Consider the following 54,300-nt stretch of genomic DNA (forward strand, 5'->3'; position numbering starts at 1 on the left):
ATCGACGGAGCCGAGGCGGGCATCGAGCTGCCCAACGAGGTCGCGGCGCACATCTTCCTCGTCGTCTGACCCGCGCCTCCCTGGGAGCGGCCCGTACGGGCCCTTACCGCATCCGGTGACCGGAGGCGAACGGGAGAGCGGTCTCTTCCCGCCGAGAAGGTGACAAATCGGTAACGGTCGCTTACGCTCTGTGGAGCCCTGCGGCCGAGCCTCGGTCCCAGGGCGCGGGATCCGACGCCCCCACACCCGTCTCGGATCCTGTGCACACCGATGCTTCGTGCATGAGACGGGACAGCTGCCTGGGCTGAGGGGACGTCGGAGGATCTCCCCCTTGCCCCAGAACCCCCTCACCCCGAACGAGGACGCCGGCTCACCCGACCGGTTCCGCTCCAACCACCCCGACCGCTCCGGCGACGCGACCTTCGAGAACCGGCCCCCGGTCATCCGCGCCCGGATCCACGGGGACGCACCCGTCTCCCGTCGCGCCGTTCCCGCAGCTCCTGCCCGCCGCGCGGACATCACCGACTTCGTGCCGTCGCCGGCCGGGACCCCGCGCAAGCGCCGGGGCCGTGTCGTCGGCAAGGTCGCGATGGTCGGCTTCGCCGGCGCGCTGGTCGCGACGATGGCGCTCCCCGCCTACGCCTTCACTCCGGGCAGCCAGGACGACGGCCTGTTCGCGGCATCGCGAGCCGACCTCCTCCGCCAGGGCTCCGCGCAGACCGTCGCCGTCGACGGCGGAGTGGTGCAGGCCGCGATCGCCCGAGACGGCTTCTCGGCCGAGGCGGCGCCCCCGCCGCCCGCACCGGAGTCCGAGCCCGTCGTGGTGGCCGAGCCCGTCGTCGACACGAGCGACGTCGCCGAGGCGCGCGCCGAGACCGCCGAGGAGTTCAACTCCTACTCCGGTGCCTCGGCCAGCGAGATCGCGGCTGCCGCCCCGACCACCAGCTACAGCCTCTCGGCGGTGTTCGACACGGCGATGCAGTACCAGGGCGTGCCCTACGTCTTCGGTGGAGCCGACCCGAGCGGCTTCGACTGCTCCGGCTTCGTGATGTACGTCTTCGCGCAGTACGGCATCTCGATGCCCCACTCGGCCGCGGGCCAGGGCGCCATGGGCACCCCCGTCTCGCTCGCCGACGCGCAGCCCGGCGACCTCGTCATCATGGACGGCCACGACGGCTTCTACGCCGGCAACGGCAATATCCTGCACGCACCTTACGAGGGCGCGAGCGTCCGCGTGCAGCCGCTGTGGACCTCCGACTACCGGATCGTGCGCATCAACGGCTGATCCGGTCGATCCGTTCGAGAGCCCGTCCCCTCCTGGAGGGGGCGGGCTCTCGTCGTCCCGCCGTGTGAACGCCGCGTGACGAATCCGGACCGACCCCTGGTGTTCCGGGCGTGAAGGGTTAACCTGAACCCCAGTCCGCTCGCGTGGCGAGCGGATCGATTCGTCGAGGGACGGAGTGCCGGGATGGCCGAGCGGAGCGGGCGCCACAGCGTGGGGCTGCGCTCGCGCGTGCGGCCGGCCGATTCGATACGCGCGCGGGTCCTCACCGCGGCGGTGCACTCCTCCGACACGCGGATACGACTCCACGTCATCGCGCGGCACTCCGCCGCGGCCTCGCAGGGCGCCGTCATCACGACGGCGCCCTTGCTCGTGGTCGCGGCGCCTTCGCGCGACGGCGTGCGACAGCACGGAGGTCACTGATGCGCACTCTGGTTCTCAACGCCGGCTACGAGCCGCTCGCGGTGGTGTCGTTCAAGCGGGCCCTGGTCCTGCTGATGACGGAGAAGGCGACCGTGATCGCCGCGGACGAGGGCAATCCGGTGCACAGCGCGCACGGCGACCATGTGCGGCCCTCGGTGATCGTGCTGACCCGGTACGTGCGCATCCCGAGCGGCCGGAGCGTGCCGGTGTCGCGCCGGGGCGTGCTCCGCCGGGACAACCACCGCTGCGGCTACTGCGGTCAGCACGCGGCGACGATCGACCACGTCCAGCCCAAGTCGCGCGGGGGCCGGGACACGTGGGAGAACCTCGTCGCCTGCTGCCAGCGCTGCAACAACGTCAAGAGCGACCGCACCCCGCACGAGATGGGATGGCGTCTGCGCACCGTCCCCCGGATGCCGCGCGCCGGCTCCTGGCTCGTGCGCGGCGCGGAGCGGACGCAGCCCGACTGGGACGACTACCTGGCTCCCGCCGCCTGACGGGCCGCGGTCGCGCCGCTGGCGGCGTTGTCGTCGGGCGCGATACCGCCGGTATCGCTTCCTCCTCCGCCTTGCCAGCGACACGACCGCGACCCGTCAGTGGAGGGCGTGGTGCGCGACCCGGCGCTATTCGTTGTCGTTGCCGGTGCTCTGGCTGGCGTTGCCGGAGCGCTCGCCGGCCCAGGTCCAGTTCGCGACCTCGGGGATGTCCTCGCCGTGCTCGCGGGTGTAGGCGCGGGCGCGGATGCGGGCGTCCTGCATCTCCTGGCGGAGACCGGCGGCGCGGGCGCCGAGGCCGGGGGTCCGGTCGATGACGTCGATCACCAGCGAGTAGCGGTCGAGGTCGTTGAGCATCACCATGTCGAACGGAGTGGTGGTGGTGCCGTTCTCCTTGTACCCGCGCACGTGCAGGTTGCCGTGGCCGGTCCGCTTGTAGGTCAGTCGGTGGATGAGCCACGGATAGCCGTGGTACGCGAACACGATCGGGCGGTCGGGGGTGAAGACCGCATCGAACTCGCGGTCGGAGAGGCCGTGCGGGTGCTCCGACTCCGACATCAGGCGCATCAGATCGACCACGTTGACCGTGCGGATCGCGAGGTCCGGCAGCGTCTCGCGGAGGATGCTCACCGCCGCGAGGGTCTCGAGGGTCGGCACGTCGCCCGCGCAGGCGAGCACGACGTCCGGGGACTCGCCCTGCCGCTCGCTGCTCGCCCACTCCAGGATGCCGAGTCCGCGCGTGCAGTGGGCGACCGCCTCCGCCATCGTGAGCCACTGGGGCGAGGGCTGCTTCCCGGCGACGACCACGTTGACGTAGTCGACGCTCCGGAGGCAGTGGTCGTAGGTCGAGAGGAGCGTGTTCGCGTCGAAGGGCAGGTAGACGCGCACGACCTCGGGCTTCTTGTTGACGACGTGGTCGATGAAGCCGGGGTCCTGGTGGCTGAAGCCGTTGTGGTCCTGGCGCCAGACGTGGCTCGAGAGCAGGTAGTTGAGGCTCGCGATCGGGCGGCGCCACTCGATGTCGCGGGTGCCGTCCAGCCACTTCGCGTGCTGGTTGAACATCGAGTCGATGATGTGGATGAACGCCTCGTAGCAGGTGAAGAGCCCGTGGCGGCCGGTGAGCAGGTAGCCCTCCAGCCAGCCCTGGCACTGGTGCTCCGAGAGCACCTCCATGACCCGCCCGGCGCGGGCCAGGTGGTCGTCGAGGGGGCTGAGCTCGGCGTCCCACTGCTTGTCGGTGGCGGCGTAGACGGACTGCAGCCGGTTGCTCGCGACCTCGTCCGGCCCGAAGAGGCGGAAGTTGGTCGGGTTGGCGCGGATGACGTCGGCGAGCCATTCGCCGAGCACCTTCGTCGCCTCCGCGACGGTGCCACCCGGCTGCTCCACGACGACCTCGTAGCGGCGGAAGTCGGGCAGGTCGAGAGTCTGCCGCAGCAGCCCGCCGTTCGCGTGCGGGGTCGCGCTCATCCGCAGCTCGCCCTCGGGAGCCAGCGAGCGGACGCGGTCGGCCACGCCGCCGTCCTCTGTGAAGAGCTCCTCGGGGCGGTAGGAGCGGAGCCAGTCCTCGAGGAGGCGGGTGTGCGCCTCGGTGTCGCGGGCGTTGGGCAGCGGGACCTGGTGCGAGCGGTAGGTGCCCTCCACCTGGACGCCGTCGATCTCGGTCGGGCAGGTCCAGCCCTTCGGGGTCTTCAGCACGATCATCGGCCAGGCCGGGCGTGAGAGGTCGCCGGCGGCGGCGCGCTCCTTGATCGCCGCGATGCGGTCGAGCACCGTGTCCAGGACGTCGGCGAACCGCTCGTGCACGCGCATCGGGTCCTCGCCGTCGAAGCCGCCCTCGACGAGGAACGGCTCGTGGCCGTACCCGCGGAGGAGGCTGTCGAGCTCCTCCTGCGGGATGCGGGCGAGGACGGTCGGGTTCGCGATCTTCCAGCCGTTGAGGTGCAGGATCGGCAGGACGACGCCGTCGGTGAGCGGGTTCACGAACTTGTTGGAGTGCCAGCTGGTGGCGAGCGGGCCGGTCTCGGCCTCGCCGTCGCCGACGACCGCCGCGACCAGGAGGTCCGGGTTGTCGAAGGCCGCTCCGTACGCGTGGCTCAGCGCGTACCCGAGCTCTCCGCCCTCGTGGATGCTGCCCGGGGTCTCGGGGGCGGCGTGGCTGGGGATGCCCCCGGGGAAGCTGAACTGGCGGAAGAGGCGGCGCAGCCCCTCCTCCGACTCGTCGATGTGGGAGTAGATCTCGCTGTAGGTGCCGTCGAGGTAGGCGTTGGCGACCATGCCCGGTCCGCCGTGGCCGGGACCGGTGATGTAGAGGGTCGGCTGGCGGCGCTCGCGGATCGCGCGGTTCAGGTGCGCGTAGATCAGGTTGAGGCCGGGGGTGGTGCCCCAGTGGCCGAGCAGGCGGGGCTTGATGTCCTCGCGGCTCAACGGGGTCTTCAGGAGCGGGTTCGCGAGCAGGTAGATCTGCCCGACCGCGAGGTAGTTCGCGGCGCGCCACCAGGCGTCGACCGTGTCGAGAGTGTCCTGGGTCAGCTCGGCGTCGGCGGGTCGCGCGATCCAGCTGTGCTCGGGGACGGGCAGGAGAGACGGAGCGGGGGAGTCGGCCATGTGCCCACGCTGGCATCCGGACGCCCGGGGCGGAAGGGCCTTGCAGGCCCGGCTCCGGAGGGGGTCAGCCGCGCGGCGTCGCCCGGCGGAGGACCAGCGAGCCGACCGCCGTCAGGAGCGCGGCGGGGACGAGGAGCAGAGCGGCGGCTCCGGCGGTGCCCGCGCTCTCGAGGACGTCCACCACGACCGGCCGGCCCCCGGCGAGAGCGACGACGACGACCACCGCGAGTGCCACCGCTCCGAGGGCGAGGAGGAAGGCCGTCACTCCGCGCTCCCGCCAGCGGAGGAAGACCGCGCCCGCTGCTCCGCCGAGGGCGAAGGCGGCGAGGAGCGAGCAGAGCAGGACGACGAAGCGCTCGAGCCACGGGCCGTCGAGGGGAGAGGCGAGGAAGAGCGCGCCGCCCAGCCACCAGCCCCCGGTCGCCTCCTCGATCGCCCCGAGGGCCACGACGATCGCGGACCAGAGCACGGACAGTGCCGCGAAGGCGAGGGCGCTGCCGAGGACGTGGTCGCGCCGGGTCGCTCCGTAGCTCAGCGCCAGCCCGAAGGTGGCGGTCGTGGCCTGGATGGAGCCGATGAAGAGGAAGACGACGATCAGCATCCCCGGCCCCACGAGGAGGATGCCGGAGTCACCGCCGCCCCGCTCGGCCCCGATCCCGCGGAGGACGAGCCACCAGATCACGAGGTTGCCGGCGAGGACGGCGAGCAGGACGAGCAGCGGCCAGCCGAGGACCGTCCCGGGGTGGGCGAGGTGGAGCCTCAGAACGGAGAGGATCCTCCGCGAGGAGGCGGAGCGGCGAGCGGGGGCGGTCATGGTCGGTCCTCTCGGATCGGGGGCGGTGGTGTCAGCTGCTGCGCGGGGTGGCGCGGCGGAGGATCGCCCAGCCCGCGACTCCGGCGATCGCGGTCGGGATGAGCGAGAGGGCGTAGCCGCCCGCGTATCCGACGCTGCCGAAGAAGGAGCCGACGGCGGGCCAGTTCTCGGTGAGCGTGAGGAGGGTGATCACGGCCAGCAGGAGGGCGCCGAGGATCCCGAAGAAGAGCAGCATCCCGCGCTGGCGCCAGCGCACGTAGACCGCCGCCGTCGCCGCTCCGATGAAGAAGAAGAAGAGCAGGGCGCAGAGCACCGCGACAGCCTGCTCGCCCACGGAGTCCCCGCCGAAGTAGATCGAGCGGAAGAAGCTGCCGCCGAAGCCCCAGCCGTCGGTCGCCCGCTCCACGATCCCGAGGACCACGAAGACGCCGGTGTAGAAGACCGAGAGGGCGACGAAGGTGAGGGCCGTGCCGAGGGAGAAGTCGCGGCGGGTGGCGCCGTAGCCGAGGGCGAGGCCGAAGGTGACGTTCACCGACTGGACGGCCACGACCATCATGTAGACGAAGAGGAAGAAGGACGCGCCGGAGTAGGTCATCCCCTCCTGCGCCTCGAGGCGCTCGCCGGAGTCGAGCCCGCGGAGGATCAGCCACCAGACGACCAGGTTGCCCGCCAGGATGACGGCCGTGATGATCAGCGGCGTGTAGAGGATGGTGGCGGGGTTCGCGAAATGCAGGCGGACGATGCTGCCGAGGCGGCCGGCGGCGGTGTCGTGGCGCGCGGGGGCGCCGGTGAGGGCGGTCATTCCGAGGCCTTCCCGGTGGTGAGCTGGACGACGAGCTGCTGGAGGGGGACGGACTCGAGCTCGAGCCCGTGGCGGGCGGCGGAGGCGCGGCCGGCGTCGTCGAGCCGGGGGAGCGTGGCCGAGGCGCGGCTGCCGAGAGCGGAGCGGGCGATGACCTCGCGTCCGGCGGTGAACGACTCGACGGCCTGCCGGGGTCCGATGACCGTTGCCGCAGCACCCCGCAGCTCCTCCGCGTCACTGTCGACGACGAGGCGGCCCTGATCGATGACGAGGACGTGCTCGAGCAGGCTGCTGACCTCGTCGATGAGGTGGGTGGAGAGGACGACCGTGCGCGGGTGCTCGGCGAAGTCCTGGAGGAGGCGGTCGTAGAACAGCTGCCGGGCGACGGCGTCCAGCCCCAGGTACGGCTCGTCGAAGAACGTGAGCGGGGCGCGGGAGGCGAGACCGACGATCACTCCGATCGCCGAGAGCTGTCCGCGGGAGAGCTTCTTGATCTTGCGGTCGACCGGGAGGCGGAAGTCCTCGACGAGCTCGCGGGCGAACGCCTCGTCCCAGCCGTCGAAGAACCAGGGAGCGCTGCGCAGGACGTGCTTCACCTTGAAGTCGTCGGGGTACTTCTGGCTCTCCTTGATGAAGCAGGTGCGGGAGAGGACGGCGGCGTTCTCCACAGGTGACTGCCCGAAGACGCGGATCTCGCCCGAGCTGGCGAACTCCTGGCCGGTAAGCAGCGACATCAGCGTCGTCTTGCCCGCGCCGTTGCGGCCGAGGAGGCCGTGGATGCGGTTCTCCTCCAGCGCGAAGCCGATGCCGTCGACGGCGCGCATGCGTCCGTAGTGCTTGGTGAGGTCGTGGACCTCGATGACCGCGCTCATCGCGATCCCCCTTCTGTGATCATGTCGGCGAGCTGCTCGGTGCTGAGGCCGAGCTTGGCGGCCTCGGCGAGCAGCGGAGCGACGAACTGGTCGCGGAACTGCGTGCGGCGCTTCTCGACCAGCCGGTCGCGCGCCCCCTCGGCGACGAACATGCCGATCCCCCTCTTCTTGTAGAGCACCCCGTCGTCGACGAGCAGGTTCACGCCCTTGCCGGCGGTGGCCGGATTGATGCGGTGGAACGCGGCGAACTCGTTGGTCGACGGGACCTGCGACTCCTCCGGCAGTGCGCCGTCGATGATGTCGTTCTCGATCTGCTCGGCGATCTGCAGGAAGAGCGGGCGGGAGTCGTCCACGCGGGCTCCTTCGGTGCTGGGTTGGGTGGTTAGTTGGTGTTGTAACTAACCATGGAGGCGGGAGGCCTTCGTGTCAAGAGGGGTGTGCCGCGCAGTCGCCGCGACGAGGGCCGTGGCGTGCTTCGCTGGCGTTGTGGTGGGGCCCTGTCGTCGCTTCGCGGGGGGCGGGGCACGGCGGGTACACTGGCTCGGCCGGCCTCTGTAGCTCAATGGAAGAGCGACTCCGTCCTAAGGAGCAGGTTGGGGGTTCGAGTCCCTCCAGGGGCACCACAGTGTCGTCACCAAGACCCTTGCCAGAGAAAAACGCCGAGACGGCGCCGATCTCGGCTTCCAGGAAGCTGGTGAGGTTCCGAGCACCACTCTTTCGAGTGGTGCGAGCTGAACGGCGGTTGAGGCGATCGCGGCGAAGGGCTCGTTCAACTCGACGGTGACGGTCTCGTCCGCGTGAACGAGAACACGCGCGAGGAAGACTTGATTGGAGAGCCTCTTCAGGTGGTCGGGTGCCACGCCGTAAGCGCTCGCACACTCGGCGGTCGACGCACGCCGGGCGAACGGCCCTGATAGTGGCTGGTCCTGCGTGCGGCAGCTTCGGTGCCCCGGGCCGCCGGCCCTTGCTGCCGCCCGTGTCGGGAAGCAGGGCCTGCGCTAGCGTCGCTCCATGACCACACGTGAGTTGCGCGACGAACTCGCCGCGTTCGTCGCCGAGCGGGAGTGGGCGCAGTTCCACTCGGAGGAGAATCTGGCGAAGAGCATCGCCATCGAGGCGGGGGAACTGCTCGAATGCTTCCAGTGGGGCCACGACGCCGACCGGGATGCCGTCCGATCCGAGCTGGCGGACGTCCTCACCTATTGCCTGCTGCTCGCCGACAGGATCGGCGCCGACCCCGAGGACCTGGTGCGGTCGAAGCTCATGCGGACGCGCGAGAAGTACCCGGTGGACAGGGCTCGGGGAAGCAGCGCCCGGTATGACGCCCTCTGACATCGAGCGGATCGTCTTCGACGGGCCGTCCGTCAAGGCCTGGGCGATGACGGACGACCGCCGCTCGAACTGGCCGGTCGTCTACGTCCTGGACGAGGGCAAGCGCCGCGCGAGGCGGCTCCCGCGGGTCTACGTCGGAGAGACGAGGAGCGCGGCGAGCCGGCTGCGGCAGCACCTGGGCTCGGTCGACAAGGTCGACCTCCAGACGGCGCGCGTGATCGTCGATCCGAGGTTCAACAAGTCGGTCTGCCTCGATCTCGAGTCCTTCCTGATCAAGCTGCTCTTCGCGGAAGGTCGATTCGCTGTCCTCAATCGCAACGAGGGGATCGTCGACTCCGACTACTACGACCGGGCGGCCTACCAGGACCGTTTCGCCGAGATCTTCGAGCAGCTGCGCCTGGAAGGCCTGTTCACGCGGAGCATCGCCGAGATCGAGAACAGCGACCTCTTCAAACTGTCGCCCTTCAAGACGCTCACCTCCGAGCAGGCGGCGGCGGTCGTCGGAATCGTCGACGCGCTCGTCGAGGACCTCGGGAAGCAGACACAGTCCACGTCGATCGTTCAGGGGGAGCCGGGGACGGGCAAGACGATCGTCGCTGTCTACCTCCTCAAGCTCCTCGCGGACGTCCGGCTGTTCGCTGAGAGGATCGACAGAGCGGAGGAGGCTCCCGGCGAGGACCGGCTGGACGACCTCGTCGAGGGCGACTCCGTCTTCTCGGACTTCTTCTTCGCCGACACCCGCGAACTGCTGCGCGGGCTGCGCATCGGGATCGTCGTGCCGCAGCAGTCTCTGCGCTCCTCGATCAAGAAGGTCTTCGCCAAGACCACAGGGCTCGACGAGAAGATGGTGCTCACTCCCTTCCAGGTCGGTGAGGACCCGGGACGCTGGGACCTCCTCGTCGTCGACGAGTCGCACCGCCTCAACCAGCGGGCCAACCAGCCGTCGGGCTCCCTCAACAAGAAGTTCACGGACATCACCACTGCGCTGTTCGGCTCCGACGATCACGCACGGACTCAGCTCGACTGGATCCGCGCGAAGAGCGATCACCAGATCCTCCTTCTCGACGCGGCGCAGTCGGTCCGACCGGCAGACCTTCCGCGGCCCGCGATCGACGCGTTGATCCGATCCGCCCAGGAGGACGGCCGCCTGCACCGTCTGACCTCGCAGATGCGGGTGCGCGCCGGAACGGACTACGTCGGCTGGGTGCGCGCCGTCCTCGATCCGACGGCAGCAGACCTCCCCCTGCGACCGGACCTCGGGGAGTACGACCTCCGCTTCTACGACGACTTCGGAGCCCTGCGGAGCGACCTGCGGCAGCGGGAGGAGGAGAGCGGTCTGGCGCGGCTGGTCGCCGGCTACGCGTGGCGCTGGACGTCGCGGAAGGATCCGTCAGCCGCCGACATCGAGATCCAGGGAGAGCGGCTCCGCTGGAACAGCACGCAGGTCGACTGGATCGCGTCGCCCGGCTCCGCCGATGAGATGGGCTCGATCCACACCGTGCAGGGGTACGACCTGAACTACGCGGGCGTTGTCATCGGCCCGGACCTGAGGTGGGACAGCGAGAAGGGCCGGCTGAGGGTCTCCCGCTCGGATTACCACGACAAGAAGGGCAAGGAGAACAACCCGGGACGGATGGGCCGCGATTACACCGACGACGAGCTCCTGCAGTACATCGTCAACATCTACGCAGTGCTGCTGACCCGCGGGATGCTCGGCACGTACGTGTACGTCTGCGACGACGCCCTCCGGGAACGACTCCGGACGGCCTTCGGCCGACCGCTCACGGCCTTCTGAGGGCGTCTCGCGGGCCTTCGCTCAGGCGGCGCCGCCATGATCGAGGCTGGTACTCGACGGAAGGTTCTCTGTGAGCATGTTCAAGCGCGTTCTCGGCATGGCGTCGAAGGCGCTCGATTCGAAGAGCGGCTCGGGGTCGTCCTCGAGCGGGACGACCGATTGGCGCGACCTGGTGCGCACCGCCGCCGACAAGGTGACGGGCGACTCGCGGAGCGGGCAGGCTCAGCCGCCCCAGCAGTACGGCTCGCCGCAGCGCCCCTCCGCGCGACCCCAGGACGCCCGGCCCGGGCAGCAGCCTGTGGTCACGCAGGAGGACCGCGCGGCGATCGCGCGCTACGACTACCTCCTCCGCACCGCCGACCCGGAGCAGCTCGAGCAGGTCCACCGCGACGCGTTCGCGAAGCTGACGCCGGCGCAGCGCACCCAGGTCGAGGCCCGGCTCCGCGACGAGCTGCCCGCGAACGAGCAGCCGCGGTCCTCCGCCCCCGACGACCTGGCGCGTGCGGCGACGCGGGGAGAGGCGAACAACCCGGGATTCCTCAAGAAGATGTTCTCGAAGCCGGGGACGCGCGGTACGCTCGCGGGCGCGGGCGTCGGAGCGGCGGCGGGCATCGGGCTCGGCGCGGCGGGCGGACTGCTCGCGGCGGTCGCAGGCGGTGCCGTGATCAGCAGCGTCGCCGGTCCTCTGCTCGCGCAGGCGTCCGGTCTCGGCGTGGACTTCGAGAACCTGGCCGGCGGATTCGGGGACCTGGGTGACTTCGGCGACATCACGGGCGGCGCGGGCGAGTTCGTCTCCGGCGCGGGCGAGCACGTGTCCGGGCTGGGGGAGCAGGTGTCCGAGTTCGGCTCGGACTTCCAGCTGCCGGGTCTCGGCGACCTCGGGAACCTCTTCGACCGCTAGGCGGTCCCGGCCGGAGCGCTCCGGCGGCGGAGGAACGGCGACGCGATCGCGAGCGCCGCTCCGACGACGAGCAGGACGGCGCCCACGATCGCGACGGCGGTCGTCGACCAGTTGGGGAGGTCGACGACCGTCGTGCCGTTGAGGAGCTTCCATTCACAGGCTGCGCCGAGCGGCCACCACGACCAGAAGCCGCGGACGAGCTCTCCCGCTTCGGGCGGGACACCGCCGAGGCTGACGCTGCAGACGTAGTCGAAGCCCTGACGGTCGATGTTCGCGTACTGCAGAGGCACGAGTGCGAGCGCGGCCGGGCCGGCGACGGCGAGGACGAGGCCGGCGATCAGGGCGAGACGGGCGGCCGTGAGGCGCTTCTTCACCGGTGTCGAGGCGGGGGCGGGCGGCGTCTCGGTCATCATCCGATGGTGTCATGAGCGCGGAAGGGCCGGGCGGGGGTGCGCAACTACGGCTGAGACGCGTGCATCGGTCTGATTCAGCGCTTCGCGAGAAAGTCAGCATCCGGTGCGCAAGAGTCGCCGGTGTGCTGGCGCGATCGGATGCCGTCACCAGCGTCCGCCGACCGCCCGCAGCGCGACGGCCAGCATCCCGGCCAGCGCCACCAGGACGGTCGCGATGACAAAGATCCCGGACGAGTAGCCCTCGACCATCAGCGGCAGCACTGCTCCGAGGACGGTCCCGACCTGCGTCACGGCCGTGTATGCGCTGGCGCCCGCGCCGACTCCGCCCCTGCTCGTTCGACCGAGCAGGACCAGGCCGGTGCTCTGAAAGCCGACGCCCACTACGGCGTAGAGCACCTGGGCCAGCAGCAGCACCGGATAGGTGGTCGCGAGGAGCAGGAGCGAGAACGATCCGACCCCGAAGAGGGCGATCACGACGAGGGTGACGGCGCTGCCGCGGGCCGCGCTGAGCCGACCGAGCAGAGGCAGCGCGGCCAACTCCAGTAGAGCCGATATCAGGAACAAAGGAGGCACCTCGGCAGGGCGGAGCCCGGACGAGACGGCGAACAGCGGCAGATAGATCCCCCGAAGGGTGTCGGCCGACTTGAGAAGCGCCACGAGGACGAGCGCAGTGAAGAACGCTCCGCTTCTCGCTCGAGGCGTTCCGACTTCTCCGCCATCGTGCTCGCGCGGGAACGCGCGTCCAGCGAATGGTCTGCAGGTCGCACCGATCATCGTGATGCCGCCGAACACGGAGGCGATCAAGAGAGGATCGAGCCCGAGCGCGGACACGGCCGAGTAGATGACGAGGCCGAGGATGTATCCGCCGACCGTCATCAGCCGAAGACGCGTGACCGCGGCGACCTGTTCGTCGTCACTCAGCTGCGCGGCGACGCGGCCGAAGATCTGCGGGACGATCGTGCTGACGAGGAGCAGGAGAACGCCGCTCAGCATGACGAGCACGAATGTACCTGCGGTCGCGCGGAGTGCAAGGAGGGCGACCGGGACGGCTGCGCAGGTCAGGACCAATGCGCTGCGCGGGTACCCGTGATGGCGAACTGTAGGGACGAGCAGGGTGTTGTAGACGATGGCGGCGGCCGCGTTGACGAGAAAGAACACGGCGATCTCGCCCTTTGAGTGACCGGCCGAGTCGAGGGAGACGGGAACGGCTACGCTCGTGAGGCCTCCGATGGTCGCGTTGCTCAGCAGGGTCAGGGCGACGGATTGTGGGACGCGAGCGCCAGACAGTGGTTCCTCCTTAGTCGCTGACCGGTCTAGTTGGCGCGGGCGGACGAAGGTGGATCCTCGATGTCGCCCGGGTCGTTGCGATCCGAAACTGATGCGCGCCACTGAATATCTCTCACCTAAAAGCCGTCCGACCCTATCCCCGCTGATTGAAATGCCGCGGCGAGACCGCGCCCCAGCAACAGGTCCTTCCCGCACCTCCGGGCCGTGGCCAGAAGATGCTCACCCCACACTGCAGCCAGGGGCGCCATCGCATCGCTCAGGTACACCATGTCGAATTCGCGTTCGGCGAAACCGCATCGGATCCCGATCGCGTTGAGATTGACCGGTCGCCGTGCAGTCGACCAGCCGCTCGGATGTTCGGACGCAATGGGAAAACCCGGCCCGAGCGCGACGACGGACCGTGAATGAGCTACTTCAGACATCAGTCCGACGAAAAGCATCGATGTGTCGTTCGGATGCTGACGAAGGATCTGCAGGTCAGCTCGGCTGTTCGTTGAATCTCGAGCCCACCTCGCGACGCGCTCCCACTCGGGCTGCTCCAATTGCGCCAGGGGCCTGTTGCAGATGAAGAACTCGATTTCCATATCGACACATCGATCGGCCCACTGTTCCAGGTTAGCTCGATTGCTTCTTGCTTGTTCGGCTGTATTTTCGGAGATGCTCGGCAGTTCTACGCCCCACACGTCCTCTATCCAGTGAAGAGAAAGGCCCATCCGGCATAGCCTGTAGCCGAACTCCACATCTTCGACTCCATAAGTTGAGAAGCGCTCGTCGAAACCGCCCGCGGAGAAGAAATCCGATCGCGCCACTGCAATGTTCCGTCCCCAGTAGAAACGCCAGGGGACCGCCAGCGGAACCCGCCGGACATCGACATCCAACCACTTGTCCGATCTGTAATCAGCGTAGCCGGGCCGCGTAGCCATCTCCATGCGTCTTGTGCGCCAGTCCGGGCCGCTGACAAGAGAACGGAATGCACGGGCATCTTCGCCAGAGAAGTCCCAGCCGTAGGTCGGCCCTGCTGTACTGCGTTTACCGACTTCCACGTTCGCCGCATGGGACTGAATCAGGTTCTCGCCCGCGAGAGTGCCGCAATCGAGGAAGATCAGTGTTCTGCCCCGAGATGCTCGCGCGCCGAGATTCCTTACCGCGCTCAGGCGGAACCCGTCGTCTCGTTGGCGAGTGTATGAGATGTCAATCGCGTGTTCGAAGGCCTTGACGACCGCAACGGTATCGCTCGAAGAGCCGTCGTCTGCGACGATGACCTCATAGGTGAACGACGCCTCTTGTTGCGCTAATGTCGTCAGAGTTCTTCTCATCTCGTCAGGGCGGTCATAGGTCGGAACGACGACTGAAACCTCCGGAGAAACACCGTCTGCTTTCTGCGGGAAGATCAACGGTCCTGACATGCCTTCATCCTTTCTCGCGTACCTGGAGGCATCGCAGAGCCGGCCCTCATTGTACGTTGCGGACTGCACTCCGCGATGTCGCGGTAAAGGAGTGATCGCTTCACGTCAGTTCGCTTGTAACTTCGCAATTCGATGTGCGAGACCGTAGCAGGCTGTGCCCTTCGGCGACCAGAGTGTGGCGCGCGTGGCACCCCTCGGGTCGTGAACACCGTGCGCACGCGCAGACGTGGCGCCAAGGCTCGCCCGCTGTCCAGCTCTCACAGCGCCAGGCGCGGCGAGTGTCATTTCGTGCCAGTCGTCGGCGTGGATGGCTGTGGGATATATGTTCATCATCACATCGAACCGACGAAGACCCACACGAAGAGGTGCGGAGTGATTTATCTCGATTCTGCGGCCACGTCTTTTCCCAAGGAGCATCATTTTTCCCAAGGAGCATCATGTAGTGGACGCCATGAAATCCTATGCTGAACGTGGAACAAGCCCAGGCAGGTCGGGGCACCGGCTATCCGCTTGGGCTGAGGGCCAAGTCTGGGCAGCTCGTGAGTCGCTAGCAGATCTGGTCAAATGCATCGATCCGGAGCGGGTGACCTTCTCGCTGAATGCAACGATGTCTCTCAATGCGGTTGTGCACCACCTGGGCTCGATCGGGGGCCGCGTCCTGACGTCCGCTTTCGAACACAATTCAGTGGTTCGGCCACTTCATGCAGCGGCGCAGGAGGGTTCGGTCAGGCATGAGATCATTCCGCCCTCGACCAGCGGACCGTTCGATCTCGATCGACTGCAGGAGCAACTGCTTGCCGGCGGAGTCGCCGGGGTCATTGTCACCTGGGCCTCCAACGTCTCCGGTTCAGTGCTTCCGATCCGTGAAATCTCTGAAATCTGCAGAGAGGCCGGTGTTTTCATCGCCGTGGATGGGGCGCAGGCGCTTGGGTACCTTGATGTCGACGCGGGTCTTGCGGACGTGCTGGTGTTCGCTGGGCACAAGGGTTTGGGGGGACCTTTGGGTGTTGGTGGCGCTGTTGTCGGAGAAGGTGTCCGGTTGTCGCCTTTCGTCACCGGCGGATCGGGTGGACGTTCTGAAAGTCGGGATCATCCCTGCTGGCTGCCCTGGTCGCAAGAGGCGGGAACACAGAATGGGATCGGAATCGCCGGGTTAGGTGCGGCTCTGAGGCTGTTGGACGGGGCCGAGATCGCCAGAAGGCGGCGTCGAGCAACCGATTTGCGAGAACGATTCGTTACTGGTCTCAGTGGTGGTGGCGCGGTCACCCTCATCGAATCGCCCAGCGCCGAAGAACCTGTCGGAGTGGTGTCGTTCCGGATGAACCGTGTGACCCCGAGTGTTGCTGCTTCGCTCCTCGAAGAACGCTTCGACATTCTCGTTCGCGCCGGACTGCATTGCTCTCCTCTGGCCCACGAGACTCTCGGCACAGGCGATGGCGGGACTGTCCGGGTGAGTTTCGGGCCGAGAACTACGACAAATGAGGTCGATCTAGCACTTGCCGCAGTCCAGTCCATCTCATCGAGTTCGAGCGAAAGGAAATGATGAAGAATGTCGGTCACCTGGGACCCCGAATGCGTCTTCTGCAGGTCGAATCCGCGTCGAGTGTGGGAGGAAGACGGACTCGCGGTCTGTTCTGATCCAGCTCCCCTTCGGCAGGGTCACCTCCTCATCTACACAACCGAGCACTATCCATCGGCCGCAGACATGGATGCGCAGGCGGCAGAGCGGCTCGACGCATTGGAGGCCGACCTCGGTAAGCGCATCTGTGCAGAGTTCGGGGACTACGTTCTGTTCGAGCACGGGCGTACCGGTCACTGTCTTCGAAGTCGTCCTGGAGAGCGCCTCTGTCATCACATGCACGTCCACATGATCCCCGGCGCCCTAGACCTGCGGGGCTATGCAGGAATAGCGCAAGAGATCGAGATCTCATCATGGCGAGACGTCCTAGCCCTTGGTAGCGATGTCGATGGCTACGTTGTCATCGGCAATGCGCACGAAAAGGTCGTCACGCCATTGACGCGCTCTCTTCCTCCGCATCACCTGCGTACGGTGATCGCGCGAGCGAACGCAACTCCAGATCTCGCCGACTGGGAACTCGCTCTCGCGGGAGAAGAGGTGGGCCTGGTCGCCGCTGCATCGCATTCGACTGTCGTCGCGCTCGTTGAGAATTTTCGGTTTGCGAGGGCGACATGAAGCGCCCCGTTGTACTGCATGTCTCGTGGGGAAGGGGGACCGGCCACGTCACGCGCCTGGTAGCCATAGGTCGGGCTTTTCACTCCGCGGGTTGGGACTGTGTTCTACTCGGTCGGCAGAATGCGGTGCACGATCGATTGGTCTCGAAGGCGGGAATCTTCACGACAGCCTATTACCGCGAAGGTGTCGCAGACATCGACCCATGGGCAGAATGGGGAGATCCTGGCGTGTTCGATAAAGCAGTCGTTGCTGACGTCGCTGTGCTCCAGCGGTTCAGGCCGGACCGGGTGATCAACGATAACCGATTGTCGATGATCGTAGCTTGCGCTTCGCTCTCCATCCCGATCGTCACGCTATGCCAAGACAATCAGCTCGTCGGCTACCGCTATCAGGGCGAGGGAGTGTCCGAGATCTGGACCGGACCGCTCATGGCGGTCAACGAGGCTCTTGGGCGGCGAGGGCTTCCCCTGGTCGATCGAGATGTTCGAGAACTGTTCGAACGCGGGCTGATCGCAATACCGAGTGCGCCGAGTCTTGACGTAATGGAGAGCCGCGTCGGTATGAGAGAAGTGGTTTTCACTGGCGTTCTCGGACCGGTCAAAGCGGGTCTGCATGGATCCGGGTTGCTGTTCTATCGGACGGTAGGAGGAATCGACTCGGAGTTCCTGCACGCTTTCGAGAACTGGGAAGGAGAAATCTATGTGGCGACCGGAGACCAGGCGTCAGCGGATTCGTATCGACATGTCCCGGACGCCATCCACGTCGCGGCTCTCTGGGATCTCGAAGAAGTGTTTCCGGAGCTGGCTGCCGTCGTGCATCACGGAGGACATGGAATCGCGACGACGTGCGTGGCATCAGGGGTGCCAGCCGTCATTCTTCCAGGTCACAATCCGGAGAGGCGTTCGAACGGGTATCGGGTGGAGTTGTCGGGGTGGGGGAAGGTGCTCGGTCCACTTTCAGCGGAGGGTACTCGATGGGGCCCGGCCGTCGATGTGACCGGAGACCGTCCTCCGTGGAGCGATGTCCGTGGTGCAGTCGACGCTCTCCGGGCCCCCGACGTCGACGCGGGCGGGTCCGTCGCGTCAGCATCAGAGCTCGTCCGGCTGCTGACATGACGAGGGAGAAGCTCGTCCGAGACGGTGTACCGGCACTGCTTTGGGGTCTCGGTGTCGACGCGCGCTTCAGATCCGTCGATGCCGGCGAGCGGCGGGCCTGGCTCCTGGCGAAGCTGAAGGAGGAATGCGACGAGGTCCTGGCTGCCCCGTCCGTCGAAGAGCTGGCGGACGTCGCGGAAGTCCTGCATGCGCTCGCGTCGGAGCTCGGAGTGGCCTGGAGCGAGGTCGAAGCGGTGCGCGAGAGGAAAGGAGCGGACCGCGGAGTGTTCGACGCCGGAGTCGTGATGCGACTCTCCGAGTAGCACTCTGCTCGCGCGGCGGCGTCGTACCCTCGACTGCATGGGGTTCGTCTTCTCGCTGGTGATCATCGTCCTGACCGTGCTCGCGCTGGTCGACGTCGTACGGCAGCCGGACAACGTGATCAAGAACCTGCCCAAGATCGTGTGGATCCTGCTGATCTTCTTCCTCCCGCTCATCGGCGTCTCGCTGTGGTTCCTGCTCGGGCACGACTGGAAGCGCGGCGACGGCGGATCCTTCGTGCCGGGCGGCCGAGTGCCCCGCCGCCGGAAGCAGGCGCCGCCGACGGTGGTGGTGCGGCCCGCTCCGAAGAGCACCGAGGAGCAGCTCGCCGACCTCGAGCGCGAGGAGGCGCACTACGCGCGGCTCGCGGAGGAGCAGCGTCGCCGTCGCGAGGGGGAGCGGCCGCTCGACGCGTGAGCGGACGCTCCGGAGGCCGCTACTTCGAGAAGTTCGACGCCGCCCACTGGATCGAGGCGATCTTCGCCTGACCCGCGACGCTCGGGTGGAAGTAGTCGGTGGTCCCGATCAGGCCCTTGGTGACGGGGGTCGCGGTGAGCGCTCCGCCGTCCCAGTCGCAGAGCTGACCGGCGGCGCTGCACGCCGTCTGCAGCGCGGTGTTGTACTGCGTCGTCCGCGTCTTCGCGGCAGCGGCGGAGGCGGCAGCGGTGGTGCTGCTGAGCCTGCGGCCGGTGGAGCTGACGCCGCGCGTGGTCCGGCAGAGGTCGCCGCCCGCCCAGACGAGCGCGCCGACTCCGGTCTTCACGACCGACCACTCGGAGGCCACGTTCGGCATCGACGAGAGGACGATGCGGGCGGAGGGCCACGTGGTGCGGATCTTCGTGATCGCGGCGGAGGCTCCGGTGCGGAACGTGCTCGCCGGCGTCATCGTGTAGCCGTCGGAGGCGACGCGGTTGTCGGGAGAGCAGAGGTCGTTGCCGCCGATGAGCAGGGTGACGACGTCCGGCCGCACGCCGGCGGCGACCGCGGCGTCGATCCGCGAGGGGACCTGCGCGACGACGTCGCCGGTGGTGGCGAAGTTCGCGGTCGTGACGGTGGTGCCGGGGAGCGCGGTCCGCAGGCGCGAGGCGAAGGAGTTCACCGAGGAGCTGGTGCCGGTGGACCAGTTGTTGCGGGGGCAGTCCGCGAAGGAGCCGCAGGTCCCGTAGGCCTGGGTGATGGAGTCGCCGAGGCTCAGCACCGAGAGGGTGGCGGGAGTGGCGGCGGCGGCGGCCTGCGCCGGGAGCAGCGCGGCGGCGAGGGCGAGCGCGGCTCCGACGGCGAGGGCGCGGACGCGGACGCTCGGGGTCGGCGGGCGGGAGAGGGAGAGGCTCATGGGGGACCGTTCTCGAGGGGGAGGACGGTGGGGGAGCCGTCGGTGCTGACGCTAGGGGAGCGGCGCCCCGGATGACCCCGAACGGATGACCCCAGAACGGGCCGGATGTGCGCGACGGCAGCGGATCCGGTCGTCCGGCGGGCGGAACCGTCTGGAAGGCGAGCGTCCTCTCAGCCGCCTGCCACAGGCACGATCCGCAGCCGGCTCATCGCCCAGACCAGCGCCCCCGACGCGAGGAACGCGACCGCGATCCCGACGACGAACACCGACACCTGCCCGTACCCGGTCGCGGGATCCAGGAACGGATAGGGCACCCAGCCGTCCGTCGCTCCGCGGATCAGCACCACGACGAGCCAGACGATCGGGTAGACCACGACCAGCCAGAGCCTGCGCCACGGCAGCGGAGGGCGATCCGCGAGCAGCAGCCAGTCGAGCAGTCCGTAGACGGGGAACAGCACGTGCATGACGGTGTTGGCCCACGGCAGCGCCACTCCGCCCGCCACATCGGTGAGGAGGGTGTTGTAGACGAGGCCGACGACGATGATGTACCCGGTGAAGGCACCCCGCACCAGTAGGAGCCCGCCGGGCGCGGGACGGCGGCGGAGCGCGAGCACGGCGGTGGCTCCGAGCACGACGGCCAGCACGATGTTGCTCTGGATGGTGAAGAAGCCGAAGAAGTTGAACGGGTTCAGCGGCGTCCGAGAGGCGGTGTCGACGGCCGTCGCGATCACGGCCACCAGAACGGCGGCGGCCACGAGGAGGCGGAGGAGCGCGACCGGCACGCGGGCCGACTCCGCCCGGGAGGAGGGAGCGGGCGGCGTCATCGCTCGAGCGTAGCGCCGGAGCGCCTACCCTGTCCCCGTGCTCACGATCGGTGTCGACCTCGCTGCGGAGCCGGTGCGCACCGCTCTCGCCGCCCTCGAGTTCTCCGGCGGCCGGGCCGTCGTCCGCTCGCTCGTACTCGGCGCCGAGGACGCGACGATCGTCGAGGCGTCACGGGACGCGGCGGTCATCGGGATCGACTGCGCGTTCGGCTGGCCGGTGGAGTTCGCGGCGTTCGTCTCCGCGCACACGCGACGGGAGGTCTCGCCGCGGACGCTCGCGGGACGCGACTGGCGCCGCCGCCTCGCGTACCGCGAGACGGACCGGGTGGCGCGCGAGGTCACCGGCCGCTGGCCGCTCAGCGTCTCGACCGACCGGCTCGGGATGACCGCGATGCGCTGCGCGGAGCTGCTCGACGCCTTCGCCGCGAGCGGGGAGGACGTCGACCGCTCCGGGCGCGGACGGCTCGTCGAGGCGTACCCGGCGGCGGCGCTGCGGCTCTGGGGAGTGGACACCACGGGGTACAAGACGCGACCGGAGGCCGTGGCGCTCGCCGTGGAGTCGCTGCGACGGGCCGCGCCCTGGCTCGATGTGCCGGCGCCCGCGCTCGCGCTGATGAGCCGCTCCGACGACGCGTTCGACGCCGTCGTCGCCGCTCTCAACGCCCGCGCCCACGCCCTGGGCGCGACCCTGCCGGTGCCTCCCGAACTGCAGGAGGCGGCGGAGGCCGAGGGGTGGATCGCGGTCCCGACCGGATCGCTCGCGGAGCTCGCGGGCTGATCCGAACCGTTCCGACGGGTGTTCGCTCAGGCCGGGATCTTGGCCCCCAGCAGGCCGGCGGCGACCTCGGCGGCCCGCTCGGCCTCCTCGACGGTCGAGAAGGGTCCGGTGGGGACGAGGGAGGGCGCGGTGGTCAGTCGGGCGTCGATCTCGAGTCGGAACCGGGGCAGCTCCGCCCCGGGAACGACGACGATCCTGACTCCGTTCCGGCTCCATCGCGCGGGTTGGATAGAAGAAATCTGTGTCATGGTGCTCTCCGCTTTCGCGATCATCCGCACGGGTGGCTGACGCCTCGACCGTGCACGCTTCACGCTACGTCCGGTGCCCGTCTCTCCGAACGGGCTTGACCTCTCAGGCTCGTCGGGCGTAGCGGGTCACTGCAGTCGGTCGAGGGTGTCGCTGATCCGCCGCAGGCACTCGATGAGGACCGACACCTGCGCGGCGTCCAGGTCGGCGAGCACCTCGCCCTCGGCGGCGACGAGATTCCGCATCGCCTCGTCGACCCGCTTCGTGCCCCGCGGGGTGAGCGAGACGATCTTGCTGCGCGAGTCGGCCGCGTTCTGCTCGCGGACCACGAGCCCGCGGGCCCCGAGGCGGTCGACGCGGCTGGCGAGGTTGCCGCTGGACAGCGCGAGGTGCGTGGCCAGGGCCGAGGGCGTCATCCCGCCCTCCCCGCGCTGCCGCAGCAGCGAGAGGAGCTCGAACTCCCACGGGGCGAGATCGCTGACGGCGAAGGACTGCCGCCGCACCTCCTGCACGCGCGGGCTGAGCCGGCGGAGGCGGGAGACGACGTCCAGAGGCGCGAAATCGAGGTCGGGCAGGGCCCCGGCCCACGCGTCGATCACCAGATCGACATCGTCGTCTTCGCGCATGCCCCGATTATCCCCGGACGGCGCGGGCGCCGACGACGGGTGGTCCGGGGAGGCCGGCGGGCCTAGCCTGTGCGGACGACGGGCGGACCGGTCAGGCGCGGGCGGCCCGGACGTAGGCGACGATCGCGTTGGCGTGGCCGTGGCCCAGGCCGTGCTCGGTCTTCAGCCAGGTGACGACCTGCATGTGCGGCTCGGAGCGCAGACGCTCGTCGGCGAGGTCGAGCCAGTCCTGGACGGGACGGCCGTAGGTCTTCTCGATGCTCGGGAAGTACGAGGCCGGTCCCTTCGGCTTCGCACCGTCGGCGGGCGGTTCGGGAGCGAGCACGCGGTCGGTCATGCGGTCACGATAGCGAGCCGCGGTCAGGTCGTGTAGGCCGAGGGGTCGAACCGGCCGAGCTCCTCGCGGAAGGCGAAGGCGAAGTCGGGCCAGAGCAGGGTGAGTCGCCGGTTGTCGTCCAGGTACCAGCTCTCGCAGCCCCCGTTGGTCCAGACGGTGTCGGCGCTGAGGGCGTCGAGCCGTGCGACGGAGGCGGCCTCGGCCTCGGCGGTGACCTCGAGCCGGTCGGCGCCGGAGACCGCGAGGTGGTCGAGCGCGGCGAGCACGTAGGCGATCTGCGTCTCGATCATGTGCACCGCGGAGTTGTGGCCGAGGCTCGCGTTGGGGCCGTTGACGACGAAGAGGCTCGGGAAGCCGTGGACCGCGGTCGACTCGTACGCGACCATGCCGTCGGCCCAGCGGTCGGCGAGGAGGACGCCGCCGCGGCCGCGGATGCGCCGGGCGAAGGGCGGCCGCGTGGAGTGGAAGCCGGTCGCGAAGACGAGCACGTCGACCCCGTGCGGGACGCCGTCGTCGCCGAGCGCGGCCCCCTCCTCGAGGCGCCGGAGCGGACCGGGGACGACGCGGACGTGCGGCTGCGCGAGAGCGGGGTAGTAGTCGTCCGAGAGGAGCACGCGCTTGCAGCCGATCTCGTAGTCCGGAGTCAGCACGGCGCGGAGCGCGGGATCGATGATCTGCGCCTCGAGGTGGCCGAGCGCCTCCGCCCGCAGCCGATCGATGGCCTCGGGCACGGCGACGCGGCCGGCGAAGCCGAGCTCGGCGCGCCAGAACAGCTCCTCGCGGAGCCTCGCCAGGGCCCCGGGCGCGCGGGAGAGGGCTCGGCGCTCCTCCGGCGGGTACGGGCGGTTCCGGCGGGGGACGACGTACGGGGCCGAGCGCTGGAAGAGCACCACCTCGGCGGCGCGCTCGGCGAGGTGCGGCACGATCTGCACGGCGGAGGCTCCCGAGCCGACGATGCCGACGCGCTTCCCGTCGAGGTCGACGTCGTCCCGCCAGCGTGCGGAGTGGAAAGCGGGACCCGCGAACGAATCCAGGCCCGGGACGGCCGGGAGGCGGGGCTCGGAGAGGCGCCCCGCGCAGACGAGGAGGACCGCGGCGGAGTAGTCGCCCCGGGAGGTGCGCACCCGCCAGCGGTGCGCCTCCTCGTCGAAGACCGCCTCGAGCACCTCGGTCCCCAGCCGGAGCCGGGGCGCCAGGCCCTCCTTCTCGACGACGCGCTCGAGGTAGGACTGGATCTCGGCCCCGGGGGCGTAGAACGCCGACCAGTCGGCCTCGGGGGCGAAGGAGTAGGAGTAGAGGTGCGAGGGGATGTCGCAGGAGACTCCGGGGTAGACGTTGTCCCGCCAGGTCCCGCCGATCCGCTCGGCGCGCTCCAGCACGACGAACGAGGTCCCGCCGCGGCGCTCCAGGCGGACCGCGGCTCCGAGCCCGGCGAACCCGGCGCCGATCACGACGACGTCGACGTCCATCAGACCGTCGTCCTCGCCAGGACGCTGCCCGCCGGGTCGCGGTGCGGATCGGCGAGGAAGTGCTCGAGGACGGCGAGGAGCTCGGCGGGCCGCTCGGCGAGCACCGCGTGACCGGAGTCGAGGACGGCGTAGCGGGCGTCGTCGATCGCGCCGAGCAGGGCCTCGGCGCCCTCGACGCCGGCGACGGCGTCGGCGGAGCAGCCGACCACGAGGGCGGGAACCCGGCAGTCCGAGGCGGCCGCAGCGACGTCGGCCCGGGCGGAGGCGGCGAGCATCCGCGCGGCGTCGGCGCCCCACGGGGAGGAGGCGGTGGCCGAGCGGACGGCGAGGAGCCGAGCGGCCTCCTCCTGCGCGTCGGGCGGCAGCATCGGCCAGAGGCGCGCCGTGCGGAGGAGGCGCTCCGTCGGGCGCAGCCATCCGGCCACGAGGGCGAGGGCGCGCACCCGCCGATCGCCCGCGGCGAGGGCCACGGCGGCTCCGAGCGAGTGGCCGATCAGGACGGCCTCCTCGGCGCCGAGCGCGTCCAGGGAGGCGCGGACCGCGGCGGGTCCGTCGAGCCAGGGGTCGCCGAGATCGGCGAGCTCGAGCGCGGCGACGCGGTGGCGCCGCGCCAGCATCGGCAGCAGCAGCCCGGTGTCGCTCCGCGCGCCCCGGCCGACGCCGGTCAGCATCAGGACCGCGCGCGGGCTCCCGGCGCCCGCGGTCAGCAGCCGCACGGTGGCGCTGTCCGACTCGATCCGCTCCTCCCGGACCAGCTCGGCCTGGCGCCGCAGGTACTCGGAGCGGGTCATGACACCCGGCGGGTCCCGCGGACCGGGAGGCGCATCCGCTGAGGACCCGCCGCTGCGACGGGCTCCGCCCGCAGCGCCCTCTCCGGCGCGACCACGCCGTACGTCGTGGTGCGCTGGCGCCAGCCGCGGCCGATCTCGCCGCTCAGCCGGGCGACGGTCGCGATGTCGAGCGAGCGGTAGGCCTCCGCTCCGGCCTCGGGCCGCAGGGCCCCGTCGAGCAGCAGGCCGCCGAGGTCGTCCGCCCCGCCGCGGAGGAGGACCTGCGCCGCGTGCAGTCCGAGCTTGGTCCAGGCGGTCTGCACGTGGGCGATCCGGCCGTGGAGGACGAGCCGTGCGACGGCGTGCACGGCGCGGGTCTCGCGGAGGGTCGGCCCGCCCCGGCTCGCGCGCACCACGGAAGGAGGCGCCTCCGCCGGGACGAAGGGCATCGCGATGAACTCGGTGAAGCCGCCCGTCTCGTCCTGGATCGCCGCGAGCGTGCGCAGGTGCGCGAGCTGCTGCTCGGGGGTCTCGACGTGTCCGTAGACCATGGTCGAGGTGGAGCGGAGGCCGCTGCGGTGCGCGGCCGTGATCGCCTCCCGCCACTCGGCCACGGTCGGGTCCGTCCCCTCGCTCAGGACGGCGCGGACGTCGTCGTCGAGGATGCGGGCGGCGGTCCCCGGGACGGAGTCCACGCCGGCCTCGCGCAGAGCGTCGAGCATCGCGGGCAGGGTTCGGCCCGTGCGCCGGGCGACCTCGAGGATCTCGCCGGGCCGGTAGGCGTGCAGGTGCAGCGAGGGCTGCCGCTGCTTCAGCGTGCGGACGATCAGCAGCAGATCGTCGCCCGGGTGCTCCGGTCCGATCGCGCCCTGGAGGCAGAGCTCGGTGGCGCCGAGCGCGACCGCCTCGTCGGCGAGCTCCTCCAGCCGCTCGACGGTCAGCCCGCCGTCTCCCCAGAGGGAGGTGTCGATGTTGCGGTTGACGACGACCGAGACCTCGTCGCCGGCGGCGTCGTGCCGCAGGTCGTCCGCCAGAGCGGAGAGGGCGTCGAGGTCGTCGCCGTCGGCTGCGAGCAGGGCGAGGTAGTCGGCGTCCTCGAGACCGGCGGGGTCCGTCTCCGCCCGGGCGAGCACGGCGCCGAGGGCGGGCGCGACTGGTCGGGGCAGGGCGTCGAGCGAGTCGCGGTAGGGCCGGGGGAGGACCGCTGCCGCCTCGTCGGCGAGCCAGGTCCCGCGGTCGGCGAGCGCCTCGACGTAGGGAGCGACGCGCGGATCGATCCAGGTGGCCGAGTCGCGGAGGTACTGCGGGTGGGCGGTCAGCCGCTCGTGCAGCCGGTAGCCGGCCGTCGCGGTGAGCCGCGCGAGGTCGTCGATGTTCGGCCAGGGGCGCTCCGGATTCACGTGATCCGCCGTGAGCGGGCTGACACCGCCCCAGTCGTCGACCCCGGCGCGCAGCAGCAGCCCGAGCTCCTGCTCGTCGGTGAGGTTCGGCGGCGCCTGGATCGTCGCCTCGGCGCCCAGCACGAGGCGCGCGACCGCGACGTTGGCCACGTACTCCTGCAGCTCGAGGTCGACCTCGTTCTGCATGGCCGTCCGCGGCTTCGCGCGGAAGTTCTGGACGATGCACTCCTGCACGTGGCCCCACCGCTCGTGGGACTCGCGGATCGCGAAGAGGGCGTCCGCCCGCTCCGCCGCGTTCTCGCCGATGCCCAGCAGCACGCCGGTGGTGAAGGGGATGCGGCTGCGGCCCGCGTCCTCGAGCACCCGCAGGCGCAGCGCCGGGTCCTTGTCCGGGGAGCCGTAGTGCACACCGCCCTTCTCCGACCAGAGGCGCTCGGCGGTCGTCTCGAGCATCATGCCCATCGAGGGCGCGACCGGGCGGAGCCGCTGCAGCTCGGCCCACGACATCACGCCGGGGTTCAGGTGCGTGACCATGCCCGTCTCGCTCATCACCAGGACGGCCATCGCGCGCACGTACTCGAGCGTCGAGGCGTAGCCGTGCTCGGCGAGCCAGGCGCGGGCGATCGGCCACCGGTCCTCCGGGCGGTCGCCGAGCGTGAACAGGGCCTCCTTGCAGCCGAGCGCGGCACCGGCGCGGGCGACCTCGAGGATCTCCTCCGGCTCCATGAAGGTCGACTCGCGCTTGGCCGCGAGCCCGCCCGGTGTCTCCACGAAGACGCAGTAGTGGCACCGGTCGCGGCAGAGCTTGGTCAGCGGGACGAAGACCTTCCGCGAGTAGGTGACGACGCCGGGCCGTCCGCGGCGGGCGAGTCCGTCGTCGCGCAGGCGGCCGGCGGCCTCCAGCAGCAGGTCGAGGTCGTCGCCGCGCGCGCCGAGGAGCTCCTCGGCGGTCTCGCGCGTCAGCGCCTCGCCGCGGTCGAGCCGGGCGAGCAGGGTGGCCGTGGTCATGCGGGAGCGGCCCTTCCGAAGGGGGTCGTGGCGGAGGCGGGAGGTCAGAGCGCGCGCAGCCGCGGCGCGAGGTCGCGCTCGAAGGCGTCGAAGAAGCGCTGCTGGTCGTCGCCCGGGGCGTGGAAGACCAGGTGGGTGAAGCCCGCGTCGACGTAGGGCTTGATCTGCGCGACCGTCTCCTCGGGGTCGGAGCCGACGATCCAGCGCTTCGCGACCTGCTCGATCGGCAGCTCGTCGGCGGCGCGCTCCATGTCGACCGGATCGGTCAGCGAGTGCTTCTGCTCGGGCGACAGCGAGAGCGGCGCCCAGAAGCGCGTGTTCTCGAGCGCGAGCGCCGGATCGGGATCGTAGGAGAGCTTGATCTCGATCATGCGGTCGATGGTCGAGGAGTCGCGATCGGCCGCCGCGGCGCCCGCCTCGACGGCGGGGAGCAGCTTCTCGGTGTAGAGCTCCATGCCCTTGCCCGACGTGCAGATGAAGCCGTCGCCCGCCCGGCCGGCGTACTTGGCGACGACGGGGCCGCCCGCCGCGATGTAGACCGGCACGCCGCTCTCGGGCTTGTCGTAGATCGACGCCTCGTGCGTGGAGTAGTACTCGCCGTCGAAGGTGACGCGGTCGCCCGCCCACAGCGCGCGCATCAGCCGCACGGCCTCGCGCAGGCGGGCGAAGCGCTCCTTGAAGTCGGGCCAGGTCTGCTCGCCCGCGCCCTGATAGCCGGTGGCGACCTCGTTCAGCGCCTCGCCGGTGCCGACGCCGAGCATGATCCGCTCGGGGTAGAGCACGCCGAGCGTGCCGAACGCCTGGGCGATGACGGCGGGGTTGTAGCGGTAGTGCGGGGTCATGACGGAGGTGCCGAGGGTGATGGTGGAGGTGCGCTCACCGGCCGCGGCGAGCCAGGCGAGGGAGAACGGCGCGTGCCCGCCCGTGTGCCGCCACGGCTGGAAGTGGTCCGAGACGACCGCGGTCTCGAAGCCGTGCCGCTCGGCGCCGACCGCGAGCTCGACGAGCTCCCGGGCGCCGAACTGCTCCGCCGATGCCTTGTACCCGAGCGTGATCGTCATCTGCAGCCTTCGTGAGAGGTGGGACGGCCCCCGGAGCGGGAGCGGCCCCTCCATTCTGCGCCTGCCGCGGCGCCCGGCGGGACGGGTGGACGCACCCGGGGGAGGCGTGCCCCGATCCCGCGCTGGGGAGGAGCGTCAGGCCGGCGGAGCGGCGATGTTCACCATCCAGCCGACGCCGTAGCGGTCGACCAGCATCCCGAAGCGGTCGCCCCAGGGCGAGGCGACCAGCGGCTCGACGACCGTGCCGCCCTCGGCCAGGCCGTCCCAGTAGCCGCTCAGCTCGGCGTCGTCGTCGCCGAAGAGCGCGATCGTGATGCGGGCGCCGCTCTCGGCCGGGCTCGAGGAGGGGGAGTCGGAGCCCATCAGGATCATCCCGCTCGGCGTGACGAGCTGGGCGTGCATGATCCGGTCCTGGTCGGCCGGATCCGCGCTCATCCCGAAGTCGCCGAAACGGCTGGAGCTGAGCTCGCCGCCGAGGACGTCCCGGTAGAACTCCATCGCCTCCTGCGCGGAGCCGTCGAAGCCGATGTAGGGGCTCAGTGAAGTGGGCACGGCACGCCTTTCCGTCGAGGTGCGCCCAGTATCTCCGCGTCCCGACGCGAGCACCAGGGGCGTCCTGCAGAAGGTCCGCCCCCGGTCCTCAGAGCTCGTCGCGGGTGGGCGGGTTCGCGCCGGAGCGGGAGGTCGTGATGCCGGCGACGTGCGCGGCGTGGCGGCCGATCGCGTGCAGGGCGGGGCCGTCGAGCAGCATCCCGTTCGCGGCGCCGAGGCCCTGGCGGAACGCCTCGTCGAGGATCGCGCCCATCGCGGAGTCGCCGGCGCCGATCGTGTCCGCCACCACGATCCGGGCGGCGGGCACGGTCACCCGCGTGACGGCCGAGGCCAGCAGAAGTCCCTCCGCGCCGCGTGTGACGACCGCGAGCTGCGACCCGAGGGAGAGCAGCCGGCTGAGGACCTCGTCGAGCTGCATCGTCGGGTAGAGCCACTCCGCGTCCTCGTCGCTGAGCTTCACGACCTCGCACGCGGCGGCGATCCGCTCGAAGCGCGCGAGCGCCTCGGCGTGCGCGCCGACCAGAGCCGGGCGGATGTTCGCGTCGACGCTCGCCGTCACTCCGGCGGGCAGTGCCTCGAGGAGCTCGAGCACGGCGGATCCGCCCGGCTCGAGGAAGATCGCGATGGAACCGGTGTGGACGTGGGAGGCGCCCTCCGGGTCCGCCGCCGGCGGGTTCCAGGAGAGGTCGAAGACGTAGCGGGCCGACCCGTCCGCGGCGAGGACCGCCCGAGCGGTGCTGGTGCGCTCCGAGTCGCCGTGCCGGACCTCCACGCCGGAGGCCTCGAGGTGGGCGCTGATGCGGCGGCCGCGCTCGTCGTCGGCGATGTCGGTGACGAGGGTCGCGGGCCGCCCGAGTCGGGCGAGCGTGAGGGCGACGTTGGCCGGGGAGCCGCCGACGTGCTCCGTGGCGCTGCCGTCGCGCTCGACGATGTCGATCAGCGCCTCGCCGATGACCAGGGTGCGGGAAGCCGGGCTGACGCGCTCGTCGGTGGAGGACATGCCGACATCATGCCGGGTGACGGGGTCGCCCCGCGACGCGCGGGGCCGACCGGCGCGAGCGGCTCGCGTCCCGACCGCGGTCTCAGCCCCGGTCGCGCAGGTCCGCCAGCACCGCGTCCACGCTCGTGATCTCGATCAGCGGCGCGTACAGGGACATGGCGTCGAGCGCGCGCTGGTGGTCGGCCTCGGAGGCGCCCGCGCAGGCGTCCGCGGCGACCCTGACCCGCACTCCGGCGTCCGCGGCCGCCAGCGCCGTCGAGAGCACGCAGCAGTCGGTCGAGACGCCGGTGAGCACGAGCTCGCGGGAGTCGTCGAGCTCGGCCTCGAGCTCGGGCCCCCACTTGCCGAAGGTCGTGGCGGTGATCGTGCGATGGCCCTCGAACCCGGCCACGAGCTCGTAGAGCCGGTCGCACTCGGGGACGAGCGCGAACGGCCACTCGCGGTAGTAGGGGATCCACGCGCCGGCGGGCCGCTCCGGGGCGACGAAGCGGGTGGTCACGACCCGCTCGCCGAACGCCGGGAGGAGCCGGCGGGTCCCCTCGGCCGCGCGCTCGAATCCGCCGGATCCCCACGGCGACTCGGCGTCGGCGAAGACGTGCTGCAGGTCGATCGCGACGAGCAGGCTCACGCCGAGGCCTCCTGGCGGCGGACGGCCCCGCGCGAGAGGGCGAGCGTTCCCGCGAAGCCGATCACGAGCGCCACGAGGACGCCGAGGTTGGCGCCGGCCCAGTCGCCGTCGCGGCCGCCGAGCGGGCCGAGGAGGTAGCCCTCCCACTCGAACCCGGGGGAGTAGTTGACCACCAGGCCCCAGCCGACGACCGCGCCGATCAGCACGAGGGCCACGGGGACCGCCGAGACGCTGCCGTAGCGGCCGTGGGAGTCGTACAGAGCCTCCTGGTCGTAGTCGCGCCGACGGAGGAGGAGGTCCGCGAGGAAGACGCCGAGCCAGGCCGCGATCGGCACGCCGAGGGTGATCAGGAAGCCCTGGAACGGGCCGAGGAAGTCGCCCGCGACGAACACGACGTAGACCGCTCCGAGGACCATCAGCACGCCGTCGATCCCGGCGGCCACCGGCCGCGAGACCTTGAGCCCCGTGCTGAGCAGCGCCAGGCCCGAGGAGTAGATGTCCATCACCGCCCCGCCGATCAGGCCGAGCAGCGCGACGACGATGAAGGGGAGCAGGAACCAGGTCGGCAGGATCCCGGCGAGCGCTCCGATCGGGTCCGCGGCGATCGCGTCCGAGAGCTCCTGCGAGGAGCCGGCCAGCAGCAGGCCGACGACCACCAGCACGACGGGCGCGACCGCTCCGCCGATCGTCGTCCACGCGATCACTCCGCTCGTGCGGGCACCGCGGGGGAGGTAGCGGGAGTAGTCGGCCGCGGCGTTCACCCAGCCCAGCCCGAAGCCGGTCATCATGAACACGAGCCCGCCGATGACCGCGGCGGCCGAGCCCGCGGGCAGGGCGCCGACGGCGGCGAGGTCGATCCGGTCGAGGACGAGCACGACGTAGACCACGGTCAGCACGGCGGTCGCGACGGTGATCGCGAGCTGGAGCCGCATGATGAGGCGGAAGCCCGCGATCCCGGCGATCACGATGAGCGCGGCGACCACGATCAGCGCGACCACCTTGGTGAGCACGCCCCCGTCCCAGCCGAACTCCTCGAACACCGTCGCCGTCGCGAGCACCGCGAGGGAGGCCAGCACCGTCTCCCAGCCCACCGTGAGCAGCCAGGAGATCACCGAGACGAGGCGGTTGCCGTCGACCCCGAAGGCCGCCCGGCTGAGCACCATCGTCGGGGCGGAGCCGCGCTTGCCGGCGACGGCGACCAGACCGCAGAAGAGGAACGAGACGACGATCCCGATCACGCTGACGAGCGTCGCCTGCCCAAAGGAGAGGCCGAACCCGAGGAGGAAGGAGCCGTAGCTCAGCCCGAGCACGGACACGTTCGCGGCGAACCACGGCCAGAACAGGTCGCGAGGGCGGCCGTGCCGCTCCGACTCCTGGATCGTGTCGAGGCCGTTGAGCTCGATGCCGCTTGCGGGGCGGGTGCTCGGACGATCGGGGGAGGTCATCGCGTCCTCGTTCTCACGGGTGCCGGCCCTGCGCCGGAGCTGTGACGAACCTACAGCGCCCCGCGCTCGAACAGCAGCCGGAGCGATTCGAGGTCGTCCGCGACCCGCGCGCAGTCCTCGTCCCAGTCGTCGAGGCTCATCCCGGGGCGCCGCCGCACGGTGAAGGCCACCTCGGCGCCGTCCCCGTTCACGAGCACCCGGAGCGGATTGTCCACCACCGTCCCGTCGGGGAGCGTGACCTCGTGGTCCGCGACGCCGAACGGGTTCTGCGGGGCGAAGCGCACCTCGACCCGGCCCATCGGCGAGTCGGCGAACCAGCGTCCGTCGACCTGCTCGAGCGCGGAGGAGGCGAGGCCCGCGGCCCACCGCGGGAGGTTCGCCGGGTCGGAGACGAAGGCGTACACCTCCGCGGCCGGAGCCTCGATCACGACGCCCACGGGGCGCGATTCGTACAGGGTCATCCGCTCGTCCTTCCTCTGCAGCCGGTCAGTGCTCGTCGCCGAAGCTGGCGACCAGCAGCGCGGCGAGCGCCGTCCGCTCCAGCATGCCCTCGATGCCGATCGCCTCGCTGCGCGCGTGCGCCCCCTCGCCCGGGGCGCCGAGCCCGTCGAGGACCGGCAGGCCCAGCGCGGCGACGAGGTTGCCGTCGCTCGCCCCGCCGACCGCGATCTCGCGGAGGGGGACGTCGATCCGCTTCGCGACCCGCTCGGCCCTGCGGTAGAGCGCGGCGACGGAGGCGGTCCGCTCGAAGACGGGCCGCTCCCAGGAGCCGCGCACCTCCAGCCGGATGCGCGGGTCGACGGCGGCGAGCGCGTCGAGCTCGGCCTCGACGCGGGCGGCCTCGGCGGATCCGCGGATCCGCGCCTCCAGCTCCAGGCGCACGCGGGCCGTCGTCACGTTGACCCGCGAGCCGCCGGAGACCACTCCGATGTTGACCGAGGTGCCCTCCTCCTCCCGCGCGATCGCCAGCACCCGCGGGATCAGCGAGCCGAGCTCGTGGATCGCGCTCGCCCCCTTCTCCGGTTCGACCCCGGCGTGCGCCTCGACGCCGACCACGTCGATCACGAAGCGCCCGATGCCCTTGCGCGCCGTCTTGACCGCGTCGCCGATCGCGCCCTCGAACACCAGGACCGCGTCGGCGCCCGCGCACTGCCGCTCCAGGAACGGGCGGGAGGCGGCGCTGCCGATCTCCTCGTCCCCGCTCATCACCAGGCGGACGGCCGGATGCGGGACGCCGGCGTGGCGGAGCGCGGCCACCAGCCACACCATCTGCACCAGCCCGGCCTTCATGTCGTAGCTGCCCGGTCCGCTCAGGCGGTCGCCGTCGACGGCGAAGGGCCAGGAGCGGGTCGTGCCCAGGGGCCACACCGTGTCGTAGTGGCCGAGCAGCGCCACGAACGGACGCGTGCCCCGGTGCGGTCTCGCGCCGCCGCTCGCCGGGACGGTCCAGCTGGTCGCGGTCGGCGCGTCCTGCGCACGCCGGTGCTGCACGTCGGCGTCGTGCCCGAGCCGCTCTCCCACCCAGTGCACCAGAAAGGCGTGCAGCTCGCCGAGCGCCTCGAGGGAGTCGCTGGGGCTCTCGATCATCACGAGGTGCCGGACGTCGTCGAGCATCCGCGAGCGGTTGTCGCGGAGGAAGGAGCGCACGCGGGCGGCGTCGTCGGCATCGGGGAAGGTCATCGACTCCGGAATACCAGAGTGCGGCCGCTCGCGCGAACCGGCTGAACCGTTCGGGCCCCGTTACGTTGGTGCAGGAAGAGGTGGAGATGTCCGAGGATCAGGCCCAGATGCTGCGTGCGCTGCACGACGAGCACGCCAGCGCGCTCTGGCGGTTCGTGCTGCGCCTGACCGGCGACCGCCAGATGGCGGAGGACGTCGTGCAGGAGGCGCTGCTGCGCGCCTGGAAGCACCCCGAGATCCTCGCCCAGGGCGAGGCCGCCGCCCGCTCCTGGCTCTACACCGTGGCCCGGAACCTCGTCATCGACGACCGCCGCAGCGCCCGCTACGCCCGGGAGCTGGGCACGGACGAGGTCCCCGAGCGCCCGACCGCCGACCGCACCGACCAGGTGCTCGACGCCTGGCTGCTCTCGGACGCGCTCAGCGGACTGAGCCACGACCACCGCGCGGTCATCGTGCACGCCTACTACGGCGGCCGCACGGTCACCGAGATCGCCGCGCTGCTGGGGATCGCCCCGGGCACCGTCAAGTCGCGGATGCACTACGGGATGCGGGCCCTCAAGCTCGCACTGCAGGAGCGGGGGGTGACGGAGCTGTGAGCCGCGACCCCTCCTCCGACGACCGGCACGACGACCCCTTCCGCGACTGGGACGCCGCGTACCTCCTCGGATCTCTGACCGCTGCCGACCGCCGCGAGTACGAGCTGCACCTGCGCGCCTGCCCCGACTGCCGCGAGTCCCTCGCCGAGTTCGTCCCGCTGCCGGGCCTGCTGGCACACCTGCCCCAGGACGAGGCGATGCGCCTGGTCGAGGAGCCGGAGGCGGCCGGCGATCCGGCTCCGGCGGCACTGCTGACCCGCCTCGCCGCGGCCACCGACTCCGTCCGCCGCCGCACCCGGCTGCGCATCGCGGGCCTGGTGCTCGCCGCCGCGGGCGTCTCGGCCGCCGCCGCCGTCGCCCTGCCGCTCGCGATCGGTCCGTCCCTCGCCCCTGTCGAGACCGTCGGCTCGACCGTCTCGCTCGCCGCGGCTCCGGGCGTCCCCGTCGAGGCCTCCGTGCGGTTCGTGCCGCAGCAGTGGGGCACGCGGATCGACATGGACTGCAGCTGGGCCGACACGGCCGAGCAGTACGCGGGCTCGGCCGGCTACGTTTTCTACGTCACGGACACCTCGGGCGGCACCGAGGCCGTCGGATCGTGGACGAGCGCGCCGGGGACGACGATGGAGCCCAGCCTCGCCACCGGGCTCCCGCTGTCCGAGATCGCCTCGGTCGAGGTGCGGCTGCAGGGATCGGACACCGTCGTGCTCACCGGCCGCCCCTGAGCGGGCCGCCGGATTCCCAGGTGCGCGCTCGGCGGACTGAGTAGCTTCTCAGTCATGACGATCGCGACCCTCGCCCTCGCCCCCGCCTCCGTGGCGACCGCCTCCTCCTCCGACAGCATCGACGAGCTCTCCGGACTCGTCGGCGTCGCCGCGCGGGTGATCGCCGCGCTCGGAGAGGCGGGCGTCGGCCTGCTGACGCTGATCGAGACGGTGTTCCCGCCGATCCCGAGCGAGCTCGTGCTGCCGCTGGCCGGCTTCCTCGCCCAGCAGGGCCGGATGAACCTGGTGCTGGTCGTGATCACGGCGACCCTCGGCGCCTACCTCGGCGGCCTGATCCTCTACGCGCTCGGCCACCGCATCGGCACGGAGCGCTCGATCCGCCTGCTCTCCAAGCTCCCGCTGGTCGACCGCGAGGACTTCGAGAAGGCGGTCGGCTGGTTCCGCCGGCACGGCACCTGGGCGGTCCTCTTCGGTCGCCTCATCCCGGGCGTGCGCAGCCTCATCTCGCTCCCCGCGGGGGCCGAGCGGATGAACCTGCTGCTGTTCTCGGGACTGACGATCCTCGGCTCCGGCGTCTGGAACGGCCTGCTGATCGGCCTCGGCGCGGCCCTCGGCACGCAGTACGAGCTCGTCGACCAGTACGCGGGCGTGCTCGACGCGATCATCTACAGCGCGTTCGGCGTGCTGCTGCTCGCGCTCGTGGTGCGCCGCGTGCGGCGGCACCGTGCCGCGGCGCGCACCGGATCGCGCCACTGACCTGCGTCCTCGGGCGGGCGGGCGCAAGGCCCCGCGCCACCCCGCCCCGGTGCCCTAACGTTCGAGGGGTCCGCACTCCCCGACGCGAAGGAACGCCATGTCCGAGACCGCCGCGCCCACGATGTCCCGCACCTCCGTCGAGCGCTGGTGGATCATCGCCGTCTCGCTGATCGCGATCGTGCTCGGCGTCATCGCCGTCCTGATCCCCGGTCCGACGCTGCTGACCGTCGCCATCGTCTTCGGCATCCACCTGATCGCCGCGGGCGTCTTCCGCCTGCTGCTGGCCTTCACCGCCTCGCGGCTCGATGCCCGGGTGCGCTGGCTCGCGGGCCTGCTCGGCGCCCTGATCCTGGTCGCGGGCATCCTGTGCCTGTCGAACCCGTTCGAGTCGCTGAGCGTCCTGGGCCTCGTGATCGGCGCGGGCTGGATCCTCGACGGCGTCTCGAGCATCACCAGCGGCCGCACCGTCGCCGGCCCCGCGTGGCTGCCGATCGCGGCAGGGATCGCCTCGGTCATCGCGGGCGTCCTGACGATCATCATGCCCGTGCTGGCGCTGGCCTCCTTCGTCACGGTCGCGGCCATCCTGCTGATCGTCGTGGGCGTCTCGGGCCTGCTCCTGCTCCCGGGCCGCACGAAGCGCCCCGAGAGCGCCGAGGCGTAGACCGCGCGGATGGCCGATCCCGATCTCGTCCCAGAGCTGCTCGTCGCCGACGTCGACCGGAGCCTGGGATTCTGGTGCGGTCCCTGCGGGTTCCGGATCCACTACGCCCGGCCCGAGGAGGGCTTCGCGTACCTGGTCCTCGGCTCCGCGCACGTGATGCTCGAAGAGGCGGGGCGGGGCCGCAACTGGATCGCTGCACCGCTGGAGCGCCCGCTCGGCCGGGGGATGAACCTGCAGCTGCACGTCGACGACGCCGACCGGACGGCAGCGGCGCTCGCCGAGGCCGGGACGCCGCTGTTCTCACCGCTCGAGACCCGCTGGTACCGGGTCGGAGCGGAGGAGGCGGGCGTCCGTCAGCTGGTGGTGGCCGATCCGGACGGGTACCTGCTGCGGTTCCAGTCGTCGCTCGGACGCCGACCGGCCCGAGCGGACGTCCCCGTCGCTCCCTGACGGGCCGACCGCGCCACCATCCGCTCGGCTCGGGACGTCATGCCAGCGAGTGACGACCGTGACACCGCGCGGCTGGTTCCCTCGGAAACATGACGCAGCACCCCGCCACCGCGACCCTCCCGCAGGTCCCGGCCGCCGCCCTCTCCGAGCCCGCGAGCGAGCAGGCCGCCTCGGCGGAGCACGAGCCCCTCGTCCGTCCGGCAGACCTGGTGTCGGCGCTCACGGGCGTCGCGCTCTGCTTCTTCTCCCTCTTCGTCTACGCCATCGCGCACTGGCAGTACTTCGGCACGGACGTCGACGAGGTGAGCGTCCTCGGCTGGCTCGCGCCGCTGATCGCCGGCGTCGCCTGCCTGCTGTCGGCAGTCGTGTCCGTCGGGGTCCGCGCCTCCGGGCGCCGCGCCGAGCGGACCGCGGCATGATCGCCGTCCTCGCCGGGCCCGGCCTCGAGGCCGCGGAGCAGCTCCTCGTCCGCGCCGGATGCCTCCGCCCCGAGCACCCGTGGGCGGCCGGTGCCGCCACGGAGGCCGCGCCGCGGATCGACTTCGCCGTCCTCGCCGAGCAGGCGTGCCTCCTCGACCTCTCGGAGGAGGCGGTCGCCCGCATCGCCGTGTCGCTCGCCACCGGCCGTCCCGTCGATCTGCGGAGCGCCTTCGGGCATCTCGCGCGCGACCACGCTCAGCTCGTCATGACCGCGGTCGCCGCTGCCGCCGGGCACGATCGCGTGAGCAGCCGGATCCGCGTGGTCGGCGACGAGCGCCGGGTCGAGACGGCGCCGCCCCTGGCCGTCTGGCCCTCCTGAGCCCCCCCGCCCGCCCCGATCGGGCGGGCGCGCTCGCCGATCCGACCCTGGGCTCCGCGTTCCTCCGATGCTCCGGCCCGGTGAGCCGTACGGAGGTGCCGTGCCGCCGACCCGCGTCGCTACGGCCTTTCGGAGGTGCCCGGTTTAGGGTGTCCGTGTGCAACGAGTCGACGATTTCCCAGGAGCCGGACCGGTGGCGACCTCACCCGAATCCGGTGACCAGGGGGAGGCGTCCGCGCATCGGCTCTCCCCGACGGCGACCTCTCCCGTGCAGGTGACGAGCGGCGAGGCCGGCTACCAGGGCGGCAACGTGGCCGATCCGGTGTGGCAGTCGTGGCGCGACGAGCTCGCCAAGGTCGGCGGTCCGTCGCCCCTGCTCCACTTCGTGGACTCGCCCCGGACGCGCATCGAGCTCTCGACCACGCACCCCGGCGGGCTGCCCCCGTTCATCTCGGGCAAGACGACGCTCCTCTCCTCGCTCATCCGCGACGAGCTCGCCCTGCGCACCGCGAAGAACGCCGCGGGTGCGATCACCGACAAGGGGATCGAGCTGCGCTCGGTCCGCGGCATCGAGGGCGTCCACCTCGCCATCGGCCTCGCCCAGTGGCGCGCCGGCGACACGGAGTTCACCGCACCCGTGCTCCTGCGCCCGCTCGCCATCCGCCGCTACGGCCGCGACTTCGAGCTCAAGCTCAAGGGCCAGCCCTACTTCAACCCGCAGCTCGCGCGTGCCCTCAAGCAGCAGTTCGGCATCACGATCGACCCCGAGCAGTTCGTCGAGCTGGCCGTGCAGAACGGCGTCTTCAAGCCGCAGCCGGTCATCGACCAGCTGCGCGGCCTGACCTCGCACCTGCCGTGGTTCGCCGTGCACCCGCGCCTCGTGGTCTCGAGCTTCGCCGACGTGGCGGGCGACATGCTCCGCGACGCCCGGATGCTCGAGCACCCCGTCCTCGACGCCGTCGCCGGGAACCCGGCCGCCAAGCGGGCGCTGCAGCAGTCGCAGAAGGTGGCGTCGATCATCCCGCAGGACGAGCGTCCTCCGGCGACCGACAACCTCCTCCTCGACGCGGACGCCGAGCAGGAGCAGGTGATCGCGAACATCGCGGCCGGCAACTCGCTCGTCGTGAAGACCCTCCCCGGCACGGGCGGCACCCAGACCATCGTCAACGCGATCGGCGCCCTGGCCGCCCAGCACAAGCGCGTGCTGGTCGTCAGCGCCCGCCGGTCGAGCCTCGACAGCATCCACCAGCGCCTGCTCTCGGCGGGCCTGGGCGGCATCGCGGTCGGGCCCCGCACGCTCCGCCGCGACCTCATCCAGTCGATCGGCCGCAACGAGAAGGCCGCGCGCCCCTCCATCAGCGAGATCGACGACGCCCTGCTCCGGCTGCGGAAGGTGCTGCTCGACTACCGCGGCGCGCTCTCCCGGCGCGACGAGAGCTTCGGCGTCTCGGCGCTGCAGGCCCTCGAGGAGCTCGCCCGCCTCTCGCAGCTGCGGACGCCCCCGTCGACCGCCGCCCGCCTCGACCGCCGCTCCGTCACCGCTCTCGCGCACAGCCGCCCCGAGGCGACCCGGATGCTGATCGAGTCGGCGCGCCTGGGCGAGTTCCGCTACGGCCCGGGCGACTCGCCCTGGTACGGGGCCCAGTTCGACTCCACCGCCGACGCCGAGATCGCCCACGAGCTGGCCAAGCGACTGCACCTGCGCGACCTGCCGCGCCTGCTCGACCGCGCCCAGGACGTCATCGGCCAGACGCGGATGCGCCCGTTCGAGTCGGTCGCCGAGCTCGGCATCTACCTGCGCCTGCTGCAGGACGTCCGCGAGACGCTGGACAAGTTCCAGCCGGCCGTCTTCGACCGCTCGATCCAGGACCTCATCGTCGCCACCTCGCCGCGCCGCGAGGCCGCCGAGATGTCGTCCACCAACCGCCGGCGCCTGAAGAAGCTCGCCCGCGAGTACCTGCGTCCCGGCGCGCACGTCACCGACCTCAACGCGGCGCTCCGCCGGGTGCAGCAGCAGCGGACGCTGTGGCAGCGCTACGCGGTCGCCGGCACGATCCCCGAGGTCCCGGTCGGCGTCGCCGACGTGCAGGTGGCCTACCAGCAGGTGACCGACCAGCTGAGCCGTCTCGACGAGCCGCTCGGCCGCCGCGGGACGAACCTGCAGCTCGCCTCGCTCCCTCTCGCCGAGCTGGCCTCGATGGTGTCCGGCCTCGCCGAGGACAGCGAGGTGCTGGCCAACCTCCAGGAGCGGACGACCCTCCTCGCCACCCTGCGCGACTGGGGCCTGGACCCGCTGCTCACCGACCTCTCGCGCCGCCACGTGCCGGCCGAGCTGGTCGCGGGCGAGCTGGACCTGGCCTGGTGGCGCTCGGCGCTCGAGATCATGCTGACCGACGAGCGTGCGCTGCTCGGCGGCAACACGAGCGTGCTCGACCGGCTCGAGGCCGACTTCAAGCTCGTCGACGAGGCGCACGCCGCCTCGAGCGCCGAGCTGCTGGCCTGGAAGCTCTCCGAGACCTGGAAGATCGGGCTCGTCGACTGGCCGCAGGAGCGCGACGCGCTGCGCGCGCTGCTGCGCACCGAGGCGGCGACGACCCCTCAGGAGCTGCAGAAGGCCGCTCCGCACCTCTCGCGCGTGCTCGCTCCGGCCTGGCTCGCCTCGCCGTACGAGGTGCACCGCATCGGCACCGAGACGACCTTCGACGCGGTGTTCCTCGTCGACGCCGGGGCGACCACGCTGGCCGAGAACGTCGGAGCGATCCGCCGGGCCAAGCAGGTCGTCGCGTTCGGCGACCCGGTCACGCAGACCCCCACTCCCTTCGGCCTGCGCGTCGACGAGACGCCGGAGTTCGGCTCCACCGCCTCGCGGACCGACGTGGAGGCGCTGCACGCCCAGTCGGCGCTCGCCCGACTCGGCGAGCTGCTCAACACCGTCACGCTCACCCGCAGCTACCGCGCGGGCGGCGAGGACCTGGCCGAGCTGGTCAACCGCCGCTTCTACGGCGGCCGCATCGACTCCCTGCCCTGGGCCGGCTCCTTCCTCGGACACGACTCGCTCCGCTTCCACTACATCGCGAGCGGGCACGGCATGCCCGAGAACGACTCCGGAGCCGTCGAGTCCGTCGACGCCGAGGTCGCGAAGGTGGTCGAGCTGGTGCTCGAGCACGCCGTGATCCGTCCGCGCGAGTCGCTGATGGTCATCACCGCGAGCCCTCGCCACGCCGTGCGGGTGCAGCAGGCGGTGCTGACGGCCTTCGCCAAGCGCACCGACCTGAGCGACTTCATCCTCGGCGATCGGCCCGAGCCCTTCGCCGTCGTGACTCTGGAGCAGTCGGTCGCGCAGAGCCGCGACCGCGTCATCTTCTCGATCGGCTACGGCCGGACGCCCCACGGTCGCCTGCTGTCGAACTTCGGCGCGCTCGCGGAGCCGGGCGGAGAGCGTCTGCTGGCGGTCGGGATGACCCGTGCCCGCCGCTCGATGGACATCGTCTCGTGCTTCCGCCCGGGCGACATCGACGAGTCGCGCATGCGCTACGGCATGGTCGCGCTCGCGCAGGTGCTGCAGGAGGCGGAGGACCGCGTCCAGCCGAGCGACCGCGACGACTACTCGGAGCCGATGCTGGTGGATCTCGCCGCGCGCCTCGAGCGCCGTGGACTCCGGGTCAACATCGGGCACAAGGGCAAGCTGGCCCTCGTCGCCGCGCACGGGACCCGTGCCGTGGTGGTCGAGACCGACCGCGACGTGAGCACGCAGAGCCTGCGCGTGTCGCTGCGCCTGCGTCCGGAGCTGCTGCGCCGGCTGGGCTGGCACTACCTGCGGGTGCACAACTTCGAGCTGTTCGCCGACCCCGAGGCCGTGGCCGCGCGGGTGGCCGGGCTGATCGGCGCGACCGCGGGGGAGGAGCAGACCCCTGCTCCCGCCGCCGGCGAGGCTGCTGCTGCTCCCGCCGCTCCTGCTGCCGCCGCCGCTCCGGCGTCGGGGGAGACGCAGCCCGTCGAGCCGCTGCCGCGCGACTGATCGTGGCGCCGGATCCCGACGCCCCCGCGGGTGCCGACCGCCCGTTGCGGCGCACCCGCGGCGGCCGGCGGGCGACGCTCCCCGCGAAGCCCGGCACCGATCCGTCCCCGCACGACGCTCCGATCGCCGACCCCTCCGCGCCGCCCGCGCGCCCCGACACCGGCCCGAACGACGCGCGCCTGCGCCAGGACGTCCCCCCGCACTACTGACGTCAGCCGGACCGGTCGGTGATCCGCGAGTCGGCTCTCGACCCGTCGACGACCTCGGACCTCGCCGCGCCCCGCCTCGACGAGCGAACGCGTCACGCCGCTGTCCGGCGACCGCTCACGTCGGACCCGGCGACGGTGACCGGCTGCTCCCCGTCCGGTGCCTGCGGACGATCGCGTCCGTCCGGTGCCTAGCTGATCGACCGCTTTCCGCCTCATGCCCGGCGATGTCCGATGAAGGCGTGGACACAGGAACGATCAGTCCCCGCCGGAGACGCTGAAGGCCCCGATAGGCGACCTGCCGAGGGTGCAGGTGTCGTCCGAAACGCGTGCCAGCGTTTCGAACGCACTGTTCGCACACCGCTCCACGGAACGCTCTCCATCGGGAAGCCGACCGCGGTCTTCTTCCGCCTCCGGCGGAAGAAGACAGGACAACTCAGTCGACGTGCTTGCCGGAGTTCGCGGTGGTGGCGGTGCCGTTGTTGGCGAGCAGGTCGCGGATGTCGGAGAGGAGCTCGAGCTCGGTGGGGGCCTTGTCCTCCGCGGCGGGGGCGTCGGCGGCCTTCTTGGCGAACGCGGCGTTCTTGAGGTGGTTGATCGGCAGGACGAACGCGAAGTAGAGGACGAAGGCGACGATCACGAACTGGATCAGGGCCGAGATGACCGAGCCGTAGGCGATGACGGTCGGGTCCTCGCCGTTCTCTCCCGGTCGGATGGGCCAGACCAGGGCCTCGAGGGAGGAGGCGTCGAAGATCACGCCGATGAGCGGGTTGAAGATCCCCGTCACGATCGCGTTGACGATGGTCGTGAAGGCGGCGCCGATGACCACGGCGACAGCCAGGTCGATGACGTTGCCGCGGAGGATGAACTCTTTGAAGCCGTTGATCATGATGGTTCCGTTTCTGCCGTGAGCGGTGGGTGGCGGGTCAGCTCCCGGAGGAGGAACCCGAGGAGGAGGACCCGGAGGAGCCCGAGGACGACGAGGAGGAGGACGATCCGGAGCCCGAGGACCCCGAGCCGGACGAGGAGCCGCCCGAGCCCGATGAACCCGAGGATCCGGAGGAGGAGCCGCCCGAGCCCGATGAACCCGAGGATCCGGAGGAGGAGCCGCCCGATCCCGAGGAGCCCGACGACGAGTCGGATGAGCCGGAGCCGGATGCGCCCGAGCCGGACGAGCCGGCACCCGAGGAGGAGGAGCCGCCCTCGCTCGACTTCCCGCCGGAGCGGGAGTCGGTGCGGTAGAAGCCCGAGCCGTTGAAGGTCACGCCGACCGCGCTGAACACCTTGCGCAGCGCCCCCTGGCAGCTCGGGCACTCGGTGAGCGTGTCGTCGGTGAACTTCTGCTGGATGTCGAAGGCGTTGCCGCACTGCGTGCAGCGGTAGGAGTAGGTGGGCACAGGGGGCTCCTCGGAGGCGGGTGGGGGAGAAGGAGGACGGGGTCAGTGGCGCAGGTCGACGATGCCGGAGGGAGTGACGACTCCGTCGACGGCCTGGTCGTGGACCTCGCTGGGCACCCGGTCGACGAGCTCGCTGTCGAAGACGACGGCGTAGACCGGCGGGCACTTCTCCATTGAGCCGAGGGTCTTGTCGAAGTAGCCGCGCCCCCAGCCCATCCGCATCCCCTGCCGGTCGACGGTGGCGGCCGGGACGACGATGAGGTCGACGTCGTTGATCGCGATGGGGCCGAGCAGCTGCCCGACGGGCTCGGGCATGCCGAACAGGCCCTGGGTCTCGGTGTGGCCGTCGCCGACCGCCCAGTCGAGCAGGCCGTCCTGGCGCGAGACGGGGAAGAGGACGCGGATGCCGTGGCTCTCGGCCCAGCCCAGGAACGGCCGGGTGCTCGGCTCGTCCGGAGCGGAGAGGTAGCACGCGAGGGAGCGGGCCCCCACGCGGGTGGCGAGCTCGATCAGGTGGGCGGTGATCTGCTCCGCGGCCTGGTCGCGAGCGGTCGAGGTCTGCGTGCGGCGGCGCTCGCGCAGCTCGGCGCGCAGCGCCCGCTTCTCGTGCGTGATGTCGGCTGGCATGCGCTCAGTCTAGAACCGGGCCCCGCGCCGGCCTCCGCGCGGACTACCCTGAGGGACGCTCGTCCCGGACCGCCCCGGAACGGGGTCCGGCGCCTTCCGTCGCCGGTCCTGGCGCGAAACTCCCGCGACGTCCCCCGCCGCTAGGATGGCGCCCCATGGGCACTCGAATCCGCAAAGCAGTCATCCCCGCCGCAGGTCTCGGCACCCGCTTCCTGCCGGCGACGAAGGCCATCCCCAAGGAGATGCTGCCGGTCGTCGACAAGCCGGCGATCCAGTACGTGGTCGAGGAGGCGGCGGACGCCGGCCTCCAGGACGTGCTCGTGATCATCGGGCGCAACAAGAACGCGCTCGCCAACCACTTCGACTCGGTGCCCGAACTCGAGCAGAACCTGTCCCAGAAGAAGGACGACAAGAAGCTCGAGCACGTCAAGTACGCCAGCGACCTCGCCGACGTGCACTTCGTCCGTCAGGGCGAGCCGAAGGGCCTCGGCCACGCGGTCTCCCGCGCGCAGCGCCACGTCGGCGACGAGCCCTTCGCCGTGCTCCTCGGCGACGACCTGATCGACGCCCGCGACCCGCTGCTCTCCCGCATGATCGACGTCGCCGAGCAGCGCGACACCACGGTGGTCGCGCTGCTCGAGGTCGACCCCGACCAGATCCACCTCTACGGCTGCGCGGCGGTCGAGGCGACCGACGAGGACGACGTGGTGCGGATCACCGGCCTGGTCGAGAAGCCCTCCAAGGAGGACGCCCCCTCGAACCTCGCGATCATCGGCCGCTACGTGCTGAAGCCCGACGTGTTCGGCGTGCTCGAGCACACCGCTCCGGGCAAGGGCGGCGAGATCCAGCTGACCGACGCGCTGGAGCGCATGGCCCAGGATCCGGCCGAGTTCGGCGGCGTCTACGGCGTCGTGTTCCGCGGCCGCCGCTACGACACCGGCGACAAGCTCGACTACATCAAGGCCATCGTGCAGCTCGCCTCCGACCGCGACGACCTCGGCAGGGACCTCAAGCCCTGGTTGAAGGACTTCGTCGCCGGCCTCTGAGCCCCGGCGAGCGCGCCTCCGGAACGGACGGGACCCCCTGCTGAGGCGGGGGATCCCGTCCGTTCCTCCGTTCCACAGAAGCACGGAACGCCGCGGAGTCCAGTCCCCCTCCCGCAGTGCGGCGGAGCAGTAGGGTCGCATCATGCCGCTCCCGATCCCGACGCTCACCGAGGGTCGTGTCACCGTCCGCCCCATCCGCGTGCGCGACGCCCGCCCTCTCGAGCGGGAGCTGATCGCGAACCGGTCGTGGCTGCGCCAGTGGGAGGCGTCCGACCCCCGGGGAGGCGCCGCGTTCGACGTGCGCGCCAGCATCCGCTCGCTGCAGCAGAACGCGCGGGCCGGCGGGGGAGTGCCGTTCCTCATCGACTGGGACGGCGAGCTCGCCGGGCAGCTCAACATCTCGAACATCGGGTACGGCTCGCTCTCCTCCGGGTCGATCGGCTACTGGGTGTCCGAGCGCTACGCCGGGCGGGGCATCACTCCGATCGCCGTGGCCCTCGCGGCCGACCACGCCTTCCTGGACCTGGGCCTGCACCGGATCGAGATCTGCATCCGCCCGGAGAACCGGCCGAGCCTGCGCGTCGTCGAGAAGCTCGGCTTCCGCTACGAGGGCCTGCGGCGGCGCTTCATCCACATCAACGGCGACTGGCGCGACCACTTCTGCTTCGCCCTCGTGGCGGAGGAGGTGCCCCGCGGCGTGCTCCGCCGCTACCTCGACGGGCAGGTCCCGTCGGAGGTCGGCGTGCCGACCGACGCGGATCTCCGCGCCTCGCGCCGCTCGGGTCTCTCCGGACCCTCCGACGGCGCCGGTGTCCCTCCGACGGGGCCCCGACTGATCCGCGATCCGCACGGACACACCTACCCGTAATGACGGACGGGAGTGCCCGGTGCTCCTAGCGTTGTCCGCATGAGTAGCGACTGGCTGGGCGGGGGCGTCGTCTGGGCGCTCGCCGCCGTTCTGTGGGTCGCCTACCTGATCCCCACGTGGATGCGCAGGCGGTCGTACAACGCGACCGAGCGCAACGCGGTGAGGCTGCAGCAGACGCTGCGGATCCTCGCCGAGACCGCGGAAGTGCCCGAGCACGTGCGTGCGGAGGCGACAGCCCGCGAGGTGGCGCTGCAGCAGCGCCGGCTCCGGGTGACAGAGACACGACGACGAGCCGAAGAGAAGGCACAGGCGATGGAGCTGGCACAGGCGGAGAAGGCGGCGCGCGACGCGCTGCGACGGGCGACCGCGAGCGCACGGCGGAGCACGCGGTCAGGGCCCTCGGTCCTGCGCTGGCGCCAGGGCGCCGCGCTGGCCGTGCTGGTCGGCGCGGTCGCCGCGCTGGTCGGGCTCGTGATGCTGCCCTTCGGCGGCACGGGCGCGGTGCCGCTCGTCGGCCTGCTCCTCGCCGTCGCGGGGCTCGGCGCGCTGATCCTGCTGGCGCCGGGTCGCCGCCGCGCCGCCGCTCCGGCCGCGACCGCGACGACGGCCGCCGCGACCGAGCGTCGGCGCGCCGAGGTCTTCGAGGCCGAGCTCGCCGAGGAGGCGGCGGACGACGCCTCCGAGGAGCTCGCCGAGGACCGTGCGAGCTGGACGCCGCAGCCGCTCCCCAAGCCGCTCTACCTCTCCCGGGGCACGGTCGCCGCCTCCGCGATGGCGTCGATCGACGCCGTGGAGCGCCTGCGCACCGCCGCGGCGGAAGCGGAGCTCGCCCAGCGCGCCGCCGCGACCGCTCCCGAGGTGGCGCCGCTGCGCGTCCCGCGTGCTGCCGCTCCCGCTCCCGAGGCGCCGCGTCCCTCCTCCCGCTTCGCCGCGATGGGCGTCGTGGACGGCGTCGACGCGATCGACCTCGACCAGGCGCTGCAGCGCCGCCGCGGGGCCTGACCCGAGTGCGAGGCGCCTGCTCGTCCGTGCTAGTGTGGACGAGTTGTTCGGGCCGGTGACGGCTCGGAAGGCACGGGTCCGTGGCGCAGTTGGTAGCGCGCTTCGTTCGCAATGAAGAGGTCAGGGGTTCGAATCCCCTCGGATCCACCACCACGGAAGGCCCGCTCGAGAGAGCGGGCCTTCCGTGTTCTCCCGGCGGCCGGATCGGGAACCTCGCCTGTTCGGCGGGTCGACCGCCTCGCGGCCTCGACGCGCTCGTCGGCGGAGGAGTGGTCCGTTGGATCGGCTTCGGTACTAGGCGTCTCCGCCGATCCTGGCTCGACCGCCGAGGACGGCGACTCCCGTCGAGACTCCGGCGACTGCGACCATCGCGACGATGCCCAGTGCCCGGAGCACGAACGCCTTGTGCTCCGAATCCTTGAGTGCTTCGTCGTCGATCGCTTCTTTGAACAGCCGAAGGACCGAGTAGCGGTCCGCCGCGCTCAGGGTGTCACGATCCAGTTCGCGGTTCAGGACGGCGCGGTACTCGGCGAAGGCCCTGTGAACCTTCTTCTGACTCTTCCAGTTGGCTCGAACGGCTGAACTCGCCTGATCTCGCACTTCACTGAACGAGTCGAGGACGAGATTCTTGAAATCCGGGAACTGCTCGACGACCTTCAGGGCGAGCTCCTCGCTCATGTTCGGCAGCTCGGATGCGAACGCTATGAACTTCTCTTTCGACAGATTCCTCCAAGAGTCGATACCGATCCTCTGCTTGAGATCGTCCTCGTTCGAGTAGTCCATGCTGATCCCTCTTCCCTCCACGGCGACGGCCGATCATCGCTTCAGAGTATCGAGGAGGAGCCGTCGGTCCACGTGCTCTCCGGGCGGGAGAGCGCGCGGGCCGGTCGTGCAGGTCCTGACGATCGGGCGCCCGAAGCTGTGGGCCGCTCGCCTCCGTGCGTCCTCCGTGTCCCCCATCCGGGCCGCGCCTGACGGGAGCCGCCCTCCTCCGGTCCGTCGGGGGAGCCGCGGCGACGTACGCTCGCCCCTCGTGCTCTCGCAGCACGCGAGGCACTCGAACGGTGGACGACCAGGGGACGGGACGACATGGGGACCACAGCACACAGGGCACGGCGGAGAGCAGCAGGGGTCGGCGCGGGGGCGATCGCGCTCCTGGCGGGGCTCCTGGCGGCACCGCCGGCGCAGGCGTCCGGGACGCAGACGCTGCTCGCGCTCGGCGACTCGATCACGCGCGCGGCCACGACCTGCGGGGTGAACCGCGACTGCGTCGAGAACTCCTGGGCGACGGGATCGGCGCCCGCGGTCGACTCGATCGCGAACCGGATGGCGGCGGCGGATCCGCGGACGGCGGTCCGCGCGGTGAACTACGCGAAGTCGGGCGCGGTCATCAGCGGAGTCGAGTCGCGGATCGACGCCGCGGTCGCGGCCGGGGAGGAGCCGGACGTGGTTACGCTGCTGATCGGCGGCAACGACCTCTGCTCGCTGAGCCTCTCGCCCGACTCCCGCGACGGCTACGCGATGACGCCCGCGGCCTCCTTCGCCGCGTCGGCGACCCGGATCCTGCGCTCGATCGGCGAGGAGTGGCCGGAGGCGACGGTGCTCGTCGGCTCGGTCCCGGACATCGAGTCGGAGTGGGAGGCCGTGAAGCCGACGCCGGGCGCCGCGATCTGGGCCTGGGGCGGGGTCTGCCGGACCCAGCGCGGAGTCGACGCCACGACCGGAGCCCCGCTGACCGGCTCGGCCTACACCGCCTCGCTCGCGGCGGCGGAGGACCGGGAGGCCGCCTTCAACGAGGCACTGGAATCGGCCTGCGCGTCCGCCGCGAACGACTGCGTGTGGGACGGCGGCGCCCTCACGGCGGCTCCGATCTCGCTCGATCAGCTCTCGACGGACGTCGACTACTTCCACCCGAACGTCGCCGGCCAGGCGATGATCGCGGAGGAGCTGTGGACGGCCTGGGGCCTCGGCGACGAACCGACCCCGACTCCCACGTCGGCGCCCACCGCGGCTCCTGCTCCGGCACCCACGGGCTCGCCCGCGCCGTCGCGCGACACGACGGCTCCGAAGACCGTCATCACCGCGCCGACGAGCGGATCGACGGTGCGCGGCTCGGTCACCCTGGTCGCCACCGCCAAGGACGACGTCGGCACGACAAAGCTGAGCTTCTGGAGCGGAGCCACGCGGCTGGGCGACGCGACGAGGGCGTCGGACGGCACGTGGCGCCTGACCGTCTCGGCCTCCTCCTACCCGGCCGGGCGGTACGCGATCGTCGCGCACGCCTCCGACGCCGCAGGGAACCTCGGGCGGAGCGCTTCGATCACCCTCAAGCGCTGAGCGGCTGAGGGGGCCGCCACCGGCCCCCTCAGCCCCGCGCGACGAGCAGCACGTCGGGACGATCCCAGTTCTCGACGGTCTGCAGCACCCAGAAGATCCCGAAGAGGGCGAGCGCGACGGCCTCGCCGAGCAGGAGCCACTGCTCGCCGAGAAGTTCCGCTCCCCGCCCCGTGAGAAGCAGGAGCACCAGCGCCGCATCGACCGCGGCGATCAGCACCGCGAGAACGGCGTAGCAGCGGGAGTAGAAGCGCGGCGTCCCCGGCCCGCTCGCTCCCTCCTCGCGCACCGCGACGGCGTGCAGACCCGCGGTGACGGCGATGAGGAGGAAGAAGACGCCGGCGGCGGCGTAGTGGCCGAGCCGCAGGAACGACGGAAGCGTGCTCCAGGCCGCCAGAGCGATCAGGAGGGCGGCGGCGATCGCGGTGCGGACGAGCGCCCAGCGGTCGAGGACCCGGTCGAGGGCGAGCAGGATCACGGAGGCGACGAGGACGGCCGCGGCCGTGACCAGGTAGGCGGGCAGGGAGGCGGCGACATCACCCGCGGCCGTCGTGGGAAGGCACGACGCCCCTCCCGCCGGGCACACCGCTCCCTGGAGGCGCTGCAGCTCCTCCGAGGCGAGGGGCACCGGCACGATCGCGATGACCGGCGCCGTCATGCCCGCCAGCAGCAGGAGGAAGCGCCGCACGCTCCTCCCGGCGAGGACGACCAGCGCGACGCCGACCGCGAAGAGCGCCCCGGTGAAGAGGGAGCGGACCGGGGTGTAGTACGAGGCGCTGATCGAGCGCAGCGGGCCTCCGACGACGAGCTGGTGGACGAGGCCGGCCGTGAGGAGCACCACGGCCGCCACCAGGGAGAGGCGGACGTAGCGGTAGGTGCGGAGGGAGGAGACGGCACCGCCCCCGCCCAGCGCGTCGCCGCGGGCCACCCGGCTACTCCGCGCGCAGGCCGGAGGAGGCGAGGGCGAAGTCGACGTCGATGCGGATGGCGACGCGGAGGGGGTTCGGGCGCGGGGTGCGGTAGCGCTGGGAGTAGAGCTCGACGGCGTGCTGTACGGCGTCCGGCTCCTCCTCGATCGTCGCCGGACCGCCCAGGCTCAGCCACCGGATGCCGTCGACCTGCCCGACCGTCGCGGTGCCGCCCCGCCGGACGTTGAGCACCTTCTGGCTCTCGCGGGAGGTGATGACGCGGACGACGCCGTCCTCGTAGGTGAAGCCCACGGCGACCACGTGCAGGCGGCCCTGGCGGCCGGGGGTGGAGAGGGTGGCCAGGTGGCGCTCGGTGACGAAGGCGAGGCCGTCGGCGCTCAGGATGCTCATCCCGCGAGCGTAGCCGGAGGCGCCGACGCGCTCCTGGGGGCGGACCGCCGGTCAGCCCTCGAGGATCAGCGCCTCGCCCTGGCCGCCTCCGCCGCAGAGCGCGGCGACGCCCAGACCGCCGCCCCGGCGCCGGAGGGCCAGCGCCAGGTGCAGGGCCAGCCGTGCTCCGGAGGCGCCCACCGGGTGGCCGAGCGCGATCGCCCCGCCGTCGGGGTTGACCGCCTCGGGCTCGACGCCGAGATCGTCCGCCGACTGGAGGACGACGGAGGCGAACGCCTCGTTGACCTCGATCAGGTCCAGGTCGGACACCGCTGCACCGCGGCGGCCGAGCGCCCGGAGGATCGCCGCCGACGGCTGTGAATGCAGGGAGTTGTCCGGTCCGGCGACCTGCCCGTGCTCGGCGACGGTCGCGAGCCAGGGCAGTCCGCGCTCGCGGGCCCAGCCGCGGGACACGACGACCAGCGCGGCGGCGCCGTCCGTGATCGGGGACGAGCTGCCCGCCGTGATCGTGCCCTCGGGCGAGAACGCGGGGGCCAGCCGGGCGAGCGTCTCGACCGTGCTGTCCTCCCGGATCCCGTCGTCGGCGGACACGACGAGGTCCGGTCCGCGCCGCTGCGGAACCGCGACCGGCACGATCTCCTCGGCGAGCACGCCGGTGGACCGTGCCGCGGCGGCCCGCTGGTGCGAGAGCGCGGCGAAGGCGTCTTGGCGCTCGCGGCGGATGCCCCGTGCGGCGTTGCCGTCGTCGGTCACCCTCCCCATCAGGCGGCGGTCGAACGGATCGAGCAGGCCGTCGTGGAGGAGTGCGTCCTCGAGCGGACGCGGACCGACACCCAGGCCCGAGCGGGATCCGAGCAGGAGGTGCGGCGCGTTGGTCATCGACTCCTGCCCTCCGGCGACGACCACCTGCGCCTCGCCGAGCCGGATCATCCGCGCCGCGTCGATCACCGCGGTGAGACCCGACAGGCAGAGCTTGTTGATCGTGACCGCCGGGACGTCCCAGCCCAGACCCGCGAGGACCGCGGCCTGCCGGGCGGGGCCCTGACCGGCTCCGGCCTGGATCACCTGGCCGAGCACGACCGCGTCGACGTCGGCCGCGGAGGCGCCCGAGCGCTCGAGAGCCCCTCGGATCGCAGCGGCGCCGAGCTCGACGCCCGAGAGCGGCGCGAAGGCTCCGGAGAAGCGGGCGAACGGGGTGCGGGCGCCCCCCAGGATCACGGGGGTGGTGTCGTCAGTGGACACGGGGACTCCTTCTCGACGGCGAGAGCGGGGGAAGCGGTGGGGAGACGGATGCCGGGAGCCGGCCCGGCTCAGGGAACGAGCAGGATCTTCCCGCGGACGTGGCCGTCCTCGCTGAGCCGGTGCGCCTCTGCGGCCTGCTCGAGCGGGAGGCGCGGACCTGTCGCGACCGCGAAGCGCCCCTCGCTCGCCAGCCGGGCGGCCAGCGGCACCCCCTCGCGGCGGAGGCGCTGCTCCTCCTCGGTCAGCGGCACGGGACTGCCGCCGCTCCAGGCCCGGATGCCCAGCTCGGCCGCCCGAGGACCGGCGACCACCGTTCCGACGTGCTGCGGATCCTCCACCAGCGCGAGCGAGGCGGCGAGCGCCTCGTCCGTCCCGGCTGCGTCGAGCACGCGGTCGACGCCCTCGGGCGCCGCGGCACGCAGCCGCTCGAGCAGTCCGGGCCCGTAGGCGACCGGCACCGCTCCGAGCGCGCGCAGCGCCTCGTGATTCGCCGGGCTCGCCGTGGCGATCACCCGGGCTCCGCGGTCGACGGCGAACTGGATCGCCGCCCGGCCGACCGCTCCGGCGCCCGCGTGGACGACGAACGTCGATCCCTCCGCGACGCCGAGCGAGACCACCGCCTGGTAGGCGGTGGAGACCGGGATGCCGAGCGCGGCCGCCTCCTCGAAGCCGAGTCCGTCGGGGAGCGGATCGAGGGAGTCGGGGGAGACCGCGACGGCGGTCGCGTAGGTGCCGGTGGCGCCGCTGACGATGACCCGGTCGCCGACGCTCCAACCGGTCACTCCCGGACCGACGGCGGAGACCACGCCGGAGCCGTCCGACCCGAGCCTCCGCGGACCGTCGAACGGCGGGCTCGGGCGCAGGCCGGAGCGCACCTTCCACTCGATCGGGTTCACGCCGGCCGCGCGGACGGCGACCACCACGGTGCCGGGCCCCGCCTCGGGCTCCGGCGCCTCGACGGTCTCGAGCACCTCGGGCCCGCCGATCCGCTCGTACTGCACGATCCTCGCCATGTCGTCCTCCTCCTCGCGGGCCACCGCCCGCTCCGGTCGCCTCAGTCCAGCAGACTCTCGCGCACCTGGCGGCGCAGCACCTTGCCGATCAGCGAGGTCGGCAGCTCGTCCACCGGGACGATCCGCCTGGGCACCTTGTAGGGCGTCAGGTGCAGCCGGCAGAAGTCGCGCAGCGCCTCCGGATCCACGGCCGTCTCGGCCCGCAGGACCACGGCCGCCGCGACGCTCTCGCCGCCGTCCTCGCGGGGGAGCCCGACGACGGCCGCGCGCGTCACGTCCGGGTGCGACTCCAGCACTCCCTCGACCTCGGAGGGGGAGACGTTGAAGCCGCCGGTGATGATGAGCTCCTTGGCCCGGTCGACGATCGTCACGAAGCCGTCGGCCGAGACGGTCGCGATGTCGCCCGTGCGCAGCCAGCCGCCGGGGAGGAGGGCCTCGGCCGTCTCCTCCGGCCGCTTCCAGTACCCCTGGAACACCTGCGGCCCCCGGAGCAGGAGCTCGCCGGACTCGCCCGGGCCGCGGTCGACCGACGGATCGGCGGGGTCGACGAGGCGGATCGTCGTGCTGGGGAACGGCACGCCCACGGTGCCGGGCCGGCGGGTCGGGCCGACCGGGTTCCCGAGGGCGACCGGCGAGCTCTCGGTCATGCCGTAGCCCTCCACCAGGAGTCCCCGGCTCGCGCGCTCCCACCGGTCCACCGTCGCGACCGGCAGGCTCATCGCTCCCGAGATCGCGAAGCGGATGCCGCGCAGGTCGAGCTCGTGGCGCTCGGAGGCGCGGGCCAGCGCGTCGTACACGGGCGGCACCGCGGGGAGGAAGGTGGGCGGCGACGACTTCGCGGCCGCCTTCACGAGGCCGACGTCGAAGGCCGGGAACAGCACGACCTTCGCGCCGATGCTGATCGCGAAGGTCAGGCACAGCGTCAGCCCGTAGGCGTGGAACAGGGGGAGCACCGCGTAGAACGTCTCGTCGCCCTCGCGCAGGCCCGGCACCCAGGCGCGGCCCTGCAGGGCGTTCGCACGGAGGTTCGCGTGCGAGAGGATCGCGCCCTTGGGCGTCCCGGTGGTGCCGCTCGTGTACTGCAGCAGGGCCGTGTCGCCGAGGACCGGGCGGGGGTGCGAGCGCGCGATGCGGCGGTTCTTCAGCAGCGACGCGAAGGGCACCAGGGAGCGGCTGCGGGGGGTCGCGGTCAGCTTCTCGCGCGACCGGCGCACCGACGGCAGGGGGAGCCGCAGCGCCAGGCGCTTGCCGAGCGGGAAGGAGCGGGTGAGGTCGACGGAGACGACGCGCTCGATGCCCAGGTCGGCGGGCATGGTCGCGACGACGTCGGCGATCTTGTCCCAGACGACCGCGAACCGGGCGCCGTGGTCCTCGAACTGCCGCCGCAGCTCGCGCGGCGTGTAGAGCGGGTTGTGCTCGACCACGATCGCTCCGAGGCGGAGAGCCGCGTAGAACGCGACGACGTGCTCGGGGCAGTTCGGGAGCACCAGCGCGACGCGGTCGCCGGCGCGCACGCCCAGACGCCGCAGGCCCTCCGCCGCGCGCGCGACCTGCTCGCCGAGCTCGGCGTAGCTGGTCTCGGCGCCGAAGAACTCGAGGGCGGTGCCGCGGCGGTACCGCGCGACCGAGTCCTCGAGCAGGTCGACGAGGGTCTGGGTGGGAGGGTCGATCTCGGCGGGCACGCCCTCCGCGTAGGAGGTCAGCCACGGCTTCGTCGCCAGGTTCGAGGATCCGGAGGTCACGGGCCGAGTATCGGGCACCCGCCTCCGCACTTCCTCCGAGGCGCGCGGAGGGGGTGCCGCACCGGGCGCGGGAGCGGCAGGCTGGCGGCATGAGCGCAGCCATCGACCTCCTCCGCGACGCCTTCGGCCGGGTGCACGAGAACGTGCACGCCGTCCTCGACGACAGCACCCCCGATCAGCTCGCGTTCCGCGCGGACGCCCGCTCGAACTCGCCCGCCTGGCTCGTCTGGCATCTCGTCCGGGTGCAGGACGACCACCTCGCCCCGCTCGCCGGCCACGAGCAGGTGTGGACGGCCGACGGCTTCCACGGC

The 54,300-nt window shown here is 71.5% G+C and carries 58 protein-coding genes and 2 tRNA genes (2 of these 60 running past the window's edge); 28 read left to right on the plus strand and 32 right to left on the minus strand.

The window, feature by feature from the left end; genetic code table 11:
* From C5C56_RS01930 to C5C56_RS01945, 3 genes are all read left to right on the plus strand, one after another.
* On the plus strand, positions 1–69 hold the 3' end of the coding sequence (locus C5C56_RS01930) for a metal-dependent transcriptional regulator (RefSeq protein WP_104224606.1). Its footprint begins 624 nt before the window's first position; only the last 69 of its 693 coding nucleotides appear in the window; its start codon lies off the left edge, out of view; it ends in the stop codon at positions 67–69.
* Positions 70–331: 262 nt separating this feature from the next.
* Positions 332–1,285: a C40 family peptidase gene (locus C5C56_RS01935; RefSeq protein WP_258065540.1), complete on the plus strand. Its 954-nt coding sequence runs from the start codon at positions 332–334 to the stop codon at positions 1,283–1,285.
* A 419-nt stretch (positions 1,286–1,704) separates the two neighbouring features.
* The gene (locus C5C56_RS01945; protein ID WP_104319026.1) at positions 1,705–2,202 is read left to right on the plus strand and encodes an HNH endonuclease; all 498 of its coding nucleotides are present in this window, start codon (positions 1,705–1,707) and stop codon (positions 2,200–2,202) included.
* A 126-nt stretch (positions 2,203–2,328) separates the two neighbouring features.
* Here C5C56_RS01945 and C5C56_RS01950 read toward each other — a convergent pair whose 3' ends face one another.
* The 5 genes from C5C56_RS01950 to C5C56_RS01970 all read right to left on the minus strand — a co-directional run bounded on the left by C5C56_RS01950 (position 2,329) and on the right by C5C56_RS01970 (position 7,644).
* Positions 2,329–4,803, minus strand: a complete 2,475-nt coding sequence (locus C5C56_RS01950; RefSeq protein WP_104319027.1) for a phosphoketolase — start codon at positions 4,801–4,803, stop codon at positions 2,329–2,331.
* A gap of 64 nt (positions 4,804–4,867) precedes the next feature.
* Positions 4,868–5,617, minus strand: coding sequence for a hypothetical protein (locus C5C56_RS01955; protein ID WP_104319028.1), 750 nt, complete (start codon positions 5,615–5,617; stop codon positions 4,868–4,870).
* Positions 5,618–5,648: 31 nt separating this feature from the next.
* Positions 5,649–6,419 (minus strand): ABC transporter permease, encoded by a 771-nt coding sequence (locus C5C56_RS01960; RefSeq protein WP_104233881.1) that lies wholly within the window; start codon positions 6,417–6,419, stop codon positions 5,649–5,651.
* Positions 6,416–7,291, minus strand: a complete 876-nt coding sequence (locus C5C56_RS01965) for an ABC transporter ATP-binding protein (protein ID WP_104224612.1) — start codon at positions 7,289–7,291, stop codon at positions 6,416–6,418. Before C5C56_RS01965 ends, C5C56_RS01960 begins: the two co-directional genes overlap by 4 nt.
* Positions 7,288–7,644, minus strand: coding sequence for a GntR family transcriptional regulator (locus C5C56_RS01970; RefSeq protein WP_104224613.1), 357 nt, complete (start codon positions 7,642–7,644; stop codon positions 7,288–7,290). Before C5C56_RS01970 ends, C5C56_RS01965 begins: the two co-directional genes overlap by 4 nt.
* A gap of 195 nt (positions 7,645–7,839) precedes the next feature.
* Here C5C56_RS01970 and C5C56_RS01975 point away from each other — a divergent pair.
* The 4 genes from C5C56_RS01975 to C5C56_RS01990 all read left to right on the plus strand — a co-directional run bounded on the left by C5C56_RS01975 (position 7,840) and on the right by C5C56_RS01990 (position 11,319).
* Positions 7,840–7,914 (plus strand) — tRNA-Arg (locus C5C56_RS01975).
* A gap of 388 nt (positions 7,915–8,302) precedes the next feature.
* Positions 8,303–8,623: a nucleotide pyrophosphohydrolase gene (locus C5C56_RS01980; protein WP_104246730.1), complete on the plus strand. Its 321-nt coding sequence runs from the start codon at positions 8,303–8,305 to the stop codon at positions 8,621–8,623.
* Positions 8,610–10,418 carry a DUF2075 domain-containing protein gene (locus C5C56_RS01985; RefSeq protein ID WP_104319029.1) on the plus strand — a complete coding sequence of 603 codons (1,809 nt, stop codon included), beginning with the start codon at positions 8,610–8,612 and terminating at the stop codon, positions 10,416–10,418. The genes C5C56_RS01980 and C5C56_RS01985 overlap by 14 nt, the downstream gene beginning before the upstream one ends.
* 76 nt (positions 10,419–10,494) lie before the next feature.
* Complete coding sequence (locus C5C56_RS01990) at positions 10,495–11,319, plus strand: hypothetical protein (RefSeq protein ID WP_258062356.1); 825 nt, start codon at positions 10,495–10,497, stop codon at positions 11,317–11,319.
* Here C5C56_RS01990 and C5C56_RS01995 read toward each other — a convergent pair.
* From C5C56_RS01995 to C5C56_RS02005, 3 genes are all read right to left on the minus strand, one after another.
* On the minus strand, positions 11,316–11,729 hold the full coding sequence (locus C5C56_RS01995; protein ID WP_146086435.1) for a hypothetical protein: 414 nt from the start codon (positions 11,727–11,729) through the stop codon (positions 11,316–11,318). The two genes, C5C56_RS01990 and C5C56_RS01995, sit on opposite strands and share 4 nt — an antisense overlap.
* Positions 11,730–11,876: 147 nt before the next feature.
* On the minus strand, positions 11,877–12,890 hold the full coding sequence (locus C5C56_RS02000; protein WP_104226470.1) for a hypothetical protein: 1,014 nt from the start codon (positions 12,888–12,890) through the stop codon (positions 11,877–11,879).
* A 245-nt stretch (positions 12,891–13,135) separates the two neighbouring features.
* Positions 13,136–14,425 (minus strand): glycosyltransferase, encoded by a 1,290-nt coding sequence (locus tag C5C56_RS02005; RefSeq protein WP_104319031.1) that lies wholly within the window; start codon positions 14,423–14,425, stop codon positions 13,136–13,138.
* 418 nt (positions 14,426–14,843) lie between these two features.
* Here C5C56_RS02005 and C5C56_RS02010 point away from each other — a divergent pair, with 418 nt between their 5' ends.
* The 5 genes from C5C56_RS02010 to C5C56_RS02030 all read left to right on the plus strand — a co-directional run bounded on the left by C5C56_RS02010 (position 14,844) and on the right by C5C56_RS02030 (position 18,451).
* Positions 14,844–15,968: an aminotransferase class V-fold PLP-dependent enzyme gene (locus tag C5C56_RS02010; RefSeq protein ID WP_258065549.1), complete on the plus strand. Its 1,125-nt coding sequence runs from the start codon at positions 14,844–14,846 to the stop codon at positions 15,966–15,968.
* 162 nt (positions 15,969–16,130) lie between these two features.
* Positions 16,131–16,619, plus strand: coding sequence for a hypothetical protein (locus C5C56_RS17445; RefSeq protein ID WP_181137547.1), 489 nt, complete (start codon positions 16,131–16,133; stop codon positions 16,617–16,619).
* Between the two features lie 125 nt (positions 16,620–16,744).
* Positions 16,745–17,734 (plus strand): glycosyltransferase, encoded by a 990-nt coding sequence (locus tag C5C56_RS17450; RefSeq protein ID WP_146076538.1) that lies wholly within the window; start codon positions 16,745–16,747, stop codon positions 17,732–17,734.
* Positions 17,731–18,036 carry a nucleoside triphosphate pyrophosphohydrolase gene (locus C5C56_RS02025; protein ID WP_104226465.1) on the plus strand — a complete coding sequence of 102 codons (306 nt, stop codon included), beginning with the start codon at positions 17,731–17,733 and terminating at the stop codon, positions 18,034–18,036. Before C5C56_RS17450 ends, C5C56_RS02025 begins: the two co-directional genes overlap by 4 nt.
* A 37-nt stretch (positions 18,037–18,073) precedes the next feature.
* Positions 18,074–18,451, plus strand: a complete 378-nt coding sequence (locus C5C56_RS02030) for a PLD nuclease N-terminal domain-containing protein (RefSeq protein WP_104255426.1) — start codon at positions 18,074–18,076, stop codon at positions 18,449–18,451.
* Positions 18,452–18,470: 19 nt separating this feature from the next.
* On the opposite strand, the gene C5C56_RS02035 is transcribed toward C5C56_RS02030, so the two are convergent.
* Positions 18,471–19,367, minus strand: coding sequence for a GDSL-type esterase/lipase family protein (locus C5C56_RS02035; protein WP_104319033.1), 897 nt, complete (start codon positions 19,365–19,367; stop codon positions 18,471–18,473).
* Positions 19,368–19,537: 170 nt separating this feature from the next.
* Entirely contained in the window at positions 19,538–20,191 is a 654-nt protein-coding gene (locus C5C56_RS02040) for a Pr6Pr family membrane protein (protein WP_104249443.1), read from the minus strand.
* A 37-nt stretch (positions 20,192–20,228) separates the two neighbouring features.
* Here C5C56_RS02040 and C5C56_RS02045 point away from each other — a divergent pair, with 37 nt between their 5' ends.
* Positions 20,229–20,969: a DUF429 domain-containing protein gene (locus tag C5C56_RS02045; protein WP_104315171.1), complete on the plus strand. Its 741-nt coding sequence runs from the start codon at positions 20,229–20,231 to the stop codon at positions 20,967–20,969.
* A 26-nt stretch (positions 20,970–20,995) separates the two neighbouring features.
* On the opposite strand, the gene C5C56_RS02050 is transcribed toward C5C56_RS02045, so the two are convergent.
* The 13 genes from C5C56_RS02050 to C5C56_RS02110 all read right to left on the minus strand — a co-directional run bounded on the left by C5C56_RS02050 (position 20,996) and on the right by C5C56_RS02110 (position 33,191).
* The gene (locus tag C5C56_RS02050) at positions 20,996–21,217 is read right to left on the minus strand and encodes a hypothetical protein (RefSeq protein ID WP_146076606.1); all 222 of its coding nucleotides are present in this window, start codon (positions 21,215–21,217) and stop codon (positions 20,996–20,998) included.
* Between the two features lie 126 nt (positions 21,218–21,343).
* The gene (locus tag C5C56_RS02055; RefSeq protein WP_104225059.1) at positions 21,344–21,841 is read right to left on the minus strand and encodes a MarR family winged helix-turn-helix transcriptional regulator; all 498 of its coding nucleotides are present in this window, start codon (positions 21,839–21,841) and stop codon (positions 21,344–21,346) included.
* A gap of 91 nt (positions 21,842–21,932) precedes the next feature.
* Positions 21,933–22,178 carry a DUF4287 domain-containing protein gene (locus tag C5C56_RS02060; RefSeq protein ID WP_104225060.1) on the minus strand — a complete coding sequence of 82 codons (246 nt, stop codon included), beginning with the start codon at positions 22,176–22,178 and terminating at the stop codon, positions 21,933–21,935.
* A gap of 23 nt (positions 22,179–22,201) precedes the next feature.
* Positions 22,202–23,647, minus strand: a complete 1,446-nt coding sequence (locus C5C56_RS02065; protein WP_104319034.1) for an NAD(P)/FAD-dependent oxidoreductase — start codon at positions 23,645–23,647, stop codon at positions 22,202–22,204.
* Positions 23,647–24,438 (minus strand): alpha/beta fold hydrolase, encoded by a 792-nt coding sequence (locus C5C56_RS02070; RefSeq protein ID WP_104319035.1) that lies wholly within the window; start codon positions 24,436–24,438, stop codon positions 23,647–23,649. Before C5C56_RS02070 ends, C5C56_RS02065 begins: the two co-directional genes overlap by 1 nt.
* On the minus strand, positions 24,435–26,825 hold the full coding sequence (cofG, locus tag C5C56_RS02075; RefSeq protein WP_104319036.1) for a 7,8-didemethyl-8-hydroxy-5-deazariboflavin synthase CofG: 2,391 nt from the start codon (positions 26,823–26,825) through the stop codon (positions 24,435–24,437). The genes C5C56_RS02070 and cofG overlap by 4 nt, the downstream gene beginning before the upstream one ends.
* Before the next feature lie 44 nt (positions 26,826–26,869).
* Complete coding sequence (fgd, locus tag C5C56_RS02080) at positions 26,870–27,886, minus strand: glucose-6-phosphate dehydrogenase (coenzyme-F420) (RefSeq protein ID WP_181074566.1); 1,017 nt, start codon at positions 27,884–27,886, stop codon at positions 26,870–26,872.
* 135 nt (positions 27,887–28,021) lie between these two features.
* Positions 28,022–28,438 (minus strand): VOC family protein, encoded by a 417-nt coding sequence (locus tag C5C56_RS02085; RefSeq protein ID WP_104246718.1) that lies wholly within the window; start codon positions 28,436–28,438, stop codon positions 28,022–28,024.
* An 88-nt stretch (positions 28,439–28,526) separates the two neighbouring features.
* Positions 28,527–29,438 (minus strand): carbohydrate kinase, encoded by a 912-nt coding sequence (locus C5C56_RS02090; RefSeq protein ID WP_104232867.1) that lies wholly within the window; start codon positions 29,436–29,438, stop codon positions 28,527–28,529.
* An 82-nt stretch (positions 29,439–29,520) separates the two neighbouring features.
* Positions 29,521–30,066 carry a cysteine hydrolase family protein gene (locus C5C56_RS02095; protein ID WP_104319037.1) on the minus strand — a complete coding sequence of 182 codons (546 nt, stop codon included), beginning with the start codon at positions 30,064–30,066 and terminating at the stop codon, positions 29,521–29,523.
* Entirely contained in the window at positions 30,063–31,511 is a 1,449-nt protein-coding gene (locus C5C56_RS02100; protein ID WP_104319038.1) for a cytosine permease, read from the minus strand. Before C5C56_RS02100 ends, C5C56_RS02095 begins: the two co-directional genes overlap by 4 nt.
* Positions 31,512–31,561: 50 nt before the next feature.
* Positions 31,562–31,972, minus strand: coding sequence for an SRPBCC family protein (locus tag C5C56_RS02105; protein WP_104249452.1), 411 nt, complete (start codon positions 31,970–31,972; stop codon positions 31,562–31,564).
* A gap of 25 nt (positions 31,973–31,997) precedes the next feature.
* Complete coding sequence (locus tag C5C56_RS02110) at positions 31,998–33,191, minus strand: M20/M25/M40 family metallo-hydrolase (RefSeq protein WP_104288085.1); 1,194 nt, start codon at positions 33,189–33,191, stop codon at positions 31,998–32,000.
* Between the two features lie 86 nt (positions 33,192–33,277).
* Here C5C56_RS02110 and C5C56_RS02115 point away from each other — a divergent pair, with 86 nt between their 5' ends.
* The 9 genes from C5C56_RS02115 to C5C56_RS02155 all read left to right on the plus strand — a co-directional run bounded on the left by C5C56_RS02115 (position 33,278) and on the right by C5C56_RS02155 (position 41,402).
* Positions 33,278–33,787 (plus strand): sigma-70 family RNA polymerase sigma factor, encoded by a 510-nt coding sequence (locus C5C56_RS02115; RefSeq protein ID WP_104225070.1) that lies wholly within the window; start codon positions 33,278–33,280, stop codon positions 33,785–33,787.
* Positions 33,784–34,509: an anti-sigma factor gene (locus C5C56_RS02120; RefSeq protein WP_104319039.1), complete on the plus strand. Its 726-nt coding sequence runs from the start codon at positions 33,784–33,786 to the stop codon at positions 34,507–34,509. Before C5C56_RS02115 ends, C5C56_RS02120 begins: the two co-directional genes overlap by 4 nt.
* Positions 34,510–34,563: 54 nt before the next feature.
* Positions 34,564–35,265, plus strand: coding sequence for a DedA family protein (locus tag C5C56_RS02125; protein ID WP_104225072.1), 702 nt, complete (start codon positions 34,564–34,566; stop codon positions 35,263–35,265).
* Between the two features lie 97 nt (positions 35,266–35,362).
* Positions 35,363–35,926, plus strand: coding sequence for an HdeD family acid-resistance protein (locus tag C5C56_RS02130; protein WP_104225073.1), 564 nt, complete (start codon positions 35,363–35,365; stop codon positions 35,924–35,926).
* 9 nt (positions 35,927–35,935) lie between these two features.
* Complete coding sequence (locus C5C56_RS02135) at positions 35,936–36,376, plus strand: VOC family protein (RefSeq protein WP_104319040.1); 441 nt, start codon at positions 35,936–35,938, stop codon at positions 36,374–36,376.
* An 89-nt stretch (positions 36,377–36,465) separates the two neighbouring features.
* On the plus strand, positions 36,466–36,795 hold the full coding sequence (locus C5C56_RS02140) for a hypothetical protein (RefSeq protein WP_104319041.1): 330 nt from the start codon (positions 36,466–36,468) through the stop codon (positions 36,793–36,795).
* A complete protein-coding gene (locus C5C56_RS02145; RefSeq protein WP_104246713.1) occupies positions 36,792–37,175 on the plus strand; it encodes a hypothetical protein in 384 nt (127 codons plus the stop codon). The genes C5C56_RS02140 and C5C56_RS02145 overlap by 4 nt, the downstream gene beginning before the upstream one ends.
* 193 nt (positions 37,176–37,368) lie before the next feature.
* Entirely contained in the window at positions 37,369–41,193 is a 3,825-nt protein-coding gene (locus C5C56_RS02150) for a DEAD/DEAH box helicase (protein WP_374954268.1), read from the plus strand.
* Positions 41,194–41,195: 2 nt separating this feature from the next.
* Positions 41,196–41,402, plus strand: a complete 207-nt coding sequence (locus C5C56_RS02155; protein ID WP_104223221.1) for a hypothetical protein — start codon at positions 41,196–41,198, stop codon at positions 41,400–41,402.
* Between the two features lie 433 nt (positions 41,403–41,835).
* On the opposite strand, the gene mscL is transcribed toward C5C56_RS02155, so the two are convergent.
* The 3 genes from mscL to C5C56_RS02170 are packed head-to-tail and all read right to left on the minus strand — an operon-like array spanning position 41,836 to position 43,423.
* On the minus strand, positions 41,836–42,288 hold the full coding sequence (gene mscL / locus C5C56_RS02160; protein WP_181065648.1) for a large conductance mechanosensitive channel protein MscL: 453 nt from the start codon (positions 42,286–42,288) through the stop codon (positions 41,836–41,838).
* A gap of 37 nt (positions 42,289–42,325) precedes the next feature.
* Complete coding sequence (locus C5C56_RS02165; protein WP_104319042.1) at positions 42,326–42,796, minus strand: FmdB family zinc ribbon protein; 471 nt, start codon at positions 42,794–42,796, stop codon at positions 42,326–42,328.
* 42 nt (positions 42,797–42,838) lie between these two features.
* On the minus strand, positions 42,839–43,423 hold the full coding sequence (locus tag C5C56_RS02170; protein ID WP_104223219.1) for a 5-formyltetrahydrofolate cyclo-ligase: 585 nt from the start codon (positions 43,421–43,423) through the stop codon (positions 42,839–42,841).
* 155 nt (positions 43,424–43,578) lie between these two features.
* On the opposite strand from C5C56_RS02170, the gene galU reads away from it, so the two are divergent.
* The 4 genes from galU (at position 43,579) to C5C56_RS02190 (ending at position 46,489) form a co-directional block, all read left to right on the plus strand.
* Positions 43,579–44,469 (plus strand): UTP--glucose-1-phosphate uridylyltransferase GalU, encoded by an 891-nt coding sequence (gene galU / locus C5C56_RS02175; protein WP_104283316.1) that lies wholly within the window; start codon positions 43,579–43,581, stop codon positions 44,467–44,469.
* A gap of 142 nt (positions 44,470–44,611) precedes the next feature.
* Positions 44,612–45,337 carry a GNAT family N-acetyltransferase gene (locus C5C56_RS02180; protein WP_104223217.1) on the plus strand — a complete coding sequence of 242 codons (726 nt, stop codon included), beginning with the start codon at positions 44,612–44,614 and terminating at the stop codon, positions 45,335–45,337.
* A 39-nt stretch (positions 45,338–45,376) separates the two neighbouring features.
* A complete protein-coding gene (locus tag C5C56_RS02185; protein ID WP_104319043.1) occupies positions 45,377–46,339 on the plus strand; it encodes a hypothetical protein in 963 nt (320 codons plus the stop codon).
* A 74-nt stretch (positions 46,340–46,413) separates the two neighbouring features.
* Positions 46,414–46,489 (plus strand) — tRNA-Ala (locus tag C5C56_RS02190).
* A 144-nt stretch (positions 46,490–46,633) separates the two neighbouring features.
* On the opposite strand, the gene C5C56_RS02195 is transcribed toward C5C56_RS02190, so the two are convergent.
* Positions 46,634–47,122 carry a hypothetical protein gene (locus C5C56_RS02195; RefSeq protein ID WP_104226443.1) on the minus strand — a complete coding sequence of 163 codons (489 nt, stop codon included), beginning with the start codon at positions 47,120–47,122 and terminating at the stop codon, positions 46,634–46,636.
* 306 nt (positions 47,123–47,428) lie between these two features.
* Between C5C56_RS02195 and C5C56_RS02200 the strand changes: the two genes are divergently transcribed.
* A complete protein-coding gene (locus C5C56_RS02200) occupies positions 47,429–48,676 on the plus strand; it encodes a GDSL-type esterase/lipase family protein (protein WP_104319044.1) in 1,248 nt (415 codons plus the stop codon).
* A 28-nt stretch (positions 48,677–48,704) separates the two neighbouring features.
* Here C5C56_RS02200 and C5C56_RS02205 read toward each other — a convergent pair whose 3' ends face one another.
* The 5 genes from C5C56_RS02205 to C5C56_RS02225 form a co-directional block, all read right to left on the minus strand.
* Positions 48,705–49,601, minus strand: coding sequence for a hypothetical protein (locus tag C5C56_RS02205; protein ID WP_104319045.1), 897 nt, complete (start codon positions 49,599–49,601; stop codon positions 48,705–48,707).
* Positions 49,602–49,605: 4 nt separating this feature from the next.
* Positions 49,606–49,992 carry a pyridoxamine 5'-phosphate oxidase family protein gene (locus C5C56_RS02210; protein WP_104223212.1) on the minus strand — a complete coding sequence of 129 codons (387 nt, stop codon included), beginning with the start codon at positions 49,990–49,992 and terminating at the stop codon, positions 49,606–49,608.
* 51 nt (positions 49,993–50,043) lie between these two features.
* Entirely contained in the window at positions 50,044–51,234 is a 1,191-nt protein-coding gene (locus C5C56_RS02215) for an acetyl-CoA C-acyltransferase (RefSeq protein ID WP_104319046.1), read from the minus strand.
* Between the two features lie 68 nt (positions 51,235–51,302).
* Positions 51,303–52,247, minus strand: coding sequence for an NADP-dependent oxidoreductase (locus tag C5C56_RS02220; protein ID WP_104261114.1), 945 nt, complete (start codon positions 52,245–52,247; stop codon positions 51,303–51,305).
* Positions 52,248–52,288: 41 nt separating this feature from the next.
* Positions 52,289–53,989, minus strand: a complete 1,701-nt coding sequence (locus tag C5C56_RS02225; protein WP_104319047.1) for a long-chain-fatty-acid--CoA ligase — start codon at positions 53,987–53,989, stop codon at positions 52,289–52,291.
* Positions 53,990–54,078: 89 nt separating this feature from the next.
* On the opposite strand from C5C56_RS02225, the gene C5C56_RS02230 reads away from it, so the two are divergent.
* Positions 54,079–54,300, plus strand: partial view of a DinB family protein gene (locus tag C5C56_RS02230; RefSeq protein ID WP_104223209.1) — the 5' end (the start) only. It continues 297 nt past the right edge of the window; 222 of the gene's 519 nt are visible here — the first part of the coding sequence; it begins with the start codon at positions 54,079–54,081; its stop codon lies beyond the right edge, outside the window.

This window comes from Rathayibacter sp. AY1D1 (assembly GCF_002932635.1).
In the GTDB taxonomy this organism is placed as follows: domain Bacteria; phylum Actinomycetota; class Actinomycetes; order Actinomycetales; family Microbacteriaceae; genus Rathayibacter.

What these genes read in the sequence shown, in the direction of transcription:
- galU (WP_104283316.1), top strand. Translation starts at nt 43,579, where the DNA reads ATGGGCACTCGAATCCGCAAAGCAGTCATCCCCGCCGCAGGTCTCGGC.
- C5C56_RS02140 (WP_104319041.1), top strand. Translation starts at nt 36,466, where the DNA reads ATGACGCAGCACCCCGCCACCGCGACCCTCCCGCAGGTCCCGGCCGCC.
- C5C56_RS02130 (WP_104225073.1), top strand. Translation starts at nt 35,363, where the DNA reads ATGTCCGAGACCGCCGCGCCCACGATGTCCCGCACCTCCGTCGAGCGC.
- C5C56_RS02200 (WP_104319044.1), top strand. Translation starts at nt 47,429, where the DNA reads ATGGGGACCACAGCACACAGGGCACGGCGGAGAGCAGCAGGGGTCGGC.
- C5C56_RS02145 (WP_104246713.1), top strand. Translation starts at nt 36,792, where the DNA reads ATGATCGCCGTCCTCGCCGGGCCCGGCCTCGAGGCCGCGGAGCAGCTC.
- C5C56_RS02055 (WP_104225059.1), bottom strand. Translation starts at nt 21,841, where the DNA reads ATGCGCGAAGACGACGATGTCGATCTGGTGATCGACGCGTGGGCCGGG.
- C5C56_RS02090 (WP_104232867.1), bottom strand. Translation starts at nt 29,438, where the DNA reads ATGTCCTCCACCGACGAGCGCGTCAGCCCGGCTTCCCGCACCCTGGTC.
- C5C56_RS02050 (WP_146076606.1), bottom strand. Translation starts at nt 21,217, where the DNA reads ATGACACAGATTTCTTCTATCCAACCCGCGCGATGGAGCCGGAACGGA.
- C5C56_RS02180 (WP_104223217.1), top strand. Translation starts at nt 44,612, where the DNA reads ATGCCGCTCCCGATCCCGACGCTCACCGAGGGTCGTGTCACCGTCCGC.
- C5C56_RS02030 (WP_104255426.1), top strand. Translation starts at nt 18,074, where the DNA reads ATGGGGTTCGTCTTCTCGCTGGTGATCATCGTCCTGACCGTGCTCGCG.
- C5C56_RS01955 (WP_104319028.1), bottom strand. Translation starts at nt 5,617, where the DNA reads ATGACCGCCCCCGCTCGCCGCTCCGCCTCCTCGCGGAGGATCCTCTCC.
- C5C56_RS01960 (WP_104233881.1), bottom strand. Translation starts at nt 6,419, where the DNA reads ATGACCGCCCTCACCGGCGCCCCCGCGCGCCACGACACCGCCGCCGGC.
- C5C56_RS02025 (WP_104226465.1), top strand. Translation starts at nt 17,731, where the DNA reads ATGACGAGGGAGAAGCTCGTCCGAGACGGTGTACCGGCACTGCTTTGG.
- C5C56_RS02105 (WP_104249452.1), bottom strand. Translation starts at nt 31,972, where the DNA reads ATGACCCTGTACGAATCGCGCCCCGTGGGCGTCGTGATCGAGGCTCCG.
- C5C56_RS01985 (WP_104319029.1), top strand. Translation starts at nt 8,610, where the DNA reads ATGACGCCCTCTGACATCGAGCGGATCGTCTTCGACGGGCCGTCCGTC.
- C5C56_RS02210 (WP_104223212.1), bottom strand. Translation starts at nt 49,992, where the DNA reads ATGAGCATCCTGAGCGCCGACGGCCTCGCCTTCGTCACCGAGCGCCAC.
- C5C56_RS02220 (WP_104261114.1), bottom strand. Translation starts at nt 52,247, where the DNA reads ATGGCGAGGATCGTGCAGTACGAGCGGATCGGCGGGCCCGAGGTGCTC.
- C5C56_RS01995 (WP_146086435.1), bottom strand. Translation starts at nt 11,729, where the DNA reads ATGACCGAGACGCCGCCCGCCCCCGCCTCGACACCGGTGAAGAAGCGC.
- C5C56_RS01965 (WP_104224612.1), bottom strand. Translation starts at nt 7,291, where the DNA reads ATGAGCGCGGTCATCGAGGTCCACGACCTCACCAAGCACTACGGACGC.
- mscL (WP_181065648.1), bottom strand. Translation starts at nt 42,288, where the DNA reads ATGATCAACGGCTTCAAAGAGTTCATCCTCCGCGGCAACGTCATCGAC.
- C5C56_RS02115 (WP_104225070.1), top strand. Translation starts at nt 33,278, where the DNA reads ATGTCCGAGGATCAGGCCCAGATGCTGCGTGCGCTGCACGACGAGCAC.
- C5C56_RS02100 (WP_104319038.1), bottom strand. Translation starts at nt 31,511, where the DNA reads ATGACCTCCCCCGATCGTCCGAGCACCCGCCCCGCAAGCGGCATCGAG.
- C5C56_RS02110 (WP_104288085.1), bottom strand. Translation starts at nt 33,191, where the DNA reads ATGACCTTCCCCGATGCCGACGACGCCGCCCGCGTGCGCTCCTTCCTC.
- C5C56_RS02035 (WP_104319033.1), bottom strand. Translation starts at nt 19,367, where the DNA reads ATGAGCCTCTCCCTCTCCCGCCCGCCGACCCCGAGCGTCCGCGTCCGC.
- C5C56_RS02135 (WP_104319040.1), top strand. Translation starts at nt 35,936, where the DNA reads ATGGCCGATCCCGATCTCGTCCCAGAGCTGCTCGTCGCCGACGTCGAC.
- C5C56_RS01945 (WP_104319026.1), top strand. Translation starts at nt 1,705, where the DNA reads ATGCGCACTCTGGTTCTCAACGCCGGCTACGAGCCGCTCGCGGTGGTG.
- C5C56_RS02170 (WP_104223219.1), bottom strand. Translation starts at nt 43,423, where the DNA reads ATGCCAGCCGACATCACGCACGAGAAGCGGGCGCTGCGCGCCGAGCTG.
- C5C56_RS02070 (WP_104319035.1), bottom strand. Translation starts at nt 24,438, where the DNA reads ATGACCCGCTCCGAGTACCTGCGGCGCCAGGCCGAGCTGGTCCGGGAG.
- fgd (WP_181074566.1), bottom strand. Translation starts at nt 27,886, where the DNA reads ATGACGATCACGCTCGGGTACAAGGCATCGGCGGAGCAGTTCGGCGCC.
- C5C56_RS02005 (WP_104319031.1), bottom strand. Translation starts at nt 14,425, where the DNA reads ATGTCAGGACCGTTGATCTTCCCGCAGAAAGCAGACGGTGTTTCTCCG.
- C5C56_RS01980 (WP_104246730.1), top strand. Translation starts at nt 8,303, where the DNA reads ATGACCACACGTGAGTTGCGCGACGAACTCGCCGCGTTCGTCGCCGAG.
- C5C56_RS02060 (WP_104225060.1), bottom strand. Translation starts at nt 22,178, where the DNA reads ATGACCGACCGCGTGCTCGCTCCCGAACCGCCCGCCGACGGTGCGAAG.
- C5C56_RS02065 (WP_104319034.1), bottom strand. Translation starts at nt 23,647, where the DNA reads ATGGACGTCGACGTCGTCGTGATCGGCGCCGGGTTCGCCGGGCTCGGA.
- C5C56_RS02195 (WP_104226443.1), bottom strand. Translation starts at nt 47,122, where the DNA reads ATGGACTACTCGAACGAGGACGATCTCAAGCAGAGGATCGGTATCGAC.
- C5C56_RS01950 (WP_104319027.1), bottom strand. Translation starts at nt 4,803, where the DNA reads ATGGCCGACTCCCCCGCTCCGTCTCTCCTGCCCGTCCCCGAGCACAGC.
- C5C56_RS01990 (WP_258062356.1), top strand. Translation starts at nt 10,495, where the DNA reads ATGTTCAAGCGCGTTCTCGGCATGGCGTCGAAGGCGCTCGATTCGAAG.
- C5C56_RS17445 (WP_181137547.1), top strand. Translation starts at nt 16,131, where the DNA reads ATGGATGCGCAGGCGGCAGAGCGGCTCGACGCATTGGAGGCCGACCTC.
- cofG (WP_104319036.1), bottom strand. Translation starts at nt 26,825, where the DNA reads ATGACCACGGCCACCCTGCTCGCCCGGCTCGACCGCGGCGAGGCGCTG.
- C5C56_RS02185 (WP_104319043.1), top strand. Translation starts at nt 45,377, where the DNA reads ATGAGTAGCGACTGGCTGGGCGGGGGCGTCGTCTGGGCGCTCGCCGCC.
- C5C56_RS02125 (WP_104225072.1), top strand. Translation starts at nt 34,564, where the DNA reads ATGACGATCGCGACCCTCGCCCTCGCCCCCGCCTCCGTGGCGACCGCC.
- C5C56_RS02040 (WP_104249443.1), bottom strand. Translation starts at nt 20,191, where the DNA reads ATGACGCCGCCCGCTCCCTCCTCCCGGGCGGAGTCGGCCCGCGTGCCG.